Origin of the sequence: Pseudomonas gingeri, from assembly GCF_013385635.1 — a bacterium.
Taxonomy (GTDB): Bacteria; Pseudomonadota; Gammaproteobacteria; order Pseudomonadales; family Pseudomonadaceae; genus Aquipseudomonas; species Aquipseudomonas gingeri_A.
Genome location: NZ_JACAPR010000008.1, coordinates 225927 through 282140 on the forward strand (window position 1 = coordinate 225927; position 56214 = coordinate 282140).

Here is a 56214-nt window from a genome sequence, read left to right on the forward strand (position 1 = left end):
GAACATCCTCGGCCTCGCCGCCCAGGAGAGCCAGTACGGCAGCGGGCGCATTGCCCGGGAATTGAACAACTATTTCTCCCTGCATGCGCCGGCGCCCTTGCAGATCGGCGCACAAGCCCCGACGGGCAACAGCCAGATCAAGGTGGCGCAGTTTTCTTCCTTCCAGCAATGCGCCCAGTCCTTCGCCACCCGCTATGGCGCGGCGGTCAGGGGCAAGAAAGACCCACTGGAGTTCGCCCAGACCCTGGTGAAGATCGGCTTCAACACCGGCAACGCCGCCACGGGCGGGCGCGACGGGTTCGCCAAGTACCTGGCGCAAATCATTATCGCAGTCAAAGGACGAATGGCGTGCTGATCAAGACGACCGCTGCATGGCTATTCACCCTGGGCCTGGCCTGCACCACCCTCTCGGCCTGCGCCGCGCAGGCCTTGCAGCCCGACCAGGTCAAACCCCAGGGCCTGAGCCGCGAACAGGCCCAACAGGTGCTGGAAGTGGCGCTCAAGCATGAAGACTACAAACTGGGCAAGCCCGGGGTCTTTATCGACGGCGACCTGGCCGACGAAAACGGCAACCCGCCTCATCCGGGCTATTTCGACTTCAGCCTGGGCTACAACGACCCCAAGGCCGGCGCCACGGAGTACTGGGGATTGTTCTCGGTCAGCACCACGACCGGGGATGTCTGGGAAATCAACAGCTGCAAGCGCCTGACGGGACCTGAGCTCAAGCAACTGCAAGGTCGGATCATGAGCAGGACCGGGAAGAGCCTGGGTGATGAGAAGGTGCAGCGGGAGGGGTTGGGGTGTGATGAGGAGCCCTAAGTCCTGGGACTGACCTGCTATTGAAAAACAGGAGGCGATGACAACTGTCCTGACACCGCGGGCCCGCCAAAGCCTGCAACCCTGGCGGATTGAAGAGACAGCGGATTTTCCTATACCCAGTCTTCGACGCGCAGACCAGGCACTCGGTCAAATTCGCGTAGATTGTTTGTTACCAAAATCAAACCTTGCGAACGAGCGTGCCCGGCAATCATGTGATCGTAAGGGCCAATCGGAGTGCCAACCTTAGCCAGCTCCGCACGGAGTTGACCTGTATGCGCCGCCGCATCCTGGTCGTATTTCAAGACATCCAGTCGTGCTGCAAAGCCCTCTACGTCGGCCAGGTTTCGTCCTGGGTTCGAAGATTTTTCCGCTCCATAGATGAGCTCCATCAACGTCACGGTACTGATGCACAGCTGGCCATGGTGAGCTTTGAACGCTTCGCGAACATGCTGGGGTTTGTTCTTTATTGTGAAGATGCAAATGTTGGTATCGAGCATGAATTTGAGCATCAGAATGATTCCCGCTCTTGCTCGGCTGGCTGCTCACGAGCCGTCATAAAATCATCCGTTACACCTTCACCGTCAAACCAGCTATCCCAGGACTCACCCGCGGGGGTGATGATTCGGGTTCTGCCGATTGCAACAATATCAACGCGCTTGACGTCATCAGGAAGCGCGGCAGCCTTTGGCAAGCGCACGGCCTGACTACGATTACTTTGAAATACCGAGCCTTGTTCCATGTCGCACCTACAGGGATATGCAGATTGCATATCCCAGGATAATGCATACCAGGAATATGTCAAAGGGATATACAAGCTGTGTAACCGATGGCCATCGTCGAATTTTCCGTGACGCCTGGCACGACCGTTCTCTACAAAGCCATCCGGGAAATTCGCCCGATGCTTGAAACCTATTCGCTTTTTTCAAGCAAAAAAAATCCGGAAATCCTCACTTTCGTGGGCTTTCCGGATTTTCTTCTACAACAAATATGGTGGGTCGTGTGGGATTCGAACCTACGACCAATTGGTTAAAAGCCAACTGCTCTACCAACTGAGCTAACGACCCGCTGTGTGGTGGCGCGTATAATACTGATTTCTAACGGGAATTCAACACCTTAAATGAAAAAAATCAAAAATAACGCGTTGGGTCGCTGATTCCGGCTGCCGCAAAGCCTTCAGCGCGCAGGCGGCAGCTGTCACATTTCCCACATGCAAAGCCGTTAGCATCCGCTTGATAGCAGGATACAGTCAGCGAATAGTCGACGCCCAGCTTGACCCCGGCCTGGACGATATCGGCCTTGCTCAGGTTCTGCAGCGGTGCCTGGATGCGGAAACCATTGCCCTCGACACCGGCCTTGGTCGCCAGGTTGGCCAGGGTTTCGAAGGCCTCGACGAACTCGGGACGGCAATCCGGGTAACCGGAGTAGTCCACCGCATTCACGCCGATAAAGATGTCACGCGCACCGAGCACTTCCGCCCAGCCCAGCGCCAGGGACAGGAACACCGTGTTGCGGGCCGGCACGTAGGTCACCGGAATGCCCTCGCCCGGAGTCTCGGGCACGTCGATGGAACTGTCGGTCAATGCCGAGCCGCCGATACCGTTCAGGTTCAGGCCGATGACCTTGTGTTCGATCACACCCTGGTCCCGCGCCACCCGCTCGGCGGCCTGCAGCTCGGCGCGATGGCGCTGGCCATAGTCGAAGCTCATGGTGTAGCAGCTGTAGCCTTCGGCGCGCGCCATGGCCACCACAGTCGCCGAATCGAGACCGCCGGACAACAGGATTACCGCTTTCTTTTCAGTGCTTGCTTGCGTGGTCATATCAACGTCCCGGTTCGTCATTCCAAAGATACTTGTGCAATTGCATCTGCAAGCGCACGGGAAGGTTATCCGCCACAATCCAGTCCGCCAGCTCGCGGGCCGGCAAGTCGTGATGGCTCGGCGAAAACAGCACTTCGCCGGCACGCTTCTCCAGGCCGTACTGGATCAGCTTGGACACCGACCAGTCGTAGTCTTCGCGGGAGCAGATCACGAACTTGACCTGATCGTTGGCGGTCAGCAGCTCGATATTCTCGTAGCGGTTGCGATGCGCCTCCTTCGAGCCCGGCGTCTTCAGGTCGACCACGCGGCTGACCCGCGCATCCACCGCCGAGATATCCAGCGAGCCGCTGGTTTCCAGGGACACCTCATAACCGGCGTCACAAAGCCGTTTGAGCAAGGGAATGGCGTTAGGTTGGGCCAGCGGCTCACCGCCCGTCACACAGACGTAGCGTGGCCGGTAGCCGGCAACCTGGTCGAGGATGCTGTCCAGCGACATCAACGTACCGCCGCTGAAGGCGTAGGCGCTGTCGCAGTACTGGCAGCGCAGGGGGCAACCCGTCAGGCGCACGAATACTGTGGGCAGCCCAGCAGTCCGCGTTTCACCCTGTAACGAGTAAAAAACTTCGGTAATTCTCAATGTGTCTTGCATATCCGCCACGGGCGTAACAGCTAAACAGGCTGTCCGCCTCCGTCAGGCACTGCAATGAACCTGCGATCGCACAGTCCAGAGCAGCGTGTTTCATAAAAAAGGGCATCAATTCTAACGAAAAAACCCGCGACAAGCGCGGGTTTCTTGATTCAGGCCTTCAACACATCACATGCGCTGCAGGTCCCGTTGAGCCAACTGGGCAGCCGATGTTCCCGGATACTGGGAAACCACTTGCTGCAAAATGCCTTTGACCTTGTCGGTGTGACCCAGGCGACGCTCTACGTCAGCCAGCTTGTACAACGAGTCAGGCACCTTGGCATGCTTGGGATACAACTGGCTGACCTTGGCAAAAGCCTGGCCGGCACCTTGCAGGTCACCCTTGGCCAGGTTCACTTCACCCAACCAGTACTGCGCGTTGCCAGCATACTGGCTGTTCGGGTACTTGCGCAGGAAAGCGCTGAACGCCTGGCTGGCCTTGTCGAAATCCTTGGCCTTGATCAGGTCGAAGGCGGCGTCGTAATACAGCTTTTCCTTCGCCGGATCGCCAGGTTCGCTGCTGGCCGCCGGGGCCTGGGCAGCAGGTGCTGTACCGGCGGCGGCATTGACATCGCCACCGCTGGAAGAATTGTCAGGAGCCGCAGCCGCCGGAGCGCCGCCACTACCTATGCGCCGGTCAAGATCCTGGTATCGCTCCAGGTTTTCCTGCTTCATGCGCGCTACATCATTTTGCAGAACTTCGATTACGCCCTGTTGCTGCGCAAGTTGTTCCTGCATGCGTTGCAATTGGTTGAACAGCTCGCCCTGTGCCGAGACAGGGGCCGAAACCCCTCCCCCGGCATAGGCGCCGTTCGTACCGTAACCCGCTGGAGGATAACTCCCACCGCTATTGTTATAGCCGGAGTTGTCATCGACCACAGGAACCGCAGCCCACGCCGCAAGCGGCATGAGGCTGAGAGCCAATACAGTTACAGCACGACGGCACGTTCGCATGACGAATTACTTACGCAGTTCGACGCGACGGTTTTGAGCCCAGGACTGTTCGTCGTGGCCAGTAGCAACTGGACGCTCTTTACCGTAGGAAACCAGTTCCAGCTGAGCTGGGGAAACACCTTGCAGTACCAGGTAGCGCTGAACGGCTTTCGCACGACGCTCGCCCAGTGCCATGTTGTACTCACGAGTACCACGTTCGTCGGTGTTGCCTTCCAGAACGACGCGAGCGCCGTTGGCTTTCAGGTCCTTGGCGTGAACGTCCAGGGAGCGCATGGCTTCTGGCTTCAGGTCCGAGCTGTCGTATTCGAAGTAGAAGGTGGTGATTGCGCGCAGAGCAGCTTCTTCGCTCAGGGAGCCATCAACAGCACCAGTGTTAGCGCCGTAACCAGCGTTTGGATCAACAGCGCCTTGACCGGCGTTGTCGCCGCCTTTGGACGAGCAACCTACAGCTACAGCCATGGCCAGAGCCAGCGCAGCAAATTTACCAAACTTCAGCATTTCCATCGTGAAACTCCTAATGAACCCCAGTGTGTTAAGTAAAACGTATAGCGCCGCGTCAGTTCAGGTAAGGGGACCAGGAAGGTTCTCTGACTTCGCCTTGTGCGGTAGGAAGCGGGAGCCTTACGCGTCCGTTGATGGACACGAGCATCAAGACTCCCCGGCCCTGCTGGGCGGTGGCGTAGATTACCATGGTGCCGTTGGGCGCGACAGTAGCTGACTCATCAAGGTTGGTGTCTGTAAGGATTTTTACGCTACCGCGCTGCAAATCCTGAGCCGCCACCCGGAAATTGGTGAATCCGTCCTGACGGTGGATCATCACCAGGGTTTTTTCGTCGGCCGACAGTTTCGGGTTGGCGTTATAGTTACCGATGAAGGTCACACGCTCGGCACCGCCGCCATTGACGTTGGTCTTGTAGATCTGTGGCTTGCCGCCGCGGTCGGAGGTGAAGTAGATGGTCGAACCATCCTTGCCCCAGAACGGTTCGGTGTTGATACCGGGACCGCTGGTCACGCGGCTGATCTGACGCGAAGCCAGGTTCATCACGTAGATATCCGGGTTGCCGTCCTTGGACAGCACGAACGCCAGGCGCGAGCCATCCGGCGACCAAGCTGGCGCGCCGTTCAGGCCTTCGAAGTTGGTGATCTGCTCACGACGACCGGTGTCGATGTGCTGGACGAAGATCCGCGGGCGCTTCTGCTCGAACGACACATAGGCGATACGCTTGCCGTCCGGCGCAAAACGCGGCGACAGGATCGGCTCGCGCGATTGCAGCAGGGTCACCGCACGCGCACCGTCGTAGTCCGAACGCTGCAGGGTGTAGCGGGTGTTGTTCACCGAGAAGCGCTCGGCCGTCACGTACAGCATGCGAGTCGAGAACGCACCCTTGATGCCGGTGAGTTTCTCGAACGACTGGTCGGCGATGTAGTGCGACATGTCCCGCAGTTGCTCGGCCGTGCCCGACACGCTGCCGGTCAGCACTTGCTGCTCGGTGGCGACGTTGAACAGCGCGTACTGCACCTGCAGGCGACCGCCCGCCGGAACAATGCTGCCGACCATGATGTACTGGGCGCCCAGGGCCTTCCAGTCACGGTAGATGACTTCGCTGGCCTGGGTCGGCAGGCTGATCATGTTCTGCTTCGGGATCGGCGAGTAGTAACCGGAGTTACGCAGGTCGTCGCCGATGATCTGGGCCATGTCGTCCGGCAGCACGCTGCCGCCCTGCCAGCCGAACGGTACGACCGCAATCGGCGTGGCCCGGTCACTGCCACTGGTGACCAGAATGTTCTTTTCATCTGCTACCGCCATCCCTGCCAGGCAGCAGATCACGACAAGCATTCCTCGAAGAAGGTTTCTCACAAGGCTAGATCCTCAGGTGTGAATGTCATCTTGAATGAACGATAAGGAGCGAAGTCGCTCGGTTTCATTCCCTGCATTTCTGTCAAACGACCAATATTCTTGACCGCTGCTACCGCCGATGCGTCAAACGGACCGTCACCACTGGACTTGGCCACCGAAACCGTAGTCACGGTACCGTCCGGCAACATGCCGATCTGCAGCACCACCGTCATCCCTTTACGTGCCGAAGGCGGACGCGCCCAACCTTCCGCGGCACGGGAGCGAATCAGATCGTCGAAACTGCCCGCGGTTTCATCGCCCTGCTCATCGGCCAAGGCCTGTTGGCGCTGCGGCGTATCGGAAAGCAAATCGGCCAGGGCTTGCGCCTTCTTGTCTTCGGCGGATTTACGCGCGGCGTCCTGCGACTTTTTCTTCGCCGCATCGGCTGCTGCTTTCTTCTTCGCATCTTCGGCGACTTTCTTCTTCGCCTCTTCAGCTTCAGCTTTCTTCTTGGCGTCTTCCGCGGCTTTCTTCTTCGCGTCTTCGACTATCTTTTTCTTCGCTTCGTCAGCGGCCTTTTTCTTGGCCTCTTCTTCAGCAGCCTGCTTGGCTTCTTCTTCTGCTTTCTTCTTGGCTATATCAGCCAATTGTTTCTCTTCAACCTTTTTCGCTTCGGCGGCTTTCTTCGCGTCATCGGCTTTCTTGGCCTCATCAGCCTTCTTCGCCTCATCCGCTTTCTTGGCTTCGTCAGCCTTTTTCGCTTCTTCGGCCTTTTGAGCCGACTCTTCTTTCTTTTGTTCCGCTGCCTTTATCGCTTCCTGCTCGATCTTCTTCTGTTCCATCTGCTCGACTTCGGTCTGGCGCGCGGCGGATTTCTTCGCCTCACCCGCAATCTTCTGATTGGTCTGGGTGGTCGCCTGACTTTTCGATTTCAGCTGGTACAGAGTCGCCTGGACGATCGGCTTGGCCGGCGGCAGTTCCGGAGTCATGGCAAAGCTGGCGAACAGCATGCCAAAAATCAGGACGTGCAGACCTATCGCCCAGACGCTGGGCCAGAAGTAGCTTTCCGAGGCGGACGGCTCTCGCTGTTGGTGCATCAGGGCGCCTCGGTAATCAAGCCAACATTACCGACCCCAGCTTTCTGCAGACCGCCCATGGCACCCATGACAGCGCCGTAGTCGACGGTCTTGTCGCCACGAATGAAGACCTGGGTGTGCTTGCCGCCTTCGTTGCCGGCACGAATGATCTTGGTCACGGCATCGGTCATCTGCGGCAAGGTCATGGCCTTGTCCTGCTGCTTTTCGGTGTCGACTTCACTGCCAAGGTTCCAGTAGTAGGTCTTGTCAGCCTTGATCGAAATGGTCAGGACCTGGGTGTTGTTGTCCTGCGGCAAGGCTTCGCTGGAAACCTTGGGCAGATCGACTTTCACACCCTGGTTGAGCATCGGTGCGGTCACCATGAAGATAACGAGCAGTACCAACATCACGTCGATGTATGGCACCACGTTCATCTCGGCAACCGGCTTGCGTTTGTGGCGAACTCGGGCCATGGGGATTTACCTGCTCACTCTTCGCTGGTGTGCACTTTACGGTGCAGGATCGCCTGGAACTCGTCGGCGAAGGTGTAGTAGCGGCTGATCAGCGTTTCACCGCGAGCGGCGAAACGGTTGTAGGCGATCACCGCCGGAATCGCCGCGAACAGGCCGATCGCCGTGGCCACCAGGGCTTCGGAGATACCTGGTGCAACGGTGGCGAGGGTCGCCTGCTGGGCAGTCGCCAGGCCGCGGAAGGAGTTCATGATCCCCCAGACAGTACCGAACAGACCGATATACGGGCTGACGGAGCCCACGGTCGCGAGGAATGGCAGGCTCTGCTCGAGTTTTTCTTCTTCACGGGAAATGGCGACGCGCATGGCGCGGGACACACCTTCCATGACCGCTTCCGGATCGACGCCCGGTTGCTGGCGCAGACGGGAGAACTCCTTGAAGCCGGCGCGGAAGATCTGCTCGACCCCCGAATCCGGATCCGGGTTGCTGCCGGCCTGACGGTACAGCTTGGACAGGTCGATACCCGACCAGAAGCGCTCTTCAAAGCTCTCCAGGGCACGACGACCGGCACGCAGCAGATTGCTGCGCTGGAAAATCATGATCCACGAGGTGACTGAGGCAGCCACCAGGATCAGCATGACCAATTGCACCACGATGCTGGCATTGCTGACCAAGCTCCACATGGAGGAATGGTCGACGACGTTAGCTTCCACGCTTTATCTCCTGCTCTAAGTGAGTACCCGCGCCGCTTGAGTCGGCAAAGGCCGACCGCAAGGCTTCTGGAATGGCCCGGGGTTTCAAACTGTCGGCGCGTACACACGCCACCAGAAACTGCCCTTCACAGAGCAGCGTTAAATCCGTTGCCCGCCGAACCTGCTGCTTGAAACGCAGGCTCGCACGGTTCAATTCAATGACATCCGCGCTGATCAACAGCTCGTCGTCCAGTCGCGCCGGCACGTGGTAACGCGCTTCGCTGGAATGCACGACGAACAACAGGTTCTCCCCCACCAGCTCGGATTGGGCAAAGCCCAGCTCCCTCAGCCGCTCGGTTCGAGCCCGCTCCATGAACTTAAGGTAATTAACGTAATACACGATGCCGCCGGCATCGGTGTCCTCGTAATAAACGCGACAGCGATGTGCGAACGACTGAACCCCGTTTTGCGCGCGCATACTCTAGTGCTTACTCCTCAGGTTGCCAATCCGGCCAGGCAACTGTTTTTCATACTTCCACGACTTTTTGCATGAAGATTCGTGACACGTGCCCTTCGGACAACGCAAACACCGAATAAATCAGCCCCTGTCCCGCCTTTACTCATCCAGCGCATCAAGAAACTCGTCTACCACGGGCATTTCACCCAGGCGCGACGGAATGTTCAAACCGAAGTGCAGGTACGCATGCCGGGTGACCACGCGCCCACGGGGCGTACGCATGATGTAGCCCTGCTGGATCAGGTAAGGCTCGAGCACATCCTCGATGGTGTGCCGCTCCTCGCTGATCGCCGCCGCCAGGCTGTCCACGCCTACCGGGCCACCGTCGAACTTCTCGATCATGGTCAGCAGCAGACGCCGGTCCTGGTGATCGAAACCGTGTTCGTCGACATCCAGCAGGTTCAACGCCAGGTCCGCCACCGCCTTGGTGATATGCCCCCTGGCCCGCACTTCGGCGAAATCACGAACACGCCGCAACAAGCGGTTGGCGATCCGCGGCGTACCACGGGCACGCCGGGCGATCTCGAAGGCGCCGTCGGGATCCAGCGGCAAGCCGAGAATCCCAGCCGAACGACTGACAATGGTCGCCAGGTCCGCGGTGCTATAGAACTCAAGACGCTGCACGATACCGAAGCGGTCACGCAGCGGATTGGTCAACATGCCCGCACGGGTGGTCGCGCCCACCAGGGTGAACGGCGGCAGGTCGAGCTTGATCGACCGGGCGGCCGGGCCTTCACCGATCATGATGTCGAGCTGGAAGTCCTCCATTGCCGGATACAACACTTCCTCGACAATGGGTGACAGGCGGTGGATTTCATCGATGAACAGCACATCATGGGGTTCGAGATTGGTCAGCAGCGCCGCCAGGTCGCCCGCCCGTTCCAGTACCGGCCCGGAGGTGCTCTTGATCGACACGCCCATCTCCTGGGCAATGATATTGGCCAGGGTGGTCTTGCCCAGCCCCGGCGGCCCGAAGATCAAAGTGTGGTCGAGGGACTCGTTACGGCCGCGGGCGGCCTGGATAAACAGCTCCATCTGCTCCTTGACCGTGGGCTGACCGATGTACTCGGCCAGGCTCAGCGGGCGAATCGCCCGGTCCTGGACCTCTTCACGGTCACGCCCGCCGGAAGCGGTTATCAAACGGTCGGCTTCAATCACTTAAATCATTCCCTTCAGGGCGCGACGAATCATATCTTCGCTACTCAAGCCTTTCTCTTTGATGGCAGACACCGCCTTGCTGGCTTCCTGCGGCTTGTAGCCCAGGGAAATCAGTGCGCTGACCGCATCGGTCTCGGCGCTGGCAACCGGTGCCGGCGGCGCGCCGTCCGGCTGGTTCGGCACCAGGGCAAACATGCTCGGTACGGTTTCCCAGGCCTTGAAGCGGTCCTTGAGCTCCACCAAAAGGCGCTCGGCGGTCTTCTTGCCCACCCCCGGCACCTTGACCAACGCCGAGGTATCCTGGGCCGACACACAACGCACCAGCTCATCGACCTCCAGGCTGGACATCAACGCCAATGCCAGCTTGGGCCCGACCCCATTGAGGCGGATCAGCTCGCGAAAGAAGTCGCGCTCGCGCTTGCCGACGAAGCCATAGAGTAACTGGGCATCTTCGCGCACGACCAAATGGGTGTGCAGCGTCAGCGGTTCGCCGACCGACGGCAGGCGATAGAGCGTGGTCATCGGGACCTCCAGCTCATAGCCGAGGCCATTCACATCCAGGATAAGGTGCGGTGGCTGTTTTTCAGCCAGGGTGCCGCGCAAGCGTCCAATCACGTATCCGATCCTTGTTTCCGGCCAGGCCGGGGGCTGATGAACAGACCGATAGACCTGCCATCATCCGGCAAGACAGTCTATCGGCAAGCAAAATTGTTTAAGCTGATGATGCTATCAGAGACGCAGGCGACCGCCACGGGTCCGTGCCGCCCCCAATCCATGGGGTAACAGGCTCGAACGGGTGTGCGCATGACACAAGGCGATTGCCAGGGCATCCGAGGCGTCGATCTGCGGCTTGCTGGTCAACTTGAGCAGGTGCATCACCATCATCATCACCTGTTCCTTGTTGGCACCGCCCGTACCGGCCACCGCCTGCTTGACCTGCGTCGCCGTGTATTCGGCAATCTCCAGGTTCTCCTCGGCCCCGGCGACAATCGCCGCGCCACGGGCCTGGCCGAGCTTGAGCGCCGAATCGGCGTTCTTTGCCATGAATACCTTTTCAATGCCCATGGTCACCGGACCATAGGTCTGGATCACCTCACGCACACTGCGGTAGACCACCTGCAAACGCTCGTGCAACTCGCCACTGCCAGTGCGAATGCAACCCGAGGCCACATAGACACAGCCACGCCCGGTGTCGCGAACCACACCGTAACCGGTAATCCGCGACCCCGGGTCGATACCAAGAATAAGAGTCATAACGCCTGCGGTTCGATCGAGAAAGCCTGCCAATGCTGCGCAGTATCTACTGTATATGCATGCAGGTCGATAGCGTGCTGCCCAGAGGACACCAGCCCCTCCCCCCGCAGCCATAGGAGAATGCCCCTGCAAGGCAGGGGCGCGCGCCGGTCAGCCGAGCTGTTCCAGCACAGCCTCGGGAATCTCCGCGTTGGAGTAGACGTTTTGCACGTCATCCAGGTCTTCGAGCATATCGATCATCTTCAGGACCTTCTCCGCGCCCTCGAGATCGAGTTCGGCACTGGTGGTCGGCAGCATGACGATTTCCGCATCGCCGGCCTTGAACCCGGCCGCTTCCAGGGCGTTACGCACGGCGTAGAAACCGGCAAACGAGGTGAAGACATCAATGGAGCCGTCGTCGTTGGTCACCACGTCGTCGGCATCGGCCTCCATCGCGGCTTCCATCAGCGCATCCTCGTCGACGCCCGGCGCAAAGGAAATCTGCCCCTTGCGTTCGAACAGATAGGCCACGGAACCGTCGGTACCGAGGTTGCCGCCACACTTGCTGAAGGCATGCCGAACAGCGGCGGCGGTACGATTGCGGTTATCGGTCATGCATTCGACCATGACCGCCACACCACCCGGGCCGTAGCCTTCGTAGCTCAGTTCGACCATGTCATCGGTGTCGGCCGCGCCGGCACCACGGGCGACGGCGCGATCGATGATGTCCCGACTCATGTTCGCACCCAGCGCCTTGTCCAGGGCCAGGCGCAGACGTGGGTTGGAGCCGGGCTCAGCGCCACCCTGGCGGGCGGCAACGGTCAGCTCGCGAATCCACTTGGTGAAGATCTTGCCCTTCTTGGCATCCTGACGTTCTTTGCGGTGCTTGATGTTCGCCCACTTGGAATGACCCGCCATAACTCGCTCCGGTGCTCTTTGAAAGATTGCCTTGAAACATTGCCCGCCACGCAGTCAGCGCCAGCCGGCAAACAGAATTTTCGACCTGTATAAAAGAAAGGGCGCATCCGAGGATGCGCCCGCAAGGACCGGATTACTCGGCCTTGGGTGTTTCGCGCAGGCGGATATGCAGTTCGCGCAACGCCTTGGCGTCCACCAGACCCGGTGCCTGGGTCATGACACAGGCCGCGCTCTGGGTTTTCGGGAAGGCGATCACTTCACGGATCGACTGGGCGCCGGTCATCAGCATCACCAGGCGGTCGAGGCCGAAGGCCAGGCCACCGTGGGGCGGAGCACCGTACTTCAGCGCATCGAGCAGGAAGCCGAATTTCTCTTCCTGTTCCGCTTCGCTGATACCCAGCAGACGGAACACCGCCTGTTGCATTTCCTTGCGATGGATACGAATCGAACCGCCACCCAGCTCGGTGCCGTTCAGGACCATGTCGTAGGCGCGGGACAGCGCGGTGGCCGGGTTGGCCTCCAGCTCTTCCGGCGAGCACTTCGGCGCGGTGAACGGGTGATGCAGGGCGGTGAAGCTGCCGTCTTCGTTTTCTTCGAACATCGGGAAGTCGACGACCCACATCGGTGCCCACTGGCTGGTCAGCAGCTCGAGGTCATGACCGACCTTGATCCGCAGCGCGCCCAGGGCTTCGCTGACGATCTTGGACTTGTCGGCGCCGAAGAACACGATATCGCCATCGACCGCGCCGACGCGATCGAGGATCACATTGAGATTGGCCTCGGGGATGTTCTTGACGATCGGCGACTGCAGGCCTTCCACGCCCTTGGCGCGCTCGTTGACCTTGATGTACGCCAGGCCTTTGGCACCGTAGATGCCGACGAACTTGGTGTAGTCGTCGATCTTGCTGCGCGGCATGCTCGCCGCACCCGGGACACGCAAGGCCGCCACGCGGCATTTCGGGTCGTTGGCCGGACCGCTGAACACCTTGAATTCGACGTCCTTGAGCTGGTCGGCAACGTCCACCAGTTCCAGCGGGATACGCAGGTCCGGCTTGTCGGAGCCGTAACGACGCATCGCCTCGTCCCAGGTCATGTGCGGGAACTCGCCGAACTCCAGATCCAGCACTTCCTTGAACAGGTTGCGGATCATGCCTTCGGTCAGGCCCATGATGTCTTTTTCATCGAGGAAGCTCGTCTCGATGTCGATCTGGGTGAATTCCGGCTGGCGGTCGGCACGCAGGTCTTCGTCGCGGAAGCACTTGGCGATCTGGTAGTAACGGTCGAAACCGGCCACCATCAACAGTTGCTTGAACAGCTGCGGCGATTGCGGCAGGGCGAAGAAGCTGCCGGCGTGGGTACGGCTTGGCACCAGGTAGTCACGGGCGCCTTCCGGTGTTGCGCGGGTCAGGATCGGCGTTTCGACGTCGAGGAAGCCGTTTTCGTCCAGGTAGCGACGAATGCTGGTGGTCATGCGCGAACGCAGGCGCAGCTTCTCGGCCATTTCCGGACGACGCAGGTCGATAAACCGATAACGCAGGCGGGTTTCCTCGCCGACGTCGGAGTATTCGTTGAGCGGGAACGGCGGGGTTTCCGCTTCGTTCAGCACTTCCAGCTCGTAGCCCAGCACTTCGATTGCGCCGGAGGCCATGTTGGCGTTGCCGGCACCCGCCGGACGCAGGCGCACCTTGCCGGTGATCTTCACCACGTATTCACTGCGCACACGATCGGCGGCGGCAAACGTGTCGGCGCGATCCGGATCGAAGACCACCTGGGCCAGACCTTCGCGGTCACGGATATCGAGGAAAATCACCCCGCCATGGTCGCGACGACGGTGGACCCATCCGCAAAGGGTGACTTCCTGGCCTTCCAGGCTCTCGTTCAGTTGGCCGCAATAATGGCTGCGCATCATGGTCGTGGTTTCGCTTCTCGTAATTCGAATTCGGTGGAGGTCTTGCGTACTGTAGTGCCTGTAGCGCGCAAGAGCCCGCTCGTGTGACTCATTTTCAGTCGGCTTTGTCGCCACCGGCCAGGTTTTTCTTGGCACCGGTCTTGAAATCGGTTTCGTACCAACCGCTGCCGCTGAGGCGGAAACCGGGCATCGAAAGCATCTTTTTCAATTCTGGCGCCTGGCAGGCAGGGCAATCGACCAGAGGGGCGGCGCTGATTTTCTGAATGGCTTCCAACTGATGACCACAGGAAGCACATTGGTAGTCGTACATGGGCATGGGGCGTCTCGACAATCAGATAACGACATCACTGCTGCCCGAGCCCAGGGTCGGGCCAGCAGCAAAGAGCGGGATTATATCTGTTAAATCGAGGCTTTGCAGCCGTATGACCGGGGCGCCGCTCACCGGACCTCACGCCGGAGGGTGCAAACCACCCAGCGTCAGAAGATGCACCATGCACACGACACGAATCAGACCACTGAAGTTCTTCACCCCTCCATAGCGCAGATGCACCTCCATATCGACATTGGACAACAGCGCATTGACCGTGCACTGGTTGATGCCGGCCATGTCGGCCAGTACTTTCCAGTACACCTCTTCCAAGCGCAGACAGGTTGCAAACCCATTCAGGCGCACAGACCGTGAAACAGGCCTGGCCAACCCGATATCAAACTCCAGCAACATGGGGTCCGTCCTGGTTTTACGAAACAAACCGGCCTCCCCCACACACTGACTTAACTGAACCATCTTCCTCGCACTCCGTCGCTACATGTCTTCGAATAAAGACACTCCTGGAAAATCTCTCTCACATAAAACATTAAGTAAAAGTTCTTATCCAGCGGACTGAACCAAGACAACTGTAGGATGAGGCGACCAGAAAATACGGAACAGCGATACCACGCAGCAGGAACAGAACAGCGGGCCCGACAATCGCACGAATGAAGCCCCAGGGGCCTCATCCGCGCCCCTGCCTCAGCCCTCCAGCAGCGCCCGCAACATCCAGGCGGTTTTCTCATGCACCTGCATGCGCTGGGTCAACAGGTCGGCGGTCGGTTCATCGCTGACTTTATCGAGCAACGGAAATATGCCACGCGCCGTACGGGTAACGGCCTCCTGGCCCTGTACCAGTTGCTTGATCATTTCCTCGGCACTCGGCACACCTTCTTCTTCCTTGATCGAAGACAGACGCGCATAAGTTGAATAAGTACCCGGCGCCGGGAAGCCCAATGCCCTGATTCGCTCGGCAATCAGATCCACCGCCAAGGCCAGTTCGTTGTATTGCTCTTCAAACATCAAGTGCAGGGTCCGAAACATCGGGCCGCTGACATTCCAGTGGAAGTTGTGGGTCTTCAGATAAAGTACATAGGTATCCGACAACAGACGGGAAAGCCCCTCGACAATGGACTTACGATCCGCTTCGCTGATACCGATATCAATAGCCATATGCATCCCCTTGATGTGATTGAGATCACCCTTAAAGGTGTAGGACCACTCTAGCAAGAGTCCGCATTGCATGCAGCCCACACGCCACAATCCACCTGCGACAAATCCGCCACACCTGCCAGCCCGATCCCCCTGAAAGTGAAGGAAAAATCCAAGACCACAGATCTTCAGCCTGAAACAGGCTCGGATCAACGGCCCGCAAACGTCTAGATCAGGCCTCTCCTCACCCCACGGGCAATCGAGGTCGGTATTCGCCCGCAATCCCGGTGATAGCCGGCCAAGCCACTGATTTGAGAAGGTTCGGGCTTTGCTGTTAAATAGAGCCTGTGTCGTCGCAACCGAATTTCTGGGCGCGGCGCATAGGCTGATTGGCGCGCGTGCTCACCGCCTCACCTTTTTTCAGAAGCGAACCGGGTGCCGTCAGCTCTTCCTTGCGATCCATCTTGAGTGAGTTAATCAAAATGTTGAAAATCGTCCATCTGCTAACGGGCGCCGTCGCCCTGCTGCTGTCCTTTATACCCAGCCTGCGATCCGAAGCCTTGCCTTACCTGCAACAACCCGATGCGCTTTACCTGGCATTCTTCGGCTTGCTCAACCTGATCCTTGCTCCGGTCATCCCGTACTGGAACAAAGGTCCTCGTCATCAATTGCAAAACCTGGTCAGCGCCCTGCTGATCCTCGCGGTTGTCCTGCAAATCCTGGTACTGCTCGCGCCCCTGCCGATGGTCGCGGGTCAACCCGCCGTACTGCTGAGCCTGGCAGCCGCGGTGATTGCCGTGCTTCTCCATCTGCTCGTGAGTTTCTACCGATCCTCACCCGCCGCGGCTGCGCACAACTACGACATGACCAACCGCGATACCGGCACCGTGAAGTGGTTCAACACCTCCAAGGGTTTCGGCTTTATCTCGCGGGATTCCGGTGACGATATTTTCGTGCACTTTCGCGCCATTCGTGGCGAAGGCCACCGCGTCCTGGTCGAAGGCCAGCGCGTGGAGTTCTCGGTGATGAACCGTGACAAGGGCCTGCAGGCTGAAGATGTGATCGCAGCCTCGCCGCGTCGCTGATTCGTGCCCGAAAAAAACCGCGACGCCGTTTAACGGCTCGCGGTTTTTTTTCGCCTGCTGGCTGCACGCCACCTTAATAGTGTGGCGGCGGCGCTTCCTCTTCGGACGACTCGAACTGCCCCATCATTTCCTCATGACGCTTGAGCAGGGCTGCCATCTGCAACTGCAGACGCGCCACCACCCGTTGCTGCGCCACCAACACATCGTTCAGCGACTGGATAGTGTCGTCCTGAAAGGCCAGGCGGGTTTCCAGCTCGGTCACGCGGTCTTCAAGACTCATGATTGCGCCTGCACATAGGAGAAACCTTCGGCCAGAGCCGTGCGCAACTGTTCGCGAATCACCGTGACTTGCGCATCGGTATAGGGCTTTGCCGGGTGCTTGCCCCAGACCGGAGCAGGCCACGCAACATCATTCTTCCGACGAACGATGACATGCATATGAAGTTGGCTGACCACATTCCCCAGCGCCGCGACATTCAACTTGTCCGCGTCGAAAGTGTGCTTGAGCACCTGCGCCAACCCGGTGGTTTCACGCCACAACTGTTCCTGGTCAGCCGCTTCCAGTTGAAACAGCTCACTGATATCCGCACGCCTGGGCACAAGAATGAACCAGGGGTAATTCGAATCATTGGATAACAGCAGGCGACACAACAGAAAGTCGCCCATCGGCAAGGTGTCTTGTTGAAGACGCGAATCGAGAACGAACACCGTAAACACTCCTGCTTGACTGATTTTCCCGCCAAGGCGATGGCTCGACAGCCTCTTCGCCCGACAACAGCCCCTGAGGATACCCGCCTTCGGCCTCCAGTTCACGGCAAGGTGGCTGGAGAGCGGCAAACAGACGCGCCTCCCCATGACCGCGCCAAAATGAAACACCCGAAAACAATACGCACCATTTCGGGCACAAACGCACCTTTGTCATTCAGAAAGGCGCAGAAAATCCGTCCTTATAATCAAAACGTCATGTTTTCCTGAAAACCTTCCCTGACCTGCAATGCTGACTCAACCTGACCTGCCGGCCAGAAAGCACGACCGGAACCAACGGACTGTACGAACGGAAACAGCCTACAGGCACTTTTGCACCAAAACCGCACAGAGCGACTACTATCGGTGCATGTTTTACCCGCTGATTACCCAGCCCGCAGTGTGGACCGGTAACGTTTTCAGCTTTCTGCACGTAATCAATGGATTAGCAGCACAAGGAAAAGTAATACGTCAAGCACCATGAAAAACCGGCTTCACCCCAGCTTTCATGAGGGTTTCAGCGCGCCGAGGCGGTCAGGAAAATATTTTCTGGTTTTTTTTGAACTTTGTGCATGCTTGTTGCATTACTCCTCACATAGTCGCTACAGAGGGCCTGATCGGAAGCTGAAGCCCCCGCGACACGGTAACAACGCTATACGGTGCGACCATGGACAGTTAAATGCTTGAACATGGGGCTTTCTTATCTATGCTCAGGCGTTCGACAACAGCGCTGAAGTTGTACAGCCGATACGAAAGGCTGTGAATTTGCGACATGGACCGAGCTTTTTGCGACATGCTCGTAAAGAAGCCGCAAGGATAGGTGAGCAAGTATCGCCAACATTGTCAGCGTGATATAAGTTTGCGCCGACACAAAAAGAAAGAGCCGCCCAGACAAAAATACAGGTGGGACGGCAGTACTCTTCCTAAAAACCAAAGGAGCAAATCACGATGCGCGTGATGAAGTGGAGCATGATCGCCCTGGCTGTTTCCGCAGCAGGCACTCAATTGGCAATGGCTGAACCTTTCGTTACCGACCAGGCTGATGCCAAGGGTTTTGTTGAAGGTGCTTCGGCTGGCGTGGTTCTGAAGAACTATTACTTCAACCGTGACAAGAAAGCCGGTGCAGAAGACTCGATCGACTGGACCCAAGGCATTCTGGGCAAATTCAGCTCGGGCTACACCCAGGGCCAGGTTGGTGTAAAGGTTGAAGGTTTCGGCGACGCCGGCTTCAAGCTGGACGGTACCGACGATCAGGCCGGTTCCCAGAACCTGAGCCGCAAAGCCAACGGCGAGAACAACAACAGCTTCGGCAAAGCCGGTGCAGCAGTTGCTGTTCGCTTCTCCAAAACCGAACTGAAATTCGGCGACCAGCAGCCTAGCACTGCTCCTGTCTTTGCCTTGGGCGGCAGCCGTCTGTTCCAACAGACCGCTCGTGGTTTCCAACTGCAGAGCAGTGAAGTCAAAGATCTGGATCTGGAAGCAGGCCACTTCTACGCTGGCAGCAGCCAGGACCAGACTGCAATGGATCAGCAACTGCGCGCCACTTATGCTGGCAGCGTTGGTGCAGGTAAAGCCAATGCGGGCGCTGCGCTCGATGTCAAAAGCGCAGACTACCTGGGTGGCAAATACGCCATCAACGAGAACCTGACCGCGTCCCTGTATGGCGCCAAACTCAAGGATCTCTGGAACCAGTACTACGCCAACGTCAACTACACCCTGCCATTGGCTGACAAGCAGTCGTTGAACTTCGACTTCAACATCTATCGCACAACCGATACCGGTTCTGCGCTGGCGGGTGACATCGACAACACTGCGTTCTCGTTCGCGACTGCCTACTCCTTCCTGAATGCACACACCGTTACCGTGGCATTCCAGAAAGTACGTGGCGACACTCCATTCGACTACGTCGGTGTGGGTGACCGCAGCAACCGTGGTGGCGACTCGATCTTCCTTGCCAACTCCATCCAGTACTCCGACTTCAACGGTCCGGGTGAGAAATCCTGGCAAGTGCGTTACGACCTGAAAATGGCCGAGTACGGCATCCCAGGCCTGAGCTTCATGGCTCGTAACATCCACGGTACCGGTATCGACGGCACTCATGCCGACATTAACGGTTCTTATGTTGGTGCGTACGGCAAAGATGGCCGTCACTTCGAAACCAACGTGGAAGCCAAGTACGTCGTTCAGGCCGGTCCTCTCAAAGACCTGTCGTTCCGTGCACGTCAAGCCTGGCACCGCGCCAATGCCGACGAAGGCGAAGGCAACATCAACGAGTTCCGCCTGATCACCGAATACCCGATCAACATCTTGTAATCGCGTGATACTCGCAATACTCGCTTGAAGAAAGGCCCATCCTGGTGATGGGCCTTTTTTATTGCCCCGGTTTTAGTAACGCGAGAACTTTGATAGCAAACTAATAAGTAGCCAGCATCCAATTTACCAACAACTATCCCACTGATCGACGGCCACAAAAAAGGGGCCATCAATCGGCCCCTTGGTTTGCCACTGAATACCTGACCACTGCGCCAGGTAACAATGCACTTGTCTTACTTTGCCGCGGTTTCCTGCATCACCCGGATAACGCGCTGCGGAAACGGAATATCGATCCCCGCGTCCTTGAGACGATCCCGCGCATGTTCGTTGAACATGAACATCAGGTCCCAGTAATCGGCAGTCTTCACCCATACTCGCAGGGAAACGGTGATAGAACTGTCGCCCAGCGCCGAAATCACCGCCGCAGGGGCCGGATCAGCCAGCACGCGCTCATCCTTGGCCAGATCCAGCAATACCTGGCGAGCCTTCTGCAGGTCAGCCTCGTAATCGACACCGACATCGAACACCACCTTGCGGGTGGCCTGGCGGTTGGCGTTGGTGATGATGCCGTTCGACAGGTTGCCGTTGGGCACGATCACCGTCTGGTTGTCACCCGTGCGCAGGATGGTGTGGAAAATCTGGATGCTGTCGACTGTCCCGGTAATGCCTTGCGCGGTGATCGTGTCACCGATGCGGAACGGCCGGAACATCAGGATCAGCACGCCACCGGCAAAGTTCGCCAGGCTGCCCTGCAATGCCAGGCCAATGGCCAGTCCCGCGGCACCGATAGCCGCGACAAATGACGTGGTTGCCACGCCGATCATCGAGGCCACACTGATGCTGAGCAGGATCTTCAGGGCAATATTCGCCAGGCTGCTGATAAAGCCTTGCAGCGCCAGGTCGGCGTTGCGCAATGCCAGCAACTTGCCGATCTTGCCCGTCAGCTTGTTGATCAGCCACCAGCCCACGGCCAGGGTAACCACCGCCAGCAGCACACGGCTGCCATATTCCATGATCATCGGAATCCAGGCCTCGGAGGCCTTGATGAGATGATCCACTTCCGCATTCAGATCCATTGTTCTCTCCTGTTACCGTACGATCGCCCGGCGAAACGATTGCGCCTTGAACACCCAACCGTTTCGCCGTGCCTGGGCCCTCCGACGCCGATAACTTCCAGAGGTTCCCTGACAGGCTGGATCAGTCGCGGAAGTTGTTGAATTGCAGCGGCAGGTCGAATTCCTTGGCACGCAGGTTGGCAATGGCTTCCTGCAGGTCGTCACGCTTCTTGCCGGTCACCCGTACCTGTTCGCCCTGGATCGCCGCCTGTACTTTCAGCTTGGCGTCCTTGATATGGGCGACGATCTTCTTCGCCATTTCCTTGTCGATGCCTTCCTTCAAGGTCGCTTCCTGCTTCATCAGCTTGCCGGATGCATAGGCGTCCTTGACCTCAAGGCACTTCACGTCGATCTTGCGCTTGGCCAGGGCCAGCTTCAGGATCTCGATCATCGCCTCCAGCTGGAACTCGGCCTCGGCGGTCAGGTTGACGGCCAGGTCCTTTTCCTTGAATTCGAAGCTGCCCTTGCCCTTCAGGTCATAGCGACGATCCAGCTCCTTGACGGCGTTCTCGACGGCGTTGGTGACTTCGTGTTTGTCCAGTTCGGATACCACGTCGAACGACGGCATGTCATTTCTCCAAAATAAGGTCGGCGCAGCTCGATACCGATGGAGCGCGCCTGGTTTGACGGTTAAAATCCGCGAGCATTATAACGGTTCTTCCCACTCATTCACTTGCGAGCCACCCATGCCTAACCCGGATCTGAGCATTTTGCTGGTGAGTGACGGTCAGCTGGTGAGCAGTGCCTTTGGCAGCAGCCTCCAGCGTGCGGGTTACCAGGATATACGCCAGGCCAACGACGCCGTGCTGGCACTGGAACAACTCGACCAGCGAGCCGCCAGTGTGGTGGTCTGTGCCGGGGCCGCCGGCCTCAAGCTGGCGGCAAAGGTCAGACAGCGCGACGAGATGAACGATCACTATACCTATGTGCTCCTCATCAGCGCCGAACCTGCGCTCACGTTGCTCGACGATGCCTCGGACAACGATATCGACGACCTGATCGCCCCCGGCGATATCGAGCGCCTGCTGCTGACCCGGGTACTGGCCGCCGATCGCCAATGCAGCACCCTGCAGCGGCTGCGCCAGGAGAACCGCCTCCTGCGCCAGAACATCGCCAGCCTCGAACAACGCAATCTCGTCGACTCCCTGACCGGCCTGGGCAATGCCCGCTACCTGCGCCAGAAGCTGACCGACAGCCTGCGCCAGGTGCAGGCCCGTGGCGGCGCCATCTGCTACCTGCTGATCGGGGTGGAACAGGCGAACGAGCTGCAGCGCCAGCATGGCAACGACTTCTACGACGAGTTGCTGCAAGGCATTGCCCGGCGCCTGCAACAACTGGTGCGCCCGCTGGATGTGCTGGCACGCCTGGACGACCAGCATTTCGTCCTGATGACCATGCCGCCGGACCTCCAGGATTGCGCACCCAGCAGCTTCAAGCGCCTGTATGACGGGTTGAACCTCAAGCCTTTCATGACCAACGCCGGGCCTATCGAACTGAAGGCCGGCATCAGCCTGGTGGGCCTGGACAGCAAATGCTTCCCGCTGGACCAGCAAACCCTGTTCGATGAGGCCGACCGCCTGCTGGCCGAATCCTATGCCGATGGCGTGGTCAGCGCCAAACGGCTGCCGGCCCGCAGCTGATGGCCACCACCTGGCACGTCCTTGGCGCCGGCAGCCTGGGCAGCCTGTGGGCCACCCGCCTGGCGCGCGCGGGGCTGCCCGTGACGCTGATCCTGCGCGACCCGGAGCGCCTGGCCGCCTACACAGCCAGCGGTGGCCTGACCCTGGTCGAACAGGGCCGGGAGCATCGCCTCGCCATTCCCGCCCAGACCTTTGACTCCGCCGAGCCCATCAGCCGCCTGCTGGTCGCCTGCAAGGCCTATGACGCAGAGGCCGCCGTGGCCCGGCTGGCCCCACGCCTGGTCGAAAATGCCGAACTGGTCCTGCTGCAGAACGGCCTGGGCAGCCAGGATGCCGTCGCGGCGCTGGCGCCCAAGGCACGCTGCATCTTTGCCTCCAGCACCGAAGGTGCCTTTCGCGACGGCGACTGGCGGGTCGTGTTTGCCGGACACGGCTTTACCTGGCTGGGTGATATCGCCCATCCCCAGCCACCCTACTGGCTCGACGATCTGACCCTGGCCGGCATTCCCCATGAATGGAACACACAGATCCTCACCCGGCTCTGGCGCAAGCTGGCGCTGAACTGCGCCATCAACCCGCTGACGGTGCTGCATGGCTGCCGTAACGGCGGCCTGCAGGATCACCACTGCGAAGTGGCGACCCTCTGCGGCGAGCTGACGGAACTGCTGGAATGCTGCGGCCAACCCGCGGCCGCACAGGACCTGCACAGCGAAGTGGAACGGGTCATCCAGGCCACGGCAGCGAACTACTCCTCCATGTACCAGGACGTCGCCCAGGGCAGGCGTACCGAGATCAGCTACCTGCTGGGCTACGCCTGCGCGGCGGCGGCACGCCATCACCTGAACCTGCCCCACCTGAACCAGTTGCGCGACCGCCTGGTCGCGCACCTTGCCGCCCGCGGATTGCCCACCACCTGAGCAATCCGTGAACGGATGCGGCGGTTTTACCGGCTGATTTCCATCAACATCCGGGTCAGCAGATAGAAACGCGGCACCACGCTCTCGACCTCGGCATATTCATCCTCGGTGTGAATACCACCGCCGACGATGCCGAAACCATCCAGTGTCGCCGTCCCCACCGCAGCCGACAGGCTGGCATCAGCCGCACCACCACTACCTTCCAGGGTCAGCTTGCGGCCGATTTCGCCGTAGATCGCCTGCGCCTTGGCCGCCAGGGCATCCTGGGCCGGCGTTGGCGGCATCGGCGGCAAGCCACGGAGCAGGCTGGTCTTGACCTCGGTGTCGGCAATCAACTTGCTGGTCGAGACCTTGGCCAGGTCGCGCTCTACCCGGTCGAACTCCTCCGGCACCAGCACCCGGACATCGGCCTTGGCAACGGCTGAATCCGGGATCACATTGACCCGGTCACCGGCCTTGAGCACCGTGAAGTTGACCGTGGTCTGCTTCTCCGGATCCCCCAGCTTGCCCAACTGGAGAATCTGGTGCGCGGCTTCCATCGCGGCATTGCGGCCGCTGTCCGGGGCCACGCCGGCATGGGCCGACTTGCCCTTGACCTCCACCACCGCCGTGCCACTGCCCTTGCGCCAGATCACCAGGCCGTCGGCCGGGCGACCGGGCTCCAGGTTCAACGTCACATCGTGCTCCCTGGCTACCCGCTGAATCAGTTCGGTGGTGCCCTTGGAGCCGGTTTCCTCGTTGGTATCGAGCAGGAAGGTGATTTTCGCGTAGTTCTTGAAGTCCAGGTCCTGGAGGATTTTCAACGCATACAGACCGGCGACGATACCGCCCTTGTCATCCATGACGCCCGGCCCGTAGGCGCGCCCGTCCTTGATATAGAAAGGCTTGGCTGTCGCCGTGCCTTCCTTGAACACCGTGTCCATGTGCGCCATCAACAGGATCCGCGCCTTGCCGTTGCCCTTGAGGGTCGCCACGATGCTCTCGCCCGGCTCCGGCGTGGCGGGAAAGGTCTCGATACTTGCCCCGAGCTTTTTCAGTTCGTCGGTGACGATGGCCCGGACCTGCTTCAGGCCCGGCTCGTAGCCTGACCCCGAGTCGATATTGACCAGCCGCTCCAGCAGCTTCAAACCGTCTTCCTTGTAGTGCTCGGCCTTGTCATGGACCGGCTTGTTGACCTCGGCCAGTGCCTGAGGCGCGCCTGTCGCCAGCGCCACCCCCATGGCAAGCCCCGCCAGTGCCGCACGCTTGAAATGAAACCCCATGGTCATTTTTCTCCCTGAACCCGGTTCTTGATGTTTTCTTATCGAACTGTGATCGCATCGCCCAGGCAACTTACAACGCGGGAAAGCAACCGTCGACCCGTTCAGTTCGCACCTTTGGCAAAAGGCCGTGGTAAAAACCGACGGTTTGATACACTCATTCACGGTCGGCGCGATCGATGCCCGCCCTCTTCATCCCTTGCCAAACAGGATCCGCAATGCCTTTGCGCCAGCGCCTAGAAAACCTGCCGGTCGGCCAGAAACTCCTGGCGGCCCTGCTGGTGCTGCTGACCACCGTACTGCTGGTGGCCAACCTGACCTTTATCAGCGCGGCCTACTGGATTTCCCAGGAAAGCATGGCGCCCCAGGCCTTGCAGACCATCGGCCGGCTGGTGTCAAACCCGAACCTGGCCAGCCAGGCACTGGATTCCGCCGCCAATGCCGAGACGCTGCTCAAGGAGCTCAACACCTACTCCCCCCTGCGGGCCGCCGCCATCTATGACGGCAAGGGTGATCGACTGGCCCAGTTGCAACACGGTGACCGCCTGAAACTGCCGGAACGCTATCGGCATATCGAAGCCTGGCGCCTGACCGAATTTCGCAGCAACCAGGTGATCGACATGCCACGCCCGGGCCAGGCACCCGGGCACCTGTTGCTGGTGGCCAGCAGCGAGTTGCCGGTGGCCTTCTACACCGGGACCCTGACCGCCAGCCTGGGCATCCTGATCTTCAGCGTCCTGTTGTGGCTGATCATTGCCCGGCAGATCAAGCGACTGATCACCCGGCCGATCCACGAACTGGAGGAACTGTCACGCCAGGTGACCCGCGAGGAGAACTACTCACTGCGGGCCTCACGGGGCAACCACGATGAAATCGGCAGCCTGGCCGAAGCCTTCAACACCATGCTCTCACGCATCGAAGCCCGCGAGCAGCAGCTCAAACGCGCCCGGGACGACTCCCAGGCCGCCTATGACCAGGCCCAGGGCCTGGCCGAAGAGACCCGGCATACCAACCGCAAGCTGGAGCTCGAAGTCCAGGTCCGCAGCAAGATCGAGAAAAAACTCACCGGTTTCCAGAACTACCTCAACAGCATCATCGACTCCATGCCCTCGGCACTGATCGCCCTGGACGAGCAGCTCTATGTCACCCAGTGGAACCAGGAAGCCAGCGCGCTCTCCGGCACCCGCCTGGACGAGGCCCTGAACCAGCCGATCTTCCTTGCCTTCGAGCCGCTGAAACCCTTTCTGCCGCAGCTCAAGGACACCGTCGAACAACACAGCGTGGCGAAGATCGAGCGCGTTACCTGGATCAAGGACGACGAGGCCCGCCACTATGCGCTGACCTTCTACCCGCTGATGGGCGGCGCCGGGCGCGGCGTGGTGATCCGCATCGATGACATCACCCAGCGCCTGTCCCTGGAAGAAATGATGGTGCAGTCGGAAAAGATGCTCTCGGTCGGCGGGCTCGCCGCCGGCATGGCCCACGAGATCAACAATCCGCTGGGGGCGATCCTGCACAATGTGCAGAACATCCGCCGACGCCTGTCCGCGGAGTTGCCGAAAAACCTCGAGTACGCCGAACAGGCCGGAATCGACCTGGACACCGTCAACCGGTACCTGAAGAGTCGCGAAGTTCCGCAACTGCTCGACGGCATCCAGCAGGCCGGCGCACGAGCGGCCAAGATCGTCACCCACATGCTCAGTTTCAGCCGACGCAGCAAGCGGGAAATGGCTCCCTGCGATCTGCCGGCCCTGATCGACCAGGCTGTGGAAATCGCCGGCAACGACTTCGACCTGGCCATCGGGTTCGACTTCAAGGGCCAGGCCATCATCCGCCAGTTCGATCCGCAGCTCGGACCGGTCCCCGGCACCGCCAACGAGTTGGAACAAGTTCTGTTGAACCTGCTGAAGAACGCCGCGCAGGCCATCCATCAGCGTGACGACGATCGTGAGCCAGGGCGCATCACCCTGCGCACCCGACTGAACCCGCCATGGGCGGAAATCCAGGTCGAGGACAACGGCATCGGCATGTCGGAGAACATCCGCAAGCGCACCTTCGAACCCTTCTTCACCACCAAGGAGATCGGCCAGGGCACCGGACTGGGGCTGTCAGTCTCCTATTTCATCATCACCAACAACCACAAGGGCCAGATGGAAGTGCAATCGACCCTTGGTCAGGGCACTTGTTTCACCCTGCGCCTGCCGCTGGCCGGTAGCCAGGCCACCCTCCCCGTACTGAACCAAACGGAGCTGTAACCATGGGTTTTCGCCTGTCGAAGATTTACACAAGGACCGGTGACACCGGCGAAACCGGGCTGGGTGACGGTCGTCGCGTGCCCAAGGATCATCCACGGATCGAAGCCATCGGTGAAGTCGATAGTCTCAACAGCCAGCTTGGCTTGCTGTTGGCGGGCCTGGCGGAACTGGTGGTCATCCACCCGGAGCTGGAGGAATTGATCGAGGTGCTCGCGCCTTGCCAGCACCGACTGTTCGACCTCGGCGGCGAACTGGCGATGCCGGAGTACCGGGCACTGAACAAAAGCGAAATCGACCGGCTGGAAGCCGCTATAGATCGCTGGAACGAAGAACTCGGACCATTGGAGAATTTCATCCTGCCAGGCGGTTCGACGCTGATCGCCCAGGCCCATGTCTGCCGCAGCCTGGCACGCAGCGCAGAACGCCGTTGCCAGCAGCTCAATGCGCTGGAACCGTTGGGCGGCGTGGGGCTGGCCTATATCAATCGGCTATCGGATTTGTTCTTCGTCGCGGCACGACTGATTGCCCGTCGCGAAAAAATTGCCGAGATCCTCTGGGAAGCGGCGAAGAAACCGGTTTCCCACTGAGACTCAAACTGCATTGAGCCTGCAACAACGCTCTCAAGACCTGGCTGAACTTTGTGGCGAGCGGGCTTGCCCGCGCTCGACTGCGCAGCAGTCGCAAAACCAGTCAACTCGGTCTACCCGATAAACTGGGTTCGCAGATTTCAGGGGCGCTTCGCACCCCAGCGCAGGCAAGCCCGCTCGCTACAAGTTCGCGGAACACCAGAACCGTCGTTACTGCGGCCAGAACGCCCTTATACCCGCCACACCCTGCGCCCCGGTTTCCCAGGCACGTTGCAGCTCTTGCGGACCAACCCCCCCCAGCAAGTACACCGGGCGGTTGAAACCGGCGATCAACTGCTGCGCCGGTTCCCAGCCCAAGGGCTGCGCACCCGGATGGGTCAGGGTCGGCTGGACCGGCGACAGGGTCACAAAATCCACCCCCATCTGCTCGGCCAGTGCCAGCTCTTCCCCATCATGACACGACGCCGCCAGCCAGCGATCCTTGGGCAACGGGCGACCGGCACTGGCGTACTTGCGCAACTGCGCCGCGGTGATATGCCAACCGGCCGAAGGAAAATCACCCAACCATTCGAACGGTCCCTTGAGCATCAGTTGTGCCTTGCCGGCGCACAAACCGACCGCATCCACCGCTAGGTCGCGATACTTCGGATCGTAACCGTTCGGTGCACGCAACTGGACCAGCTTGATCCCGCCGGCAATCGCCTTCTGGATGCCCCGCAACAGCTCCGGTGTCTCCAGGCCGTCCGGCGTAATCAGGTACTCGCCTGGCAAACGGGCTGCGGCGATGATCGGCTGGTTGGCCGCCGGAAACTCGTAATCCGCCAGTTCCCGCTGCGTGACCCAGGCCAGGGGCTGGCCTTCGGCGCCATGGGGTTCGCCGGTAAAAGCCGAGACTTCCCAGACATCCAGCAACACCTGCTTGTCCGGATAGTCATGGCGAACCTTGATCAAGGGCCGGGCGGTGGTGACCAGGATCCCCAACTCTTCCCGCAGTTCACGGGCCAGGGCCACGGCTACCGCTTCGCCCTCCTCGACCTTGCCGCCGGGGAACTCCCACAGGCCGCCCTGGTGCTGGGAATCGGCACGCCGGGCGATCAGGATCCGTCCTTCGGTGCCTCGAATAACGGCTGCGGCCACATGTACGCGTTTCACGCTGAAAGCTCCTGTAAATCCAGCTTCTGCAAGATCGGGCATGATCGCAAAGTCTTTGCCGGCCTTCGGGCCTCTTCGCGGGCAAGCCCTGCTCCTACAAGGGAGGGTGTCGTGGTTACGTGCGGTATTCCGCGTTGATCTTCACGTACTCGTGGGACAGGTCGGTGGTCCAGATGGTTTCGCTGCACCCGCCACGTCCCAGCTCGATACGAATGGTGATTTCCTCGCGGGCCATCACCGCCGAGCCCTGCTCCTCGGTATAGGTCGAGGCACGGGCACCACGGCTGGCGATGCAGACTTCACCGAGGAACACATCGATCTTGCTCACATCGAGGTCCGCGACACCGGCGCGGCCGACCGCCGCCAGGATACGACCCCAGTTCGGGTCGGAGGCGAACAGCGCGGTCTTGATCAGGGGCGAATGGGCCACGGTATAGCCAACGTCCAGGCATTCCTGATGAGTGCCACCACCATTGACTTCAACAGTGACGAACTTGGTCGCGCCTTCGCCGTCACGGACAATCGCCTGGGCCACTTCCATGCAGACCTCGAATACCGCCTGCTTCAGGGCCGCGAACAGCGGACCGCTGGCCTCGGTGATTTCCGGCAGCTTGGCCTGGCCGGTAGCGATCAACATGCAGCAGTCGTTGGTCGAGGTGTCGCCATCGATGGTGATGCGGTTGAACGACTTGTTGGCGCCATCGAGCATCAGGTTCTGCAGGACTTCGCGGGAAACCTTGGCATCCGTGGCGATGTAACCGAGCATGGTCGCCATGTTCGGTCGGATCATCCCGGCACCCTTGCTGATGCCGGTCACGGTGACGGTGACGCCGTCGTGCTGGAACTGGCGGCTGGCGCCCTTGGGCAAGGTGTCGGTGGTCATGATGCCGGTGGCGGCAGCGGCCCAGTTGTCCACGGACAGATCGTCCAGGGCAGCCTGCAGCGCGCCTTCGATCTTCTCGACCGGCAATGGCTCGCCGATCACGCCGGTGGAGTATGGCAGTACGGCGTTGGCATCGACGCCCGCCAGTTCAGCCAGTTTGGCGCAAGTGCGCGCCGCCGCGACCAGGCCGGGTTCACCGGTACCGGCGTTGGCATTGCCGGTGTTGGTCAACAGGTAACGTACCGGCCCCTGCACACGCTGCCTGGCCAGGATCACCGGCGCGGCGCAGAACGCGTTCAAGGTGAACACGCCGGCCACGGTGGAGCCTTCGGCGCAGCGCATGACCACGACATCCTTGCGCCCCGGGCGCTTGATACCCGCCGAGGCGATGCCGAGTTCAAAACCGGCAACCGGGTGCAACGTTGGCAAAGGACCAAGACCAACAGCCATGAATGCGCTCCTTTCAATGTTCAATGTGATGTCTGCACTGTCGCTATAAAGGACAGTGTTTCAAATGGAAAAACGCCGCGACGGCAAGCCGGTCGCGGCGTGGTAGCTCAGAGTCCAACAGAAACCTTAGCTGATCTGCCCGTGGCAGTGCTTGTACTTCTTGCCCGAACCGCAGTAGCACAACTCGTTGCGACCCAGCTTCTGCTCGTTGCGTACCGGAGCGGTGGCCAGGGCGACATCAATCTCTTCCCCCAGCACTTCCGGCTCTTCCAGGCCAGGCGCCTCGGCGTGCTGGAACTGCATGCGCTGGGCCAGGGCTTCGGCTTCCTGGCGCAGGCGGGCTTCTTCTTCGATCGGGTCTTCGCGGCGCACCTGGACGTGGGACAACACACGGATCGAGTCGCGCTTGATCGAATCGAGCAGTTCGGAGAACAGCGTGAACGACTCGCGCTTGTACTCCTGCTTCGGGTTCTTCTGGGCATAACCGCGCAGGTGGATACCGTGGCGCAGGTGATCCATGGTCGACAGGTGATCTTTCCACAGGTCGTCCAGCACACGCAGCACGATCTGCTTCTCGAAAGTGCGCAGCGCTTCGGCGCTGGCCTGCTCTTCCTTCTCGTTGTACGCCGCCAGCAGCTCGTTGAGGAGCTTCTCGCGCAGGGTTTCCTCATACAGGTGATCGTCTTCGTCGAGCCATTGCTGGATCGGCAGCTTCACGCCGAAATCGGTTTCCAGGGCGGCTTCCAGCCCGGCAACGTCCCACTGCTCCGGCAACGACTGCGGCGGAATGTGGGCGCTGACAGTGGCGTTGAGCACATCCTGGCGGAAGTCGGAGATGGTTTCGCCGATATTGTCGGCGGCCAGCAACGTGTTGCGCATGTGATAGATCACTTTACGCTGTTCGTTGTTGACGTCATCGAATTCGAGCAGTTGCTTGCGGATGTCGAAGTTGCGGCCTTCAACCTTGCGCTGGGCCTTTTCGATGGCGTTGGTCACCATGCGGTGCTCGATCGCCTCGCCGGGCTGCATGCCCAGGGCCTTCATGAAGTTCTTCACCCGATCGGAGGCGAAGATGCGCATCAGGCTGTCTTCCAGGGACAGGTAGAAACGGCTGGAACCGGCGTCACCCTGGCGACCGGCACGACCACGCAGCTGGTTGTCGATACGGCGCGATTCGTGACGCTCGGAAGCGATCACCTGCAGGCCGCCCGATTCGAGCACCTGCTGGTGACGCTTCTGCCAATCGGCCTTGATCTGGGCGATCTGCTCCGGTGTCGGGCTTTCCAGGGAAGCCACTTCGACTTCCCAGTTGCCGCCCAGCAGGATGTCGGTACCGCGACCCGCCATGTTGGTGGCAATGGTCAATGCCCCCGGACGACCGGCCTGGGCAATGATTTCCGCTTCCTTTTCATGGAACTTGGCGTTCAGGACCTTGTGCTCGATACCCTTCTGGTTGAGCAGGTTGGACATGTGCTCGGAGGTTTCGATGGTCGCGGTACCTACCAGCACCGGACGGCCCTGCTTCAGGGACTCCTCGATATCGGTGATGATCGCCGCGTACTTCTCGTCGGCGGTCAGGAACACCAGGTCGTTGTAGTCCTTGCGCGCCAGTGGCTTGTTCGGCGGGATGACCATCACCGACAGGCCGTAGATCTGATGGAACTCGAACGCTTCGGTGTCGGCGGTACCGGTCATGCCGGACAGCTTGGTATAGAGACGGAAGTAGTTCTGGAACGTGGTCGACGCCAGGGTCTGGCTTTCGGCCTGGATATTGAGGACTTCTTTCGCCTCGATGGCCTGGTGCAGGCCTTCGGACAGGCGACGACCCGGCATGGTGCGACCGGTGTGCTCGTCGACCAGGACCACCTGGCCATCCTGCACGATGTATTCGACGTTGCGGTGGAACAGCTTGTGCGCGCGCAGGCCGGCATAGACGTGGGTCAACAGGCCGAGGTTATGCGCCGAGTACAGGCTCTCGCCTTCGGCCAGCAGGCCGACCTGGGTCAGCATCTCTTCGATGAACTGGTGACCGGCTTCGTTCAACTCGACCTGGCGGGTCTTCTCGTCGATGCTGAAGTGACCTTCCTTGGTCACCACGCCTTCGACTTCCTCGATGTGCTGGGTCAGGCGCGGGATCAGCTTGTTGATCTCGGTGTACAGACGCGAGCTGTCTTCGGCCTGGCCGGAGATGATCAGCGGGGTACGGGCCTCGTCGATCAGGATGGAGTCGACTTCGTCGATCACGGCGAAGTTCAGCTCGCGCTGGAACTTCTCTTCCATGCTGAACGCCATGTTGTCGCGCAGGTAGTCGAAACCGAATTCGTTGTTGGTGCCGTAGGTGATATCGGCGGCGTAGGCCGCACGCTTCTCTTCCGGCGGCTGGAACGGCGTGACCACGCCGACCGTCAGGCCGAGGAACTCATAGAGCGGACGCATCCAGTTGGCGTCACGGCGGGCCAGGTAGTCGTTCACCGTCACCACGTGCACGCCCTTGCCGGACAGCGCGTTGAGGTAGACGCCCAGGGTGGCTACCAGGGTTTTACCCTCACCGGTACGCATCTCGGCGATCATGCCTTCGTGCAAGGTCATGCCGCCGATCAATTGTACGTCGAAGTGGCGCATGCCCATGACCCGCTTGCCGGCTTCACGGGCGACCGCAAAAGCTTCCGGCAGGATCTTGTCGAGGGTTTCACCTTTGGCTAAGCGGGCCTTGAACTCTTCGGTCTTGGCGCGCAATTGCTCATCCGAAAGGGCCACCATTTGCTCTTCGAAGGCATTGACGATCTGTACCGTCTTGAGCATGCGTTTGACTTCACGCTCGTTCTTGCTTCCAAAAAGTTTCTTTAACAAAGGCGCAAACATATCGGCAGGTTCTTCCACACATAGGGATGGAGGGCGGCCCCGTGAGTCGCCCGAGCAGCCCTCATGGCCGCATGCGAACGAGCATTCTACCCGGAAACGGTGGTGAGGAAAGTGGCGTTATTCCACGATGCTGGCACTGCGCTTTGACGGGGCCACTCTAAAATAAGGTCTTTTTCCCGAACTTCAAGCCATCAAGCCCGGAAACTGGTTGCAGACTTTAGGGGCAAAGCCGGTCTGCATCAATGGGGGCCGGCTGCCCTGGCCGTTTCTGCTACCATGGCTGCTCTGTTACTTCAGGTGTCTGAATCATGGCATTTCGCCCACTCACCGCCCGGGCACCCGCCGTCCTGCTTCGCGAAGCCAAACCGCTGAAAGCGATTTTCAGCCATGCACAACGCCTCGCCCACCTGCAGCGCCTGGTGGAAAGCCAGCTGCAGCCCGCGGCCCGCGAGCACTGTCATGTAGCCTCCTGGCGCGAAGGCAGCCTGCTGTTGATCGTCACCGACGGGCACTGGGCGACCCGCCTGCGCTACCAGCAAAAACGCCTGCAACGACAATTGCAGGCGTTCGATGTGTTCATCGGCCTGAACCGCATCCTGTTCAAGGTACAACCGCCGACCGTCCAGCAGGGCGCGGCCGGCCACACCATGGACCTGTCGATCAATGCCGCGCAGACCATCCAGGATACCGCCGACGGCATCAGCGATCCGAACCTGCGTGCGGCCCTCGAACGCCTGGCCAGCCACGCCAGGCCCAAGGCCTGAGCACTCAACGGCGCTTGTTGCCACCGAGCAACGAGCCCATCAAGCCACGGACCAACTGTCGCCCCAACTGATTCGCGGCCTGGCGCATGGCGGACTTCAGCGCCTGCCCCGCCGCCGTTCCGAGGAACTCGCCAGCCTTGTCCGCGAGGCTCGGCTCTTGCGCCGCTTCGCCGGCAGGTGCCGGTGCTTCGGTGATCGGCGCCTTGCGCGCCATCAGGATTTCATAGGCCGACTCACGATCGACAGGTTTGTCATAACGACCCAGCAGTGCCGACCCGGCGACCAGGGCCGCTCGCTCGGCTTCGCTCAACGGACCGATGCGCGATTGCGGAGGCGCGATCAGCACCCGCCGGACCATCTCCGGCGTGCCCTTGTCCTGCAGGGTGCCCACCAACGCCTCGCCAATCCCCAGTTCGGTCAGTACCGCCAGGGCCTCGAACGCCGGATTGGGCCGAAAGCCCTCGGCGACCGCCCGCAGCGACTTCTGCTCACGGGCCGTGAAGGCCCGCAGCCCATGCTGGATCCGCAGCCCCAACTGCGCCAGGATCGTATCCGGCAGGTCACCCGGCGATTGCGTGACGAAGTACACCCCGACGCCTTTCGAGCGAATCAGCCGGACCACCTGCTCCAGCCGATCCTGCAAGGCTTTCGGGGTGCCGGCGAACAACAGGTGTGCTTCATCGAAAAACAGCGCCAGCAGCGGTTTGTCCGCATCACCGCGCTCGGGCAATTGCTCGAACAGTTCGGCCAGCAGCCACAGCAGGAACGTTGCGTAGACCTTGGGCGCCTCGTGCACCAGGCGACTGGCATCGAGCAGGTGGATCCGCCCACGTCCATCGCTGGCCGGTTGCAGGATATCTTCCAACTGCAAGGCCGGCTCGCCGAACAGCGCTTCGGCGCCCTGCTGTTCCAGGGTCGCCAGGCGCCGCAACAGCGCCTGACTGGAACCGGTGGTCATCAGCGCGGCATCCTCGCCCAGCAGCTCGGGGTGATCCTTGAGGTGATTGAGCAGTGCCTTGAGGTCCTTCAGGTCGAGCAACAACAGGCCTTCGCGATCGGCCACCTTGAACGCGGCATATAAGGCCGATTGCTGGCTGTCCGTCAGTTCCAGCAACGCACCGATCAACAACGGCCCCATTTCGCTCAGGGTCGTGCGTAACGGATGACCGGATTGTCCATGGATATCCCACAAGGTCACCGGATAAGCCCTGGCCTGGTAATCCAGCCAGGGCATGCCGGCGATGCGCTCGGCCACCTTGCCCTGGGGATTGCCCGGTGCGCCCAGACCACAGAGATCCCCCTTGATATCCGCCGCGAACACCGCGACACCGGCGTCGCTGAAGGCTTCGGCCAGGCGTTGCAGGGTCACGGTCTTGCCGGTCCCGGTGGCTCCGGCGATAAGGCCGTGACGATTGGCCAGGCGCATGGCCTGGCCAATGGGCTGGCCCGTCGGGTCGGCGCCGAAAACAAGTTGTGCAGGATCCGTCATATCGTCACCCAGGGTTGGTCGCGCAGATAAACCTCTAGGATTTTAGCGGACCTGGGGAAACATCAACGGAAATCGTCTCGGACTCTTCCTGCAACTGCTGCCACAGTTCGGCGGCACCGGGAAACTCAGTACCGTCCTCACTGCTCATGGCTTCGGGGTCATAGCGGCTCAGACAGCCTTCCCCCAGGGTCGGCGGCGCCTTGGAGGTGGCCTTGTCGAGTGGATCGCCCATCACCAAACCTCCCGGCCCGTCGACGGGCGGTCAGAACACCACAGTCTTGTTACCGTGCACCAGCACACGGTCTTCCAGGTGATAACGCAGGCCACGGGCCAGCACCATCTTCTCGACATCACGGCCGAAACGTACCATGTCCTCGATGCTATCACTGTGACTCACACGCACCACATCCTGTTCGATGATCGGACCGGCATCCAGCTCTTCGGTCACGTAGTGGCAAGTCGCACCGATCAATTTCACCCCACGCAGGGACGCCTGGTGGTAAGGCTTGGCACCGACGAACGAAGGCAGGAAGCTGTGGTGGATATTGATGACCTTGTGCGCGTATTCGCTGCACAGTTCCGGCGGCAGGATCTGCATGTAGCGCGCCAGCACCACCACATCGGCATCATGATGCTTGACCAGGCGTGACACTTCGGCGAATGCCGGCTCCTTGTCCTGCGGGTTCACCGGCACGTGGTAATAAGGAATACCGTGCCACTCGACCATGCTGCGCAAATCGTTGTGGTTGGAAATCACGCAGGCGATCTCGCAATCGAGTTCATCACTGTGCCAGCGGTGCAGCAGGTCGGCCAGGCAATGGGATTCGCGGCTGGCCATCAAGACCACGCGTTTCTTCTGTTCGGTGTCGGTGATGCGCCAGGTCATGGAGAACTCTTCGGCGATCGGCGCAAATGCCTCTCGGAAAGCGTCCAGGCCAAACGGCAGGCTGTCGGCACGAATCTCGTGACGCATGAAGAACCAGCCGCTGAGGTTGTCGGAGTGATGGCTCGCTTCAGTGATCCAACCGTTGTAGGACGCCAGAAAGTTACTGACTTTGGCAACGATGCCAACGCGGTCGGGGCAAGCGATCACCAGCCGGAAAGTGCGCATGAGGGAAAAACTCCAGAACTTCGCAAAGGCCGCCATTCTAGCGAGTGCGCGGCAAAACTGCAGTATTCCTTGCAATGTGCGCTGCAACAGGCGGCCCGCGGGCCTTGACAACACCACAGGGCTCGCGACACCAACTGAAACAGTCGGCAGTTTCGATAGTTCAACAGCCCACTCCCGGGACTATTCTCAAGCGTCCCGGGCAGAACATCTAACAGGTGCACATCACCCACCTGCAAAGTTCAAAAATTAAATGCAACAAACATTCGCTTAAATGTTTACTTGGGCAAACTGTCTGACTACTATTGCGACACTGTACCCCGCCATACACGACTCACATAAGGTAGTCCTCATGTCCCTGATCACCAAATATCGCGCCACAGAAGAAGCTATCAAAGAACTGCAAGCTCAGATGGCAGCGATGGAAAAAGACGGCGCCCTGAAAAAAGAAATGGAATTCGAAAAAGAACTGCGCGCCTTGCTGGCCAAGCACGCCAAGTCGCTGCGCGACTGCCAGTTGATCCTGGACCCACAGGCCAAAGAAAAAGCCCCACGTGGCGGCGCGGTAAAAACTACTGGCACCAAGCGTGCGCGCAAGGTCAAGCAATACAAAAACCCGCACAACGGTGAAGTCATCGAAACCAAAGGTGGCAACCACAAGACTCTGAAAGAGTGGAAAGCCAAGTGGGGCGGTGACGTGGTTGAAGGCTGGGCCACTCTGCTGGGCTAAGCGAAATACCCGTCGCAGAGCTGTTTGCGACGCAGAAAAAACGCCAGCTTGCTGGCGTTTTTTATTACCTCGATTTAATCCGTCGCCCGCTCAATCCAGCGGAATGTTAAAACGAGTGCACAAAGAGAGTGCATGGCGCTGCCATTCACCGAGCACTTGTGCCTGCTCAGGCGTGGCATTGGTCAAACAGCTCGTAAGCGCTTGGCTAAATCCCGCCAGGGTATTTGGCGCGCCCCAGCTCGATTCACTCAAGCGCTGCCGACAGAATGTCTGCCAACGCTGTTGCTCTTCTTCGCTCAAGGTATCGGGAAAGTTACGTGCGCGATAACGGAATAATAATTCCGGCAAGCGCTCATCATCGAAAGGCCATTGCTCCCGTGTCAATTGCTCCGGCCCCGCGCCGCGTACTTGTTCACATAAGCGGCGGTCCCGATCACCAAGAAAACCGTCGTATAACTGCTGCTCGGGGTCTTCACAGGGGGTGAAGTCTTCTGCCGCATAAATCGCCTGGACTTTGTCCCGCCAAACTTCCTGTGTGTCATTAAGTCGCAGGCGACGGGCCTCATAGAGCGCCATGTCGAGTTGCAGGCGCCGCTGATCTTCTCCCCGTAACACCGTCATCGGCGCCACCACCGGGCAGCGATTGACGTGAATCAACTTGAGCGGCACCGGCAGTTGCCCGTCAACTCGGTGTTCATGACGGGTATACAAGTGCTGGCGCAGCGATTCGGCGTCCAGGTCCAGCAACGGCTGCGGATCCTGATGCAAGTCACAGACAATCAGCGCATTGCGATTGCGCGGATGCCAGGCCAATGGCAAGACCACGCCCAGGTAGTTGCGGGCGGCGGAAAAACGCCCGGAAATATGCACCATCGGTTGCAGCAGGCGAATCTGGTCCAGCACCCGCTGTTTGCTGCGCAGCTGGAAAAGCCAGTCATACAGCTTCGGCTGCTTCTCACGGATCAGCCGAGCCAGGGCGATGGTCGCGCGGACATCGGACAAGGCCTCGTGGGCATGGCCGTGATCGATGCCATTGGCGGCCGTCAGTCGCTCCAGCCGCAACGTTACCCGCCCGTCTTCCTCCGGCCAGACAATGCCCTGGGGCCGCAGTGCATAGGCGGCACGCACCACGTCGATCAGGTCCCAGCGACTGTTGCCGCCCTGCCATTCCCGCGCATAGGGATCGAAGAAGTTTCGGTACAGACTGTAACGCGTCACCTCGTCATCGAAGCGCAGGGTGTTGTAGCCGGCCCCACAGGTTCCCGGTTGCGCCAACTGGGCGTGCACCCGGGTCATGAAATCGGCCTCCGCCAGCCCCTGACTGGCCAGTTGCGAGGGTGTGATGCCGGTAATCATGCAGGCTGCCGGATGCGGCAGGATATCCTCGCTGGGCCGGCAGTAGAGGTTGACCGGCTCGTCGATCTCGTTGAGCTCGGCATCGGTACGGATGCCCGCCACCTGCAAGGCGCGGTCGCAGCGCGGATTGATCCCGGTGGTTTCGTAGTCGTACCAGAAGATGGTGGTCACGGCGTGTTCCTGAACAGAAGACCGGGGCAGTCTAGGCGTTCGATAGCCCTCCGGGCCAGTCACCCGGGTCAACTTATATATACAGTCGATTGCAGAGTTCGGTTGCTTCGCCCGGCAGCGCTGGCTAGGATCGGCCGACAAGTCCCTACCGACATGGCAGCCATGCCGCCGACTTCAAGCCCTACAAGGAATGTGCCGCTGCAAACGCCACTGGATACCCGTTACCAGGTCGAGACCCCGGAAGGTATCGACCTGCCCCTGCGCCCGGCCGGCCTGCCGGTGCGCGCGGTCGCGTTCGCCATCGACCTCGGTGTACGCGGTGTGATACTGGGCGCCCTGCTGTCGGTGCTGACCCTGCTGGACAAGCTCGGCGCAGGCCTCGGCTCGATCCTGCTGTTCCTGGTCAGCTGGTGGTACATGGTGCTGTTCGAAGTGCTCAACCAGGGCCGCTCGCCCGGTAAACAGCTGATGGGCCTGCGGGTGGTACACGATGACGGCACGCCGGTCGGCTGGTCCGCCTCGCTGACCCGCAACCTCCTGCGTTTCGTCGACATGTTGCCGTTCGGCTATTGCCTGGGCGCCCTCAGTTGCCTGCAGCATCCGACCTTCAAGCGCCTGGGTGACCTGGCCGGCGGCACGCTGGTGATCTACCGCGAACAACCGTTGTCGCGCCCGACCCTACCCGAAGCGGTGCCGAGAACCCCGGTGTTCGCCCTGCGCCTGAATGAACAACGGGCCCTCTTGAGTTTTGCCGAGCGCCAGGGCGAACTGTCCGCCGAGCGCGTCGATGAACTGGCCGGCCTCCTTGCCCCGGCGCTGCGGGTCCCGCCCTCCCTGGCCGTGACCGAACTGAACGGCATCGCCCGTGGTCTGTTAGGCCCAACATGAAACAGAGCCTCTTCGAAAGCCGCCATCAGCCCGAGTGGCAACAGTTCGCTCACCTGCTCGAACAGCTGGAACGCGGCAAGGCCAAGGCCGACACCTCGACACAGTTCCCCGCGGCCTATCGGCGCCTGTGCCATCAACTCGCACTGGCCCAGGAGCGCGGCTACAGCAGTCACCTGGTGGACCCGTTGCAACAGTTGGCCTTGCGCGGACACCAACAGCTTTACCGGCATCGCAGTCGCCTGGGCAGCCAGTTGCTGGGATTCATCCTCGCCGACTTCCCACGCCTGGTACGCCGGCAGTGGCCCTTTGTCCTGGTCGCCGGCCTGCTGTTCTTTGCCAGCCTGCTGCTGATCGGCGTGCTGGTCTATCTGTTCCCGGACCTGATCTACAGCATCGTCAGCCCGCAGCAGGTCGCCGACATGCAGAACATGTACGACCCCGCCGCCAGCCGGCTGGGACGCACCGCCGCGCGCGCCTCCAGCGAAGACTGGGCGATGTTCGGCTACTACATCATGAACAACATCGGCATTGCCTTTCAGACCTTTGCCGGCGGCTTGCTGTTCGGCCTGGGCAGCCTGTTCTTCCTGCTGTTCAACGGCCTGACCATCGGTGCGGTCGCCGGGCACCTGACCCAGATCGGCTTCGGCCAGACCTTCTGGTCCTTTGTCATCGCCCATGGCGCCTTCGAACTGACCGCCATCGCCCTGGCCGGTGCCGCCGGACTGCAATTGGGCTGGTCGCTGGTGGCGCCAGGCCGCCTGAGCCGGGGCGAGGCCCTGCGCCTGGCGGCGAAAAGCAGCATCCAGATGATTGCCGGCGTGATCCTGTTCCTGCTGATTGCCGCCTTTATCGAAGCCTACTGGTCCTCCCGACCCCAGCCGACGTTGCGGGTCAAGTACCTGGTGGGCGCGGGCTTGTGGTTGTTGGTGGCGGCTTACCTGCTGTTTGCCGGACGGAGTCGTCATGCGCCTGACTGACGCCAGCGTCGCCATCCGTCCACGCAGTGCCTGGGAAGCCATGGACCTCGGTATCCTGCTGGCCAGGCAGCACCGGGGCTTGCTGATGGCCAGTTGGGCAATCATCACCGTACCGGTCTTTGCCTTGCTGAGCCTGCTGCTGTGGGAGCATCCATCGATCGCCCTGCTGCTGTTCTGGTGGCTGAAACCGGCCTTTGAACGCCTGCCGCTGCATATCCTGTCCAAGGCCCTGTTCGGCGATACCCCGGATCTGAAACAGGCTCTTAAAGCCTGGCCCGGCCTGCTGAAACCACAACTGCTGGCGAGCCTGACCTGGCGCCGGCTGGGCCTGAGCCGCAGTTTCACCCTGCCGGTGCAACAACTCGAAGGCCTGGGCGGGCAAGCCCGGCAACAGCGCCTGCGCGTCCTGCTGCCACGGGCCAACCGGGGCGCGCGCTGGCTGACATTGATCGGCGTGCACCTGGAGTCAGTCCTGTGGATCGGCTGCATGGCGTTGTTCTATCTGCTGCTGCCACGGCAGATCGAGCTCGACTGGAACTGGCAGAAACTGGTGTTCGCCGCCCGGCACGGCTGGTTGTGGCTGGAACACCTGACCAACCTGTTCTATGTGCTGGTGCTGATTGTCTGGGAGCCGATCTACATCGCCTGCGGCTTCAGCCTCTACCTCAACCGACGCACCGTGCTGGAAGCCTGGGACATCGAGCTGATCTTCCGTCAATTGCGCCAACGCCTGGCGCCCGTGGTTGCCGGCCTGATGGTCACCGGCCTGCTACTGATCACCCTACCCGCTCCGGTCATGGCCGCCGTACCAGCGGCTCCGGACAGCCCACGCCTGCTGCAACAGCCGCTGACCAGCCAGGCGGCCCACGACTCGATCCAGGCACAGTTGGATGCAGCGCCCTTCAAGAACCGCGAAACCATCACCCGCTGGCGTCTGGGAGACACCTCGGCCAAGGACGAAAAGACTGCGCCCGGCTGGTTGCAGAGGCTGCTGGGCAACCTCGACAGCCGCACCTTCAACGGACTGGCCGACGGTCTGACAGTGCTGCTGTGGGGCTGCGCCTTCGGGCTGGTAGCTTGGTTGATCTGGCGTTATCGCGACTGGTTGCAAGCCTTTGTCAGCCGGCGTCCGAACCCGGCGGCAAAACCTCGCCCCGGCGCGCCGGCTCAACTGTTCGGGCTCGACCTGGCGACCGAGAGCCTGCCCGAGGACATCGCCGCCCATGCTGAAGCCCTCTGGCCCAGTCAGCCTCGCGAAGCCATGAGCCTGCTCTACCGCGGCTTGCTGAGCCGGCTGCTGCACGACTTCCAGGTGCCCTTGAAAAATGCCGACACCGAGGGCCAGGTACTGGAGCGGGTCGCGCACTTGCGGCAACCGGCACTGCAGGCGTTCAGCCAGAACCTCACCCGCCACTGGCAGAATCTTGCCTATGGCCACCGCCTGCCCTCGCCTGAACTGCAACAGGAATTGTGCAACGGCTGGCGCCAGCTGTTCGGCCCCGGGGGCCGCTCATGAAGCGTCGCTGGCCACTGCTCGCAGCCTTGCTGATCGGCGCCCTGCTGCTCGGCCTGGGCCTGTACCTGTATCACAAGGCGGTGCCCTACCCGGTGGTCATCGACCATGGCCCGTCCCCCGAAGCCCGCGCCTATCCCTACCTAGCCGCGGAAAACTTCCTGCGCCAGCACGGCCTTGACGTCCACCACGCCAACGACCTGCGAATCCTCCCGGATCTGGACCCGCGCCACCATAGCCTGATGCTGCTCGGCGATCGCTCGGACATGACCCCGCGCCAGGCCGACCAGTTGCTCAACTGGGCCCGGGCCGGCGGTCGCCTGCTGTTCGTTGCCGAAGCCCTCTGGGACCCGCGCCAAGGACGTAGCGGCGACCTGCTGCTGGACCGCGTGCAACTGCGCCAGTCTATGAGCAAGGACCTCAAGGGCGACGGCCCCGAGCCCGAGGACAAGTACTACCCGCAACTGACCCGGATGTACCTGGAGGACGAAGACGCTCCGGCCTACTTCAGTTTCGACACGGCCTTCCACCTGTCCGACCCGAAGAACCTGGTGCAATCCTGGGCCAGCAGTGCCACCTCCACACACCTGATGCAAATGAACTACGGCCTCGGCTCGGTCACCGTCCTCACCGACGCCGACCTCTGGACCAACGCCGCCATCGGGCGCTACGACAACGCCTGGCTACTTTGGTACCTGAGCCAGGACAGCGATGTCACGCTGCTGTTCAACACCGACCACGACAACCTGCTCAGCCTGTTGCTGCGCTATTTCCCCCAGGCACTGGTAGCACTCGCCGCCCTGGTCGCCCTGTGGTTGTGGCACATCGGCCTGCGCCAGGGCCCGTTGCAGACACCGGCCTCGAAGGCCCGTCGACAATTGCAGGAGCACCTGCGGGCCAGTGCCGACTTCCTGCTTCGGCGCAACGGCCAGGACGCTCTGCTGCAAGCCCTGCAACAAGACATCCTGCGCCGTGCCCGCAGACGACATCCCGGATTCGAACGGCTCGGCGTTGCCGACCAGTGGCAGGTGCTTGCGCGCCTGACCCGCCAACCCACCAGTGCCATCAGCCAGGCTTTGCGCCCACGCCCGAAACAGCGCCTTTCCAGCGCTGACTTCAGCCGCCAGGTCGCCCACCTGCAAACCCTCAGGAATGCCCTATGAGCGAACATCCAACGGAACCGGCACCGGCGGTCGACGCCGAGGCCCATGCCCTCCAGCAGCGCCATCGCGCCAGCCAGTTGGCCCAGGCCGTACGCCACGAACTGCAAAAGGCGCTGATCGGCCAGGACGCGGTCATCGACGATGTCCTCACCGCGCTGATCGCCGGCGGCCATGTCTTACTCGAAGGCGTTCCCGGGCTCGGCAAGACCCTCCTGGTACGAGCCCTGGCCCGCTGCTTCGGTGGCGACTTCGCACGAATTCAGTTCACCCCGGACCTGATGCCCAGCGATGTTACCGGACATGCCGTCTACGACCTGCAGACCGAGCAGTTCAAATTGCGCAAGGGCCCGCTGTTCACCAACCTGCTGCTGGCCGACGAGATCAACCGGGCACCGGCGAAAACCCAGGCGGCACTGCTCGAAGCCATGCAGGAGCGCCAGGTCACCCTCGAGGGTCGTGCCCTGCCGATTGCCCAGCCGTTCATGGTGCTGGCCACCCAGAACCCGATCGAACAGGAAGGCACCTATCCGCTGCCCGAGGCCGAACTGGACCGCTTCATGCTCAAGCTGCGCATGGACTATCCCGAGGCCGAGCAGGAGTTGAACATGGTCCGCCAGGTCACCCGCTCGACCAAGGCCGACATGCTCGACGTGCAACCGCTGCGCACCGTGCTGCAAGCCAAGGATGTGCTGGCCCTGCAACGTATCGCCAGCGACCTGCCGCTGGACGAACAGGTCCTCGACTATGCCGTGCGCCTCGCCCGCGCCACCCGTACCTGGCCCGGCCTGACGCTCGGCGCCGGCCCCCGTGCCTCGATCGCCCTGGTCCGCGGCGCACGGGCACGAGCCTTGTTGCGCGGCGGCGATTTCGTCATACCGGACGATGTAAAAGGCTGTGCGCTGGCCGTCCTGCGCCATCGGGTGCGTATCGCCCCGGAACTGGATATAGAAGGTCTGTCGGTCGAACAGGTGCTCAGGCAACTGCTCGACCAGGTTCCGGCGCCGCGCCTGTGAGTAACCGCGAACGATGAAACCCTCACGGCTATTGCTGATCTGGCTGGGCGTACTGCTCGGGCTCGGGATCCTTCTCGGGGTGCTCAAGGCCCTGGCCGTCGGGGTGCCGGAAAGCCTCGATGCGATTGGCTGGGGGCTGTTGCTGGCACTGTTGCTGCTGGCCGTGCTGGACGCCGCGCGGCTGCGACGCCTGCCCTCGCCACGCCTGCAACGGCAGATGCCCGGCAGCCTGGCCCTGGGCCGCTGGGGCGAGGTGCGCATCGAGCTGCAGCACGATTATCCGGATGAACTGCAGCTGCAGGTGTTCGACCATGTCCCCGACGGCGTGGCTTTCGAGCACCTGCCGCAGTCCATCACCCTGCAACCCGGGAAAAAAAGTGAGCTGGGTTACCGCGTGCGCCCCCTGCGCCGTGGGCATTTCACCTTCGAGCGCTGCGAAATCAGCCTGCCCAGTCCGCTGGGCCTCTGGTCGCAACGGCGTTATCTGGCGCTCGACGACGCCACCCGGGTCTACCCCGACTTCGCCCGGCTCTATGGCGCACGGCTGCTGGCGGTGGATAACTGGCTCAGCCAACTCGGCGTGCGCCAGCGCCAACGGCGTGGCCTGGGCCTGGAGTTCAACCAGTTACGTGAATTTCGCGAAGGCGACAGCCTGCGCCAGATCGACTGGAAAGCCACAGCCCGGCAGCGCACACCGATTGCCCGGGAGTACCAGGATGAACGCGACCAGCAGATCATCTTCATGCTCGACTGCGGACGCCGCATGCGCAGCCAGGACGGCGAGCTGGCGCACTTCGATCACGCCCTCAACGCCTGCCTGTTGCTCAGTTACGTGGCCCTGCGCCAGGGCGACGCGGTCGGCCTGAGCACTTTTGCCGGTGATCAGCCACGTTTCCTGTCACCAGTCAAAGGCCAGGGTCAGCTCAACCTGCTGCTCAATGCGGTCTACGACCTGGACAGCAGCCAGCGACCGGCGGATTACCAGGCCGCCGCCAGCCAGGTCCTGGCCCGGCAAAAGCGTCGGGCCCTGGTGGTGCTGGTAACCAACCTGCGGGATGAAGACGACGAAGAACTGCTGACCGCGGTCAAGCGCCTGGGCCGCCAGCACCGGGTACTGGTCGCCAGCCTGCGCGAGGAAATCCTCGACCAGTTGCGCCAGAGCCCGGTCCAGACCCTGCCCGAAGCCCTCGCCTACTGCGGCACGGTCGACTACCTGAATGCCCGGGCCAACCTGCATGAGCGCCTCAACGCCCATGGGGTTCCCGTGCTCGATGCGCGCCCTAGCGAACTCGGCGCCGAGCTGGTCAGTCGCTACCTCAGCTGGAAGAAAGCCGGGACCCTCTGAAGCCGGAGGGTTTGCCCGCTATGCCGAAGCCTCCAACGGATAAAAGCTGAAGTAGTGCTGCAACGCATCCACCAGTTTCTGATACGCCTCGGGAGGCTCGGACAGGACAAAGCCCGAGTCGTAATAACCCGGCGTGACCTCTTCATGGGACCAGAGACAACGGGCATCCAGATCGATGAACTGGACCGTGTCATCCGTTCCGGGGAGTTTGAGTTGCAGCTTGAAGTCCGCATTCACCAACAGCGGCAACTGGCTGATCAGCATCAGCCCTTCGTCGGAAACATTGCCCAGATAGCCTATGGGCTTGTCGGTGAAGCGGTTGAACACTTTCAGGAAGTACGGCAACTGGTGCCGCTCGATACGACGGTCGGTAGGCATGTCGATGATCGCTATACAAGACCATTAAGCATGGCCGCGCTAGTGCTTCGGAGCAGGGCCGGCAGGCCCGCTCTCCCTTGGCCTCGGCGCGACGGCAGCGGATCGCCCTATCGCATTACATCTACCGAGCCATGGTTTTCAACTCGAATGAATTGATAAAACTCAAACCATACACCCGAACTGTAGCTGAAAGCTGGCAGAGAGCCAGCTTATATTGCAGCCATCATTACAAAGCTGCCGGTCTTGGCTGGGCCGGGACCGCACCGTCGGCATGCCCCAACTGGCGCAAGGTATCCAGGCGGGCCTGGGCACGGTAGGCGTACTCGCTATACGGGAACTGGGTGATGATGAACCGATAGGTCTGTGCCGCGTCGACGAACAGTTTCTGGCGCTCCAGGCACTGGCCGCGAAGCATCGACACTTCCGGCTGGACGTAGGGCCGGGTACGGCTCTCACGATCGACCTGGGACAGTTGCAGCATCACGTCTTCGCAATTGCCCCGGTCATAGGAGCGGTAGGCATTGTTCAGGTGGCTGTTCATAGACCAGCGGGTGCAACCGACGACACTGGCGGCCAAGACTAAAACGAGCAAAATTCGCATGGATATCTCCTGTTCCTGGCAGTGTATCGACCTGTCGGCGAAAATCTTCAGAGTGTTCGTCAAACAACATATCCGAAAAAAACTTCTTCGCCGAAAAGTAGTGCAAATGAACAATGACTACAGCACAGGACCATAGTAGCCTCTCGTTGCGCTTGAACTCAGGAGTCTCTGCATGTCCGTTCGTCGTACTAAAATCGTCGCCACACTGGGCCCGGCCAGCAACTCGCCGGAAGTTCTGGAACAGCTGATTCTGGCTGGCCTGGACGTCGCCCGCCTGAACTTTTCCCACGGCACCCCCGACGAGCACAAGGCTCGCGCCAAGCTGGTCCGCGACCTTGCGGCCAAGCACGGGCGCTTCGTCGCGCTCCTGGGTGACCTGCAGGGCCCGAAGATCCGTATCGCCAAATTCGCCAACAAGCGTATCGAGCTGAAGATCGGTGATCAATTCACCTTCTCCACCAGCCATCCGCTGACCGAAGGCAACCAGCAGGTCGTCGGTATCGACTACCCGGATCTGGTCAAGGATTGCGGCGTGGGCGACGAGCTGCTGCTCGACGACGGTCGCGTGGTCATGCGCGTCGACACCGCGACCGACACCGAACTGCGTTGCACCGTGACCATCGGTGGCCCGCTGTCGGACCACAAGGGTATCAACCGTCGCGGTGGCGGCCTGACCGCTCCGGCCCTGACCGAAAAGGACAAGGCAGACATCAAGCTCGCCGCTGAAATGGAAGTGGACTACCTCGCGGTTTCCTTCCCACGCGACGCCGCCGACATGGAGTACGCCCGCAAACTGCGCGACGAAGCCGGCGGTACTGCCTGGCTGGTGGCGAAGATCGAGCGCGCCGAAGCCGTGGCCGACGACGAAACCCTCGACGGCCTGATCAAGGCCAGCGACGCCGTCATGGTTGCCCGTGGGGACCTCGGTGTGGAAATCGGCGACGCCGAGCTGGTGGGCATCCAGAAGAAAATCATTCTGCATGCACGCCGCCACAACAAGGCCGTGATCGTTGCGACCCAGATGATGGAGTCGATGATCCAGAACCCGATGCCGACCCGCGCCGAAGTGTCCGACGTCGCCAACGCCGTACTGGACTACACCGACGCCGTCATGCTGTCGGCTGAAAGCGCCGCCGGTGCCTACCCGCTGGAAGCCGTGCAGGCCATGGCGCGTATCTGTGTCGGTGCGGAAAAGCACCCGACCAGCAAGACCTCCAGCCACCGTATCGGCAAGGTCTTCGAAAGCTGCGACCAGAGCATTGCCCTGGCCGCCATGTACACCGCCAACCACTTCCCGGGCGTCAAGGCGATCATCGCCCTGACCGAAAGCGGCTACACGCCGTTGATCATGTCGCGGATCCGTTCGTCCGTGCCGATCTACGCGTTCTCCCCGCACCGTGAAACCCAGGCTCGCGCAGCGATGTTCCGCGGCGTCTACACCGTACCGTTCGACCCGGCTTCACTGCCGCCTGAGCAAGTCAGCCAGGCCGCGGTGGACGAGCTGCTCAAGCGTGGCGTGGTCGAGCAGGGCGACTGGGTCATCCTGACCAAGGGCGACAGCTACCACACCATCGGCGGCACCAACGGCATGAAGATCCTGCATGTCGGCGACCCGATGGTCTGAGTGACCTGACGCCGTACCCGAAGCCTCGCCGCAGCATGACTGCCGCGAGGCTTTTTTAATGCCGGGAGAAACCCTCTCCAGACATTCCTTCAGCGCTTGGCCATGAATCCCGACAGTGCGGCAATCGCCTCGGGCGAACGCAAGCGCTGAACAAACAACTCGCCCTCGGCCTCCACCACCTTGCGCAGTTGCTCGCGGTCCGGGGCCTTCATCAGTTCCTTGCTGATCTGTACCGCGGCCGGCGCCAGCTGCTCGAAACGCAGTGCCGCTTCCCTGGCCTTGGCCAGCGTCTCGGCCCCACTCGGCAAAGCCGCTGTCGCTAGCCCCCAGGCCGCCGCCTGTTCCCCGCTGAAGCCTTCGCCCAGGAGCAACAGCTCGGCAGCCCGGGCATGGCCGACCAGGCGCGGCAGCAACAGGCTGGAACCGAATTCCGGGCACAGGCCCAGGTTGACGAACGGCATCCGCAGCCGCGCGTCGGCGCTGACATAGACCAGGTCGCAGTGCAGCAGCAAGGTCGTGCCGATCCCCACCGCCGGTCCCGCCACGGCGGCGACCAGCGGCTTGCGGCAATCGAGCAGGCTGCGCATGAAATGGAAGACCGGGCTGTCGAGGTCGCTCGGCGGCTCTTCGAGAAAATCGGCGATATCGTTGCCGCTGGTAAAACACTCTTCACTGCCGCGAATCAGCACCGCCCTGATCGCCGGGTCCTCGTCGGCCTGGCGCAATGCCTGGCCCAGCCGGCTGTACATGGCGCGAGTCAGGGCGTTCTTCTTGTCGGCACGGTTCAGGCGCAGGGTCAGCAGACCGCCTTCGCGCTCAATTACAATCGCGTCAGTCATCACGGCTCTCTTGTTATGGACGTTCTGTTTGAGGCTCTCTGTTTTGGGCTCTCAATTTTAAAAAGCCCCCGGCGTTCAACCCCGCGGCAGGAAGACATCCGCCAGCAGTTGATTGCGCGGCAATCCGGCCAGGTACAGGCGTTTGGCAAAGGCCTCGACACTGGCCGGAGCACCACAGAGTAGAGCCAGGGTTTGTCGCGAGACAAGCCGCAGTTTGGCCAGAAACTCCGGCAGTTCGGCCCCGACCAGGTATTCGACCGTGACATTGTCATGGGCTGCAGCCAGTTCGGCCAGCTCGGCGGCCAGGTAGTGCTCCTGACGATCATGGGCCAGGTGCACGAGACGGATCGGTCCTTCATGGCCCTGACGCAAGGCTTCGCGCAACACACTCCACAACGGCCCGAGACCGGTACCGGCCGCCAGCAACCAGAGTGGCCGCGCATGCCAGTCCGGATCGTAATGCAAGGCGCCGCCACGCAACTCACCCAGGCGAATCACTTCACCGATGCTGAAGCGCCGGGCCGCGTCGCTGAATTCGCCGGGCTGGCGACAATCGAGGTGAAACTCCAGATGGCGATCTTCCTGGGGCAGACTCGCCAATGAATAAGGCCGCGCAACACCCTGGATGGTCCACAGCACCAGGTGCTGGCCGGCGCGATAACGCAGCGCACGCTCCGGCAACAGCCGCAGGCGCAACACCGTCGGGCTCAACCAGTCGAGTTCGGCGATATGGGCCGCGGCGCCATCCCGCAACGGATCGAAGACTTCCAGGCGCAGGTCCTCCCGCACCTGGCACTGGCAGGCCAGGCGCCAGCCATGTTCACGCTGCACAAGGGTCAGGGCATCCGGTTGATTGTCCTGCGGCTCGCCCTGCAGACAATGCACCAGGCAGGCATGGCAACTGCCCGCCCGACAACTGTAGGGCACCCTCACCCCGGCCTGGTTCAAGGCATCGAGCAGATTGCTGCCGATGGCCACCGACCAGGCGCGTTCACCGACCCGCAACTCAGGCATCGCTGTATTCCCAGGCGGCACAACAGCGATTGCGCCCGTCGCGCTTGGCGCGGTACAGCGCCTGGTCGGCACGCTGCAAGGCATCGTCCAGATCGTCGTCCTCGGCCACCAGGGTCATGCCCACCGACAGGCTCAGGTTGCTGACCGTCACGCCGACCAGCTCGACCTGGGTAAAGGCCAGGCGCAGGCGTTCGCAGCAGGCCGTCAGGCGCTCGGGATCGGCATTGGGCAAGAGCAGCACGAATTCTTCTCCACCATAACGGGCCAGCACATCGCCCTCGCGGACACAGGCGCCGGCCACGCCGGCAAATGCCTGCAACACCTGGTCACCGGCCGCATGCCCATGGACGTCATTGATGCGCTTGAAGTGATCGAGGTCGATCAACGCCAGGCCGTGCACCGTATCCGGGTCCATCAGTTCCAGTTCCCGGGAAGCCAGGCGCAGGAAGTGCCGACGATTATACAGGCCGGTCAGTTCGTCGGTGGCGACCAGGTCTTCCAACTGACGCATCATCCCGCGCAGCGTGTCCTGGTGGGCCTGCAAGGCAAACCGTCGCTGGCGCATGCGTTGCCGCGACGCCTGCACATAACTGGCATACAGGCACAACCACGCCAGCACCACGAACAGCACGCAGACCTGCAACGCCGCCAGTCCGGGATCGGGCAGCCGGAACTGATAGCCTTCCCAGAGATTCAGCGCAGCAAAGCTGAAGAACACCAGCACCGCGCAACGCACGAATTTGCGCCGCGGCAGATGAAACAGACCGAACAGCAGCACCAACGGGTAGAACACCAGGAAGGTGCCGCGGGCATGCTCGAGATTGGCCATCATGTAGGTTTGCCAGCCCAGCCCCAGCAACACCTGGAACTCGGTCAGGCTCGGATCGCGAAAGCGCAGGTTGCGACCACTGAAAAACAGCCAGCCGAGTCCACCCTGGCTGGCAATCACCAGGCCGGTACTGACCAACCCCGTGGTGATGCTGGCTCGGTAGTGGTCGGTAAGAATCGCCGCCCAGACCAGCAGCAATGCCAGCACATAGGTGCCGGCAGCCAGGGCAAAGCGTTTGCGTAACAGACTCTGTATGGCTTTATGGGTCAATCTATGACTCACCGTGCGCTGAGGGCTCAAGGGGTTTCCTTCCCGTACAGGCCACTTGCCACTCTAGTGATCTGAATCAAAAATGACTATTCAATTTTTTACAACTAGTACAGCTTCTACTGTACGAGCACGCAAGAACGATGCCTACCGTCACCCGACCATGGTTTGACCACTGACGGATGTGCCCGACAGCCGGGCGGGTTATACTGCCGCGCCTTTTTTGTGCCGGTCCTGCGTGCCCGGCCAGCCTCAAAAGATGTTTTCGACAGACCCAGGCGCCCTGCCTCGGGGGAGCGTTCAAAATTGAACAGTCCCCCGAGGCAGTGCGCCCATTGGTCGCAAACACCTTACTTGAATGTTCCCGTCTTTATAGAGGAGCGCGACCCATGACCGTGATCAAGCAAGACGACCTGATACAGAGCGTTGCTGACGCCCTTCAGTTCATTTCCTACTACCACCCCGTGGACTTCATCCAGGCCATGCACGAGGCCTACCTGCGGGAAGAGTCGCCGGCCGCCCGTGACTCCATGGCACAGATCCTGATCAACTCGCGCATGTGCGCCACCGGCCACCGGCCGATCTGCCAGGACACCGGGATCGTCACCGTATTCGTCCGCGTCGGCATGGACGTGCGCTGGGATGGCGCCACCATGGGCCTGGACGACATGATCAACGAAGGCGTGCGTCGCGCTTACAACCTGCCGGAAAACGTCCTGCGCGCCTCGATCCTGGCCGACCCGGCCGGTGCCCGCAAGAACACCAAGGACAACACCCCGGCGGTCATCCACTACTCCATCGTTCCGGGCAACACCGTGGAAGTGGACGTAGCGGCCAAGGGCGGCGGTTCCGAGAACAAGTCGAAGATGGCCATGCTCAACCCGTCCGACTCGATCGTCGACTGGGTCCTGAAGACCGTGCCGACCATGGGCGCCGGCTGGTGCCCACCGGGCATGCTCGGCATCGGCATCGGCGGCACCGCCGAGAAAGCCGCGGTCATGGCCAAGGAAGTGTTGATGGAGTCCATCGACATCCACGAGTTGAAGAAGCGTGGCCCGTCCAACCGTATCGAAGAAATGCGCCTGGAGTTGTTCGAGAAGGTCAACCAGCTGGGCATCGGTGCCCAGGGCCTGGGCGGCCTGACCACCGTGCTCGACGTGAAGATCATGGACTACCCGACCCACGCCGCCTCCCTGCCGGTGTGCATGATCCCCAACTGTGCCGCCACCCGTCACGCGCACTTCGTGCTCGACGGTTCCGGCCCGGCCTCGCTGGAAGCGCCACCGCTGGACGCCTACCCGGAAATCGTCTGGGAAGCCGGTCCGTCGGCCCGTCGTGTCAACCTCGACACCCTGACCCCGGAAGACGTGCAGAGCTGGAAGCCGGGCGAAACCGTCCTGCTCAACGGCAAGATGCTCACCGGTCGCGACGCCGCGCACAAGCGCATGGTGGAAATGCTGAACAAGGGTGAAACCTTGCCGGTGGACCTCAAGGGTCGCTTCATCTACTACGTCGGCCCGGTTGATCCGGTACGTGAAGAAGTCGTCGGTCCAGCCGGTCCGACCACCGCCACGCGCATGGACAAGTTCACCCGGCAGATCCTCGACCAGACCGGCCTGTTGGGCATGATCGGCAAATCCGAGCGCGGTCCGACCGCCATCGAAGCGATCAAGGACCACAAGGCCGTGTACCTGATGGCCGTGGGTGGTGCCGCCTACCTGGTCGCCCAGGCGATCAAGAAATCCAAGGTCGTCGCCTTTGCCGAACTGGGCATGGAAGCGATCTACGAGTTCGAGGTCAAGGACATGCCGGTCACGGTTGCCGTCGATGCCAAGGGCGAATCGGTACACATCACCGGTCCGGCAATCTGGCAGAAAAAGATCAGCGACAGCCTGGCGGTAGAAGTGCAGTAACGGTTCCGTTGCAGGAAAAGAGGCGGCCCGGTTGATCCGGGCCGCTTTTTTATTGCCTGGAAAACAGCATTGCTCTCTGTAGGAGCCGGCTTGCCGGCGATAGCGCCCGGACAAGCACCGCAAGGCTCAAGGGCCTCATCGCTGGCAAGCCAGCTCCTACACGGATCGTGGCGGCCACGAGACTTCGCGGTGAGACACCGACCTGTAGGAGCCGGCTTGCCGGCGATAGCGCCCGGACAGGCACCGCATGGCTCAAGGGCCTCATCGCTGGCAAGCCAGCGCCTACACGGATCGTGGCGGCCACGAGACTTCGCGGTGAGACACCGACCTGTAGGAGCCGGCTTGCCGGCGATAGCGCCCGGACAGGCACCGCAAGGCTCAAGGGCCTCATCGCTGGCAAGCCAGCTCCTACACGGATTGTGGCGGCCACAAGACTTCGCGGTGAGACACCGACCTGTAGGAGCCGGCTTGCCGGCGATAGCGATACCAGTATCACCGCCGCACCTCTTTGTAATCGACATCCTCCAGCCACGCAGCATCCCATAATGGATAATCCCGTATCCGCGTCACCAAACCAGCACGTAGCGGATTGGCTATGATGTAACGGGCAACTGCCAGCAAACTCTCTTCGCGGCGAATGGCACGATCATGAAAGCCTTTTTGCCAAAGCCTTCCCGAGCGCCCCAAACGGGCGTTGATCTTGCGTGCGCTCCTCGACTTGGTCGCGAGCATCAACTCCGGCAAGGTGCTGTTCTTCAGCTCGATCAACCAGTGGAAGTGATCCGGCATAACCACCCAGGTCAGAGAGTCAGCCAAGCCTTCAACTTGTGCCTGGCGAAATTGCTGCACCAACAGCCTCCCCGTCTGCCAGTCGGCAAAAATCGGTTTGCGGTCCTCAATGACCGCGGTCAGAAGATAGATTTGCCCGGACTGTGAATAGCGCCCAGCGCGCAGCCGGTTGGAGTGAGGTAGTGTGAGCAATCCGTTGCCCTCCTGTAATGGTCAGAGACAATAGGAAAGCTAGTACGCGACCAGTACACATGGAAAACGACTCTGGTTCTGAATATGTCTGTACCTATAGGAGCCGGCTTGCCGGCGATAGCGCCCGGACAAGCACCGCAAGGCTCAAGGACCTCATTGCTGGCAAGCCAGCGCCTACACGGATTGTGGCGGCCACAAGACTTCGCGGTGAGACACCGACCTGTGGGAGCCGGCTTGCCGGCGATAGCGCCCGGACAAGCACCGCAAGGCTCAAGGACCTCATCGCTGGCAAGCCAGCGCCTACACGGATCGTGGCGGCCACGAGACTTTGCGGTGATGCACAAACCTGTAGGAGCCGGCTTGCCGGCGATAGCGCCCGGACAGGCACCGCAAGGCTCAAGGGCCTCATCGCTGGCAAGCCAGCTCCTACACGGATCGTGGCTGCCACGGGACTTTGCGGTGATGCACAAACCTGTAGGAGCCGGCTTGCCGGCGATGGCGCCCGGACAGGCACCGCAAGGCTCAAGGACCTATTCACTGGCAAGAGTTTTCGACCACCGCCTGCATGCTCTCGCGCAACCAACCCAACGCCTGATCGCCATCACGGCGCTGGTGCCAGACAAAAATGAAATCGAACGACGGAATCTCGAAAGGTGGCGGCAGCACCACCAATCGTTCCTGATCGATATGGCGCAAGTTGCGCGAGGCCACGGTCAGGATCAGGTCCGTGCCCGCGATCAGCTGTGGTGCCACACTCCAATGCGGCAAGCTGAGCGCCACGCGCCGACGCTGGTGAATCGCACTCAGCGCCCGCTCGATTTCCGCCGTGCCGCTACCGCGCATTTCCAGCAGCACATGGGGTCGCGCCAGATAGCCCAGCAGGTCCAGCCCCCCCTCAGCCGACAGTGTGTCCCGGTCCACCAGGCAGGCATAGTCCTCACTGAACAGATGAACACTGCGCAATGCCGGCGAAAAGTCCGGGAACACCCCGGTAGCCGCATCGATATCGCCATTGAGCAGCAGCTCCAGCATCCCTTCTCGACTGGCCTGGGTGATCTGCAGGTCAATACCCGGCGCATCCCGCCGCAGCACCCGCACCAGCCCCGGCAACAACATCGCCGCGCCATAGTCGGACATCGCCAGCCGGAACGTACGCCTGGCCGACGCCGGATCAAAACCCTGCGGGGCCAGCAGGTCCTGCACCCGTCCCAGGGCATCACGCAGCGGCAACGCCAGCTCCAGCGCCCGGGCGGTCGGCACCAGGCCGCCGCCGACACGCACCAGCAACGGATCACCGAGCAAATCGCGCAAACGTGCCAAGGCATGACTGACCGCCGGCTGGCTCAGGTGCAGGCGCTCGGCGGCACGGGTCACGTGTTGTTCGGCGAGCAAGGCGTCGAGGATCACCAGCAGGTTGAGATCGATACGACGAAGATCATTCATCCCGTGCATGCTCTTGATATTTTCTTCGAATTTAAATTTGCCCGGCGAATACCTTAGAGTCCAGCAAAACCTGTTGGAGAGTGATCATGAGTACTTTGAATTGGCTCGGCCTGCTGGCCCTGGCCGCGATAGCCGGCGCGGTGGTGCCGTTCCAGAGCGCGGTCAACGCGAACCTCGGACGTGGCCTCGGTCATCCGTTATGGGCAACGCTGGTGTCACTGCTGGTGAGCATGACCGTGTTGCTGCCGACGATGCTCGCCTTGCGCCTGCCCTTCCCGGACCTGGAGTTTGCCGCCAAGGCGCCCGCCTGGGTCTGGCTCGGCGGCCTGTTCGGTGTGTGTTTCGTCGCCTTGGCGGTGCTGCTGGTGCCCCGGCTGGGCGCGGGCGGCTTTATCGCCCTGGCCCTGGCCGGACAGGTGTCGGCCTCGCTGCTGCTGGACCACTTCGGCCTGTTCGGCCTGCACGCGCGCCCGCTCGATACGCCACGGCTGATCGGTGCCGCCCTGCTGATCGCCGGGGTGGTGACGATCCAGTTCAGCAACGCTCCCGGCCAGCCCGTCGCCAGCCCGCAACCGTCAGCGACGAACGGCGTTCATTCGGCCTGATGCTTGTCGAGGCTGCGCAGTTTCTGCGGTAATCCCCACAACAGCAACGCGGCGGCAATCAGGCTGGTCACCCCGATCACATACAGCGCGGGTGTCGTGCTGCCGCTGAGGTCCTTGATCCGTCCGACCATGACCGGACTGATGATGCCACCGAACTGCCCCAGGGTATTGATCACCGCGATACCGCCCGCCGCACCGGCACCCGCGCCGGCCAGCAGTTTCGGCGGCAAGGTCCAGAAGGTCGGGATCGACGCGATGATCCCGGCCCCCAGCAAACTCAGGGCAACGATCAGGAACACCGTGTGATCGGCAAAGATTCCCGCGCAGAAAAAGCCGATCGCCCCCAACACCACCAATCCGCAGACAAACTTGCGCCGCTCGCCACTGGCATCGGACA

At 61.1% G+C, this 56214-nt stretch carries 58 protein-coding genes and 1 tRNA gene (2 of these 59 running past the window's edge); 19 read left to right on the plus strand and 40 right to left on the minus strand.

From position 1 onward, the window contains the following. Positions 1-355: the 3' portion of a glucosaminidase domain-containing protein gene (locus tag HX851_RS37405; RefSeq protein ID WP_369680886.1), read on the plus strand. Its footprint begins 101 nt before the window's first position; 355 of the gene's 456 nt are visible here — the last part of the coding sequence; its start codon lies off the left edge, out of view; the stop codon is at positions 353-355. Continuing rightward, positions 349-819 carry a Tgi2PP family T6SS immunity protein gene (locus HX851_RS37410; RefSeq protein ID WP_017124601.1) on the plus strand — a complete coding sequence of 157 codons (471 nt, stop codon included), beginning with the start codon at positions 349-351 and terminating at the stop codon, positions 817-819. The genes HX851_RS37405 and HX851_RS37410 overlap by 7 nt, the downstream gene beginning before the upstream one ends. A 110-nt stretch (positions 820-929) precedes the next feature. On the opposite strand, the gene vapC is transcribed toward HX851_RS37410, so the two are convergent. From vapC to HX851_RS37510, 20 genes are all read right to left on the minus strand, one after another. Then, complete coding sequence (vapC, locus tag HX851_RS37415; RefSeq protein ID WP_177063736.1) at positions 930-1328, minus strand: type II toxin-antitoxin system tRNA(fMet)-specific endonuclease VapC; 399 nt, start codon at positions 1326-1328, stop codon at positions 930-932. Continuing rightward, positions 1328-1558, minus strand: coding sequence for a type II toxin-antitoxin system VapB family antitoxin (gene vapB / locus HX851_RS37420; RefSeq protein ID WP_177063735.1), 231 nt, complete (start codon positions 1556-1558; stop codon positions 1328-1330). The genes vapC and vapB overlap by 1 nt, the downstream gene beginning before the upstream one ends. Positions 1559-1807: 249 nt before the next feature. Beyond that, positions 1808-1883: transfer RNA gene (locus tag HX851_RS37425), tRNA-Lys, on the minus strand. A gap of 63 nt (positions 1884-1946) precedes the next feature. After that, entirely contained in the window at positions 1947-2636 is a 690-nt protein-coding gene (gene queC / locus HX851_RS37430; protein WP_177057200.1) for a 7-cyano-7-deazaguanine synthase QueC, read from the minus strand. A gap of 1 nt (position 2637) precedes the next feature. Continuing rightward, positions 2638-3285 carry a 7-carboxy-7-deazaguanine synthase QueE gene (queE, locus tag HX851_RS37435; protein ID WP_177057201.1) on the minus strand — a complete coding sequence of 216 codons (648 nt, stop codon included), beginning with the start codon at positions 3283-3285 and terminating at the stop codon, positions 2638-2640. Positions 3286-3450: 165 nt separating this feature from the next. Then, on the minus strand, positions 3451-4275 hold the full coding sequence (gene ybgF, locus HX851_RS37440; RefSeq protein WP_177057202.1) for a tol-pal system protein YbgF: 825 nt from the start codon (positions 4273-4275) through the stop codon (positions 3451-3453). A gap of 6 nt (positions 4276-4281) precedes the next feature. Next, positions 4282-4779 carry a peptidoglycan-associated lipoprotein Pal gene (gene pal, locus HX851_RS37445; RefSeq protein WP_177057203.1) on the minus strand — a complete coding sequence of 166 codons (498 nt, stop codon included), beginning with the start codon at positions 4777-4779 and terminating at the stop codon, positions 4282-4284. Positions 4780-4831: 52 nt separating this feature from the next. Continuing rightward, on the minus strand, positions 4832-6082 hold the full coding sequence (tolB, locus tag HX851_RS37450) for a Tol-Pal system beta propeller repeat protein TolB (protein WP_370590613.1): 1251 nt from the start codon (positions 6080-6082) through the stop codon (positions 4832-4834). 47 nt (positions 6083-6129) lie between these two features. Further along, positions 6130-7209 carry a cell envelope integrity protein TolA gene (tolA, locus tag HX851_RS37455; protein WP_177057204.1) on the minus strand — a complete coding sequence of 360 codons (1080 nt, stop codon included), beginning with the start codon at positions 7207-7209 and terminating at the stop codon, positions 6130-6132. Continuing rightward, positions 7209-7661 carry a protein TolR gene (gene tolR / locus HX851_RS37460; protein ID WP_017124282.1) on the minus strand — a complete coding sequence of 151 codons (453 nt, stop codon included), beginning with the start codon at positions 7659-7661 and terminating at the stop codon, positions 7209-7211. The genes tolA and tolR overlap by 1 nt, the downstream gene beginning before the upstream one ends. Positions 7662-7675: 14 nt before the next feature. Then, the gene (gene tolQ, locus HX851_RS37465; protein WP_103033137.1) at positions 7676-8371 is read right to left on the minus strand and encodes a protein TolQ; all 696 of its coding nucleotides are present in this window, start codon (positions 8369-8371) and stop codon (positions 7676-7678) included. Continuing rightward, the gene (ybgC, locus tag HX851_RS37470; RefSeq protein ID WP_017124283.1) at positions 8361-8828 is read right to left on the minus strand and encodes a tol-pal system-associated acyl-CoA thioesterase; all 468 of its coding nucleotides are present in this window, start codon (positions 8826-8828) and stop codon (positions 8361-8363) included. The genes tolQ and ybgC overlap by 11 nt, the downstream gene beginning before the upstream one ends. A gap of 138 nt (positions 8829-8966) precedes the next feature. Beyond that, positions 8967-10025, minus strand: coding sequence for a Holliday junction branch migration DNA helicase RuvB (gene ruvB, locus HX851_RS37475; RefSeq protein WP_177057205.1), 1059 nt, complete (start codon positions 10023-10025; stop codon positions 8967-8969). Continuing rightward, positions 10026-10640, minus strand: coding sequence for a Holliday junction branch migration protein RuvA (gene ruvA / locus HX851_RS37480; RefSeq protein WP_177057206.1), 615 nt, complete (start codon positions 10638-10640; stop codon positions 10026-10028). Between the two features lie 114 nt (positions 10641-10754). Next, positions 10755-11279, minus strand: a complete 525-nt coding sequence (gene ruvC / locus HX851_RS37485; protein WP_177057207.1) for a crossover junction endodeoxyribonuclease RuvC — start codon at positions 11277-11279, stop codon at positions 10755-10757. 150 nt (positions 11280-11429) lie between these two features. Beyond that, on the minus strand, positions 11430-12176 hold the full coding sequence (locus tag HX851_RS37490) for a YebC/PmpR family DNA-binding transcriptional regulator (RefSeq protein ID WP_177057208.1): 747 nt from the start codon (positions 12174-12176) through the stop codon (positions 11430-11432). A gap of 133 nt (positions 12177-12309) precedes the next feature. Further along, positions 12310-14085, minus strand: a complete 1776-nt coding sequence (gene aspS / locus HX851_RS37495) for an aspartate--tRNA ligase (protein ID WP_177057209.1) — start codon at positions 14083-14085, stop codon at positions 12310-12312. A gap of 94 nt (positions 14086-14179) precedes the next feature. Next, positions 14180-14401 (minus strand): FmdB family zinc ribbon protein, encoded by a 222-nt coding sequence (locus HX851_RS37500; protein ID WP_003193872.1) that lies wholly within the window; start codon positions 14399-14401, stop codon positions 14180-14182. Between the two features lie 132 nt (positions 14402-14533). Then, positions 14534-14806 carry a ribbon-helix-helix domain-containing protein gene (locus HX851_RS37505; RefSeq protein WP_256262376.1) on the minus strand — a complete coding sequence of 91 codons (273 nt, stop codon included), beginning with the start codon at positions 14804-14806 and terminating at the stop codon, positions 14534-14536. A 288-nt stretch (positions 14807-15094) separates the two neighbouring features. Further along, positions 15095-15565, minus strand: a complete 471-nt coding sequence (locus tag HX851_RS37510) for a Dps family protein (RefSeq protein ID WP_017124291.1) — start codon at positions 15563-15565, stop codon at positions 15095-15097. Positions 15566-16026: 461 nt separating this feature from the next. On the opposite strand from HX851_RS37510, the gene HX851_RS45285 reads away from it, so the two are divergent. After that, positions 16027-16629 (plus strand): cold-shock protein, encoded by a 603-nt coding sequence (locus HX851_RS45285; RefSeq protein WP_177064716.1) that lies wholly within the window; start codon positions 16027-16029, stop codon positions 16627-16629. A gap of 73 nt (positions 16630-16702) precedes the next feature. On the opposite strand, the gene HX851_RS37520 is transcribed toward HX851_RS45285, so the two are convergent. Both HX851_RS37520 and HX851_RS37525 read right to left on the minus strand, forming a co-directional pair. Next, a complete protein-coding gene (locus tag HX851_RS37520) occupies positions 16703-16909 on the minus strand; it encodes a SlyX family protein (protein WP_177064714.1) in 207 nt (68 codons plus the stop codon). Beyond that, positions 16906-17337, minus strand: coding sequence for an HIT domain-containing protein (locus HX851_RS37525; protein WP_177064871.1), 432 nt, complete (start codon positions 17335-17337; stop codon positions 16906-16908). The genes HX851_RS37520 and HX851_RS37525 overlap by 4 nt, the downstream gene beginning before the upstream one ends. A gap of 984 nt (positions 17338-18321) precedes the next feature. Here HX851_RS37525 and HX851_RS37530 point away from each other — a divergent pair. Next, positions 18322-19686 carry an OprD family porin gene (locus tag HX851_RS37530; RefSeq protein ID WP_177064713.1) on the plus strand — a complete coding sequence of 455 codons (1365 nt, stop codon included), beginning with the start codon at positions 18322-18324 and terminating at the stop codon, positions 19684-19686. Positions 19687-19919: 233 nt separating this feature from the next. On the opposite strand, the gene HX851_RS37535 is transcribed toward HX851_RS37530, so the two are convergent. Beyond that, positions 19920-20762, minus strand: a complete 843-nt coding sequence (locus HX851_RS37535) for a mechanosensitive ion channel family protein (RefSeq protein WP_017124296.1) — start codon at positions 20760-20762, stop codon at positions 19920-19922. 121 nt (positions 20763-20883) lie between these two features. Continuing rightward, complete coding sequence (locus HX851_RS37540) at positions 20884-21369, minus strand: YajQ family cyclic di-GMP-binding protein (RefSeq protein WP_017124297.1); 486 nt, start codon at positions 21367-21369, stop codon at positions 20884-20886. A gap of 118 nt (positions 21370-21487) precedes the next feature. Between HX851_RS37540 and HX851_RS37545 the strand changes: the two genes are divergently transcribed. Further along, entirely contained in the window at positions 21488-22441 is a 954-nt protein-coding gene (locus HX851_RS37545) for a GGDEF domain-containing protein (protein WP_017124298.1), read from the plus strand. Then, positions 22441-23358: a putative 2-dehydropantoate 2-reductase gene (locus HX851_RS37550; RefSeq protein WP_177064711.1), complete on the plus strand. Its 918-nt coding sequence runs from the start codon at positions 22441-22443 to the stop codon at positions 23356-23358. Before HX851_RS37545 ends, HX851_RS37550 begins: the two co-directional genes overlap by 1 nt. 26 nt (positions 23359-23384) lie before the next feature. Here the strand turns inward: HX851_RS37550 and HX851_RS37555 are convergent, their stop codons facing one another. Further along, entirely contained in the window at positions 23385-24620 is a 1236-nt protein-coding gene (locus tag HX851_RS37555) for a M20/M25/M40 family metallo-hydrolase (protein WP_177064869.1), read from the minus strand. Between the two features lie 215 nt (positions 24621-24835). On the opposite strand from HX851_RS37555, the gene HX851_RS37560 reads away from it, so the two are divergent. Further along, a complete protein-coding gene (locus tag HX851_RS37560; protein WP_177064709.1) occupies positions 24836-26872 on the plus strand; it encodes a sensor histidine kinase in 2037 nt (678 codons plus the stop codon). Between the two features lie 2 nt (positions 26873-26874). Further along, positions 26875-27459 carry a cob(I)yrinic acid a,c-diamide adenosyltransferase gene (locus HX851_RS37565; protein ID WP_177057217.1) on the plus strand — a complete coding sequence of 195 codons (585 nt, stop codon included), beginning with the start codon at positions 26875-26877 and terminating at the stop codon, positions 27457-27459. Between the two features lie 210 nt (positions 27460-27669). Here the strand turns inward: HX851_RS37565 and HX851_RS37570 are convergent, their stop codons facing one another. From HX851_RS37570 to secA, 3 genes are all read right to left on the minus strand, one after another. Beyond that, positions 27670-28611 carry a Nudix family hydrolase gene (locus tag HX851_RS37570; protein ID WP_177064707.1) on the minus strand — a complete coding sequence of 314 codons (942 nt, stop codon included), beginning with the start codon at positions 28609-28611 and terminating at the stop codon, positions 27670-27672. A gap of 115 nt (positions 28612-28726) precedes the next feature. Beyond that, positions 28727-29944 carry a bifunctional glutamate N-acetyltransferase/amino-acid acetyltransferase ArgJ gene (gene argJ, locus HX851_RS37575; RefSeq protein ID WP_177057219.1) on the minus strand — a complete coding sequence of 406 codons (1218 nt, stop codon included), beginning with the start codon at positions 29942-29944 and terminating at the stop codon, positions 28727-28729. Between the two features lie 126 nt (positions 29945-30070). Beyond that, positions 30071-32806: a preprotein translocase subunit SecA gene (secA, locus tag HX851_RS37580; RefSeq protein ID WP_177057220.1), complete on the minus strand. Its 2736-nt coding sequence runs from the start codon at positions 32804-32806 to the stop codon at positions 30071-30073. 308 nt (positions 32807-33114) lie between these two features. On the opposite strand from secA, the gene HX851_RS37585 reads away from it, so the two are divergent. Beyond that, positions 33115-33570: a DUF721 domain-containing protein gene (locus tag HX851_RS37585; RefSeq protein WP_177057221.1), complete on the plus strand. Its 456-nt coding sequence runs from the start codon at positions 33115-33117 to the stop codon at positions 33568-33570. A 4-nt stretch (positions 33571-33574) separates the two neighbouring features. Here HX851_RS37585 and HX851_RS37590 read toward each other — a convergent pair whose 3' ends face one another. The 3 genes from HX851_RS37590 to purU are packed head-to-tail and all read right to left on the minus strand — an operon-like array spanning position 33575 to position 36170. Then, positions 33575-35059 carry a helicase HerA-like domain-containing protein gene (locus HX851_RS37590; RefSeq protein WP_177057222.1) on the minus strand — a complete coding sequence of 495 codons (1485 nt, stop codon included), beginning with the start codon at positions 35057-35059 and terminating at the stop codon, positions 33575-33577. Between the two features lie 34 nt (positions 35060-35093). Continuing rightward, complete coding sequence (locus tag HX851_RS37595) at positions 35094-35291, minus strand: hypothetical protein (RefSeq protein WP_177057223.1); 198 nt, start codon at positions 35289-35291, stop codon at positions 35094-35096. A 30-nt stretch (positions 35292-35321) separates the two neighbouring features. After that, positions 35322-36170 carry a formyltetrahydrofolate deformylase gene (gene purU / locus HX851_RS37600; protein WP_042934597.1) on the minus strand — a complete coding sequence of 283 codons (849 nt, stop codon included), beginning with the start codon at positions 36168-36170 and terminating at the stop codon, positions 35322-35324. Positions 36171-36519: 349 nt separating this feature from the next. Here purU and mvaT point away from each other — a divergent pair, with 349 nt between their 5' ends. Further along, positions 36520-36897: a histone-like nucleoid-structuring protein MvaT gene (gene mvaT / locus HX851_RS37605; RefSeq protein ID WP_177057224.1), complete on the plus strand. Its 378-nt coding sequence runs from the start codon at positions 36520-36522 to the stop codon at positions 36895-36897. A gap of 90 nt (positions 36898-36987) precedes the next feature. On the opposite strand, the gene sbcB is transcribed toward mvaT, so the two are convergent. Then, on the minus strand, positions 36988-38424 hold the full coding sequence (gene sbcB / locus HX851_RS37610; protein WP_177064705.1) for an exodeoxyribonuclease I: 1437 nt from the start codon (positions 38422-38424) through the stop codon (positions 36988-36990). 162 nt (positions 38425-38586) lie between these two features. On the opposite strand from sbcB, the gene HX851_RS37615 reads away from it, so the two are divergent. The 6 genes from HX851_RS37615 to HX851_RS37640 are packed head-to-tail and all read left to right on the plus strand — an operon-like array spanning position 38587 to position 45323. After that, positions 38587-39312 (plus strand): RDD family protein, encoded by a 726-nt coding sequence (locus HX851_RS37615; RefSeq protein WP_177064703.1) that lies wholly within the window; start codon positions 38587-38589, stop codon positions 39310-39312. Continuing rightward, entirely contained in the window at positions 39309-40289 is a 981-nt protein-coding gene (locus HX851_RS37620) for a stage II sporulation protein M (protein ID WP_177064701.1), read from the plus strand. The genes HX851_RS37615 and HX851_RS37620 overlap by 4 nt, the downstream gene beginning before the upstream one ends. Then, positions 40276-41805, plus strand: a complete 1530-nt coding sequence (locus HX851_RS37625) for a DUF4129 domain-containing protein (protein ID WP_177057228.1) — start codon at positions 40276-40278, stop codon at positions 41803-41805. Before HX851_RS37620 ends, HX851_RS37625 begins: the two co-directional genes overlap by 14 nt. Next, complete coding sequence (locus tag HX851_RS37630) at positions 41802-42965, plus strand: DUF4350 domain-containing protein (RefSeq protein ID WP_177064699.1); 1164 nt, start codon at positions 41802-41804, stop codon at positions 42963-42965. Before HX851_RS37625 ends, HX851_RS37630 begins: the two co-directional genes overlap by 4 nt. Then, positions 42962-43978 (plus strand): AAA family ATPase, encoded by a 1017-nt coding sequence (locus HX851_RS37635; protein ID WP_177057230.1) that lies wholly within the window; start codon positions 42962-42964, stop codon positions 43976-43978. Before HX851_RS37630 ends, HX851_RS37635 begins: the two co-directional genes overlap by 4 nt. Positions 43979-43991: 13 nt before the next feature. Further along, positions 43992-45323, plus strand: a complete 1332-nt coding sequence (locus tag HX851_RS37640) for a DUF58 domain-containing protein (RefSeq protein ID WP_177057231.1) — start codon at positions 43992-43994, stop codon at positions 45321-45323. An 18-nt stretch (positions 45324-45341) separates the two neighbouring features. Here the strand turns inward: HX851_RS37640 and HX851_RS37645 are convergent, their stop codons facing one another. Together HX851_RS37645 and HX851_RS37650 are read right to left on the minus strand one after the other, a co-directional pair. After that, positions 45342-45701 carry a PilZ domain-containing protein gene (locus HX851_RS37645; protein WP_177057232.1) on the minus strand — a complete coding sequence of 120 codons (360 nt, stop codon included), beginning with the start codon at positions 45699-45701 and terminating at the stop codon, positions 45342-45344. A 226-nt stretch (positions 45702-45927) separates the two neighbouring features. After that, on the minus strand, positions 45928-46302 hold the full coding sequence (locus HX851_RS37650; RefSeq protein ID WP_042934583.1) for a tetratricopeptide repeat protein: 375 nt from the start codon (positions 46300-46302) through the stop codon (positions 45928-45930). Between the two features lie 172 nt (positions 46303-46474). Here HX851_RS37650 and pyk point away from each other — a divergent pair, with 172 nt between their 5' ends. After that, entirely contained in the window at positions 46475-47926 is a 1452-nt protein-coding gene (pyk, locus tag HX851_RS37655) for a pyruvate kinase (protein ID WP_017124326.1), read from the plus strand. Positions 47927-48015: 89 nt separating this feature from the next. Here the strand turns inward: pyk and HX851_RS37660 are convergent, their stop codons facing one another. From HX851_RS37660 to HX851_RS37670, 3 genes are all read right to left on the minus strand, one after another. Beyond that, positions 48016-48765 carry an enoyl-CoA hydratase-related protein gene (locus tag HX851_RS37660; RefSeq protein WP_177057234.1) on the minus strand — a complete coding sequence of 250 codons (750 nt, stop codon included), beginning with the start codon at positions 48763-48765 and terminating at the stop codon, positions 48016-48018. Positions 48766-48840: 75 nt separating this feature from the next. After that, entirely contained in the window at positions 48841-49779 is a 939-nt protein-coding gene (locus tag HX851_RS37665; RefSeq protein ID WP_177064697.1) for an iron-sulfur-binding ferredoxin reductase, read from the minus strand. Beyond that, a complete protein-coding gene (locus tag HX851_RS37670; protein WP_177057236.1) occupies positions 49772-50878 on the minus strand; it encodes a GGDEF domain-containing protein in 1107 nt (368 codons plus the stop codon). The genes HX851_RS37665 and HX851_RS37670 overlap by 8 nt, the downstream gene beginning before the upstream one ends. A 386-nt stretch (positions 50879-51264) precedes the next feature. On the opposite strand from HX851_RS37670, the gene HX851_RS37675 reads away from it, so the two are divergent. Further along, positions 51265-52788 (plus strand): fumarate hydratase, encoded by a 1524-nt coding sequence (locus HX851_RS37675; RefSeq protein ID WP_017124330.1) that lies wholly within the window; start codon positions 51265-51267, stop codon positions 52786-52788. A gap of 492 nt (positions 52789-53280) precedes the next feature. On the opposite strand, the gene HX851_RS37680 is transcribed toward HX851_RS37675, so the two are convergent. Continuing rightward, positions 53281-53769 carry an REP-associated tyrosine transposase gene (locus HX851_RS37680; RefSeq protein ID WP_177057237.1) on the minus strand — a complete coding sequence of 163 codons (489 nt, stop codon included), beginning with the start codon at positions 53767-53769 and terminating at the stop codon, positions 53281-53283. Positions 53770-54303: 534 nt separating this feature from the next. After that, positions 54304-55221 (minus strand): LysR family transcriptional regulator, encoded by a 918-nt coding sequence (locus HX851_RS37685; RefSeq protein WP_177064695.1) that lies wholly within the window; start codon positions 55219-55221, stop codon positions 54304-54306. A 77-nt stretch (positions 55222-55298) separates the two neighbouring features. Here HX851_RS37685 and HX851_RS37690 point away from each other — a divergent pair, with 77 nt between their 5' ends. Beyond that, complete coding sequence (locus HX851_RS37690; protein WP_177057239.1) at positions 55299-55817, plus strand: DMT family transporter; 519 nt, start codon at positions 55299-55301, stop codon at positions 55815-55817. Here the strand turns inward: HX851_RS37690 and HX851_RS37695 are convergent. Continuing rightward, positions 55805-56214: the 3' portion of an MFS transporter gene (locus HX851_RS37695; RefSeq protein ID WP_177057240.1), read on the minus strand. The gene runs 931 nt beyond the window's last position; the window shows 410 of its 1341 coding nt (coding positions 932-1341); the start codon falls outside the window, past its right edge; the stop codon is at positions 55805-55807. The two genes, HX851_RS37690 and HX851_RS37695, sit on opposite strands and share 13 nt — an antisense overlap.

What these genes read in the sequence shown, in the direction of transcription:
- vapC (WP_177063736.1), bottom strand. Translation starts at nt 1,328, where the DNA reads ATGCTCAAATTCATGCTCGATACCAACATTTGCATCTTCACAATAAAG.
- vapB (WP_177063735.1), bottom strand. Translation starts at nt 1,558, where the DNA reads ATGGAACAAGGCTCGGTATTTCAAAGTAATCGTAGTCAGGCCGTGCGC.
- queC (WP_177057200.1), bottom strand. Translation starts at nt 2,636, where the DNA reads ATGACCACGCAAGCAAGCACTGAAAAGAAAGCGGTAATCCTGTTGTCC.
- queE (WP_177057201.1), bottom strand. Translation starts at nt 3,285, where the DNA reads ATGCAAGACACATTGAGAATTACCGAAGTTTTTTACTCGTTACAGGGT.
- ybgF (WP_177057202.1), bottom strand. Translation starts at nt 4,275, where the DNA reads ATGCGAACGTGCCGTCGTGCTGTAACTGTATTGGCTCTCAGCCTCATG.
- pal (WP_177057203.1), bottom strand. Translation starts at nt 4,779, where the DNA reads ATGGAAATGCTGAAGTTTGGTAAATTTGCTGCGCTGGCTCTGGCCATG.
- tolB (WP_370590613.1), bottom strand. Translation starts at nt 6,082, where the DNA reads ATGGCGGTAGCAGATGAAAAGAACATTCTGGTCACCAGTGGCAGTGAC.
- tolA (WP_177057204.1), bottom strand. Translation starts at nt 7,209, where the DNA reads ATGCACCAACAGCGAGAGCCGTCCGCCTCGGAAAGCTACTTCTGGCCC.
- tolR (WP_017124282.1), bottom strand. Translation starts at nt 7,661, where the DNA reads ATGGCCCGAGTTCGCCACAAACGCAAGCCGGTTGCCGAGATGAACGTG.
- ybgC (WP_017124283.1), bottom strand. Translation starts at nt 8,828, where the DNA reads ATGCGCGCGCAAAACGGGGTTCAGTCGTTCGCACATCGCTGTCGCGTT.
- ruvC (WP_177057207.1), bottom strand. Translation starts at nt 11,279, where the DNA reads ATGACTCTTATTCTTGGTATCGACCCGGGGTCGCGGATTACCGGTTAC.
- HX851_RS37490 (WP_177057208.1), bottom strand. Translation starts at nt 12,176, where the DNA reads ATGGCGGGTCATTCCAAGTGGGCGAACATCAAGCACCGCAAAGAACGT.
- aspS (WP_177057209.1), bottom strand. Translation starts at nt 14,085, where the DNA reads ATGATGCGCAGCCATTATTGCGGCCAACTGAACGAGAGCCTGGAAGGC.
- HX851_RS37500 (WP_003193872.1), bottom strand. Translation starts at nt 14,401, where the DNA reads ATGCCCATGTACGACTACCAATGTGCTTCCTGTGGTCATCAGTTGGAA.
- HX851_RS37505 (WP_256262376.1), bottom strand. Translation starts at nt 14,806, where the DNA reads ATGTTGCTGGAGTTTGATATCGGGTTGGCCAGGCCTGTTTCACGGTCT.
- HX851_RS37510 (WP_017124291.1), bottom strand. Translation starts at nt 15,565, where the DNA reads ATGGCTATTGATATCGGTATCAGCGAAGCGGATCGTAAGTCCATTGTC.
- HX851_RS45285 (WP_177064716.1), top strand. Translation starts at nt 16,027, where the DNA reads ATGTTGAAAATCGTCCATCTGCTAACGGGCGCCGTCGCCCTGCTGCTG.
- HX851_RS37520 (WP_177064714.1), bottom strand. Translation starts at nt 16,909, where the DNA reads ATGAGTCTTGAAGACCGCGTGACCGAGCTGGAAACCCGCCTGGCCTTT.
- HX851_RS37530 (WP_177064713.1), top strand. Translation starts at nt 18,322, where the DNA reads ATGCGCGTGATGAAGTGGAGCATGATCGCCCTGGCTGTTTCCGCAGCA.
- HX851_RS37535 (WP_017124296.1), bottom strand. Translation starts at nt 20,762, where the DNA reads ATGGATCTGAATGCGGAAGTGGATCATCTCATCAAGGCCTCCGAGGCC.
- HX851_RS37540 (WP_017124297.1), bottom strand. Translation starts at nt 21,369, where the DNA reads ATGCCGTCGTTCGACGTGGTATCCGAACTGGACAAACACGAAGTCACC.
- HX851_RS37545 (WP_017124298.1), top strand. Translation starts at nt 21,488, where the DNA reads ATGCCTAACCCGGATCTGAGCATTTTGCTGGTGAGTGACGGTCAGCTG.
- HX851_RS37550 (WP_177064711.1), top strand. Translation starts at nt 22,441, where the DNA reads ATGGCCACCACCTGGCACGTCCTTGGCGCCGGCAGCCTGGGCAGCCTG.
- HX851_RS37555 (WP_177064869.1), bottom strand. Translation starts at nt 24,620, where the DNA reads ATGGGGTTTCATTTCAAGCGTGCGGCACTGGCGGGGCTTGCCATGGGG.
- HX851_RS37560 (WP_177064709.1), top strand. Translation starts at nt 24,836, where the DNA reads ATGCCTTTGCGCCAGCGCCTAGAAAACCTGCCGGTCGGCCAGAAACTC.
- HX851_RS37565 (WP_177057217.1), top strand. Translation starts at nt 26,875, where the DNA reads ATGGGTTTTCGCCTGTCGAAGATTTACACAAGGACCGGTGACACCGGC.
- argJ (WP_177057219.1), bottom strand. Translation starts at nt 29,944, where the DNA reads ATGGCTGTTGGTCTTGGTCCTTTGCCAACGTTGCACCCGGTTGCCGGT.
- secA (WP_177057220.1), bottom strand. Translation starts at nt 32,806, where the DNA reads ATGTTTGCGCCTTTGTTAAAGAAACTTTTTGGAAGCAAGAACGAGCGT.
- HX851_RS37585 (WP_177057221.1), top strand. Translation starts at nt 33,115, where the DNA reads ATGGCATTTCGCCCACTCACCGCCCGGGCACCCGCCGTCCTGCTTCGC.
- HX851_RS37590 (WP_177057222.1), bottom strand. Translation starts at nt 35,059, where the DNA reads ATGACGGATCCTGCACAACTTGTTTTCGGCGCCGACCCGACGGGCCAG.
- HX851_RS37595 (WP_177057223.1), bottom strand. Translation starts at nt 35,291, where the DNA reads ATGGGCGATCCACTCGACAAGGCCACCTCCAAGGCGCCGCCGACCCTG.
- purU (WP_042934597.1), bottom strand. Translation starts at nt 36,170, where the DNA reads ATGCGCACTTTCCGGCTGGTGATCGCTTGCCCCGACCGCGTTGGCATC.
- mvaT (WP_177057224.1), top strand. Translation starts at nt 36,520, where the DNA reads ATGTCCCTGATCACCAAATATCGCGCCACAGAAGAAGCTATCAAAGAA.
- HX851_RS37615 (WP_177064703.1), top strand. Translation starts at nt 38,587, where the DNA reads ATGCCGCCGACTTCAAGCCCTACAAGGAATGTGCCGCTGCAAACGCCA.
- HX851_RS37620 (WP_177064701.1), top strand. Translation starts at nt 39,309, where the DNA reads ATGAAACAGAGCCTCTTCGAAAGCCGCCATCAGCCCGAGTGGCAACAG.
- HX851_RS37625 (WP_177057228.1), top strand. Translation starts at nt 40,276, where the DNA reads ATGCGCCTGACTGACGCCAGCGTCGCCATCCGTCCACGCAGTGCCTGG.
- HX851_RS37630 (WP_177064699.1), top strand. Translation starts at nt 41,802, where the DNA reads ATGAAGCGTCGCTGGCCACTGCTCGCAGCCTTGCTGATCGGCGCCCTG.
- HX851_RS37635 (WP_177057230.1), top strand. Translation starts at nt 42,962, where the DNA reads ATGAGCGAACATCCAACGGAACCGGCACCGGCGGTCGACGCCGAGGCC.
- HX851_RS37640 (WP_177057231.1), top strand. Translation starts at nt 43,992, where the DNA reads ATGAAACCCTCACGGCTATTGCTGATCTGGCTGGGCGTACTGCTCGGG.
- HX851_RS37645 (WP_177057232.1), bottom strand. Translation starts at nt 45,701, where the DNA reads ATGCCTACCGACCGTCGTATCGAGCGGCACCAGTTGCCGTACTTCCTG.
- HX851_RS37650 (WP_042934583.1), bottom strand. Translation starts at nt 46,302, where the DNA reads ATGCGAATTTTGCTCGTTTTAGTCTTGGCCGCCAGTGTCGTCGGTTGC.
- pyk (WP_017124326.1), top strand. Translation starts at nt 46,475, where the DNA reads ATGTCCGTTCGTCGTACTAAAATCGTCGCCACACTGGGCCCGGCCAGC.
- HX851_RS37660 (WP_177057234.1), bottom strand. Translation starts at nt 48,765, where the DNA reads ATGACTGACGCGATTGTAATTGAGCGCGAAGGCGGTCTGCTGACCCTG.
- HX851_RS37665 (WP_177064697.1), bottom strand. Translation starts at nt 49,779, where the DNA reads ATGCCTGAGTTGCGGGTCGGTGAACGCGCCTGGTCGGTGGCCATCGGC.
- HX851_RS37675 (WP_017124330.1), top strand. Translation starts at nt 51,265, where the DNA reads ATGACCGTGATCAAGCAAGACGACCTGATACAGAGCGTTGCTGACGCC.
- HX851_RS37685 (WP_177064695.1), bottom strand. Translation starts at nt 55,221, where the DNA reads ATGCACGGGATGAATGATCTTCGTCGTATCGATCTCAACCTGCTGGTG.
- HX851_RS37690 (WP_177057239.1), top strand. Translation starts at nt 55,299, where the DNA reads ATGAGTACTTTGAATTGGCTCGGCCTGCTGGCCCTGGCCGCGATAGCC.